The sequence below is a fragment of the Micromonospora sp. NPDC047738 genome (genome assembly GCF_040642675.1).
GTDB lineage: Bacteria > Actinomycetota > Actinomycetes > Mycobacteriales > Micromonosporaceae > Micromonospora.
The window spans coordinates 1-57,027 of the sequence record NZ_JBEYSO010000007.1; the positions used below are offsets into that span (position 1 = coordinate 1).

Here is a 57,027-nt window from a genome sequence, read left to right on the forward strand (position 1 = left end):
CCGGCGATGCTGCCGAAGGCGGGCCAGATCACCCGGATCTACCGCACCGCGGCGACCGACGCGACCGGCTCGAACGGCGTCATCGACACCACCCTGTCCGCCGGGCGGCCGACGGAGAACGTCAACGTCTACGACGGTGACCCGTACGTCAGCCCGGGCAACAACTCGTCCTACTACGGCGACACCCGCGGCCTGGTCAAGTTCCCCACCCTGACCGGCATCCCCACCGACGCGAAGATCGTCGGTGCCGAGCTGCGGATGTACAACACCTACCTGTACGACGGTCTGGACACCGACGAGTACGTCGACGTCTACAAGCTCAAGCGGGCGTTCAACGAGACGAAGGCGACCTGGAACACCTACGACGGGGTGAACGCGTGGACCACGGCCGGTGGTGACTACGACACCGCCTGGAAGGCCAGCTTCAACGGCTTCACCAACGACCCGGAATGGGAAACCTGGGACGTCACCACCGCCGTGGACGGCTGGGTCAAGACCCCGGCCAGCAACTACGGCCTGCTGCTACGCCAGCGCGACGAGGTCAACCAGACCGCCCGCGCGATGCTGCTCTCCTCCGAGGGTGAGGAACCGCTGCTGCGCCCGACCCTCGAAGTCACCTACCTCGAGCAGACCGGCGAGTCGACCTACTACGCGGCGTCCACCCCGACGGTGGCGACCGCGAACGCCACGTACACGGTACCGGTCACCCTGTCCAACCCGACCCTGACCACCTGGAACCCGACCGACTGGGAACTCGGCTACGACTGGAAGCGGGCCGACGGCACCACCGACGGCGCGGACCCCAGCTTCGAGGTGGTCACCCCGCTGCCCAAGAGCGTTCCCGCCGGCGGCACGGTCGACGTCAACGCGCAGGTGAAGACCCCGCCGTCCTCGACGGAGGGCAACAAGCGCACCGACTACGTGCTCAAGTGGGACCTGCGCAACAAGCTGACCGGCAAGAAACTGTCGGAAACCACGCCGGCGATCCAGCCGTTGCCGCAGAACGTCGCGGTGGAGGAACCCACCTCCGACCAACTCGGCCTGGAGAAGTTCTACTCGTACGCGGGCAAGAACACCGGCGCCGGCGGCACCCTGATGAACAACCTCTACTCCGGCAACACGGTCTGGTCGTACAACGCGTTCAACAACCCCTCCCGGGGGCTGTCCACGTTCGTGCGGATGTCCTACAACTCCCTCGACACGTCCGACACCGTCGCCGGCTACGGATGGTCGGTGCAGGCCTCGTCGATGATGCGCCTCGGCGCCCCTCTCGACTTCCACCCCAACCCGAACCCCACCAAGGTCACCTTGACCGACGGTGACGGCACCAGCCACTGGTTCACCTGGGACGCGGCAGCGAACGAGTGGAAGAGCCCCAAGGGAGTTCACCTCTACCTGCAGAAGAACAGCAGCGTGGACTGCAAGCCCAACACCCAGGAACGCAGGGCGTGGGTGCTGACCCGGCCGGATCGGACGCAGTTCTTCTACGACTGCGAGGGCTTCCTGTCCAGCATCGTGGACAACAACGGCAACGAGATGCTCTTCACCTACGAGGAGCGGAAGTCCAACAACAAGCCGACCAAGTTCCTCCGCTACATCACCGACCCGACCGGTCGCAAGACGCTGACCGTCGACTACTACGCCAAGGGTCAGGCGTTCGACTACATCGACGACACCACCTGGACGCGGAAGTCCGCGACCAACCTGACCAACCCGAAGATCATCGATCACATCTCCCAGATCACCGACGTCTCGGGACGCAAGCTCACCTTCACCTACACCGACAAGGGCCTGCTCGGTGAGCTGATCGACGGAGCCGGGTCGACCGACGGTGCGCCGAAGACGTTCAAGTTCGCCTACGACATGACGCAGGGCAACAAGAACGTCAAGCTGGTCAAGGTCACCGACCCGCGCGGCAACCCCACCAGCCTGGTCTACAACTACCCGCAGACCGGCGACGACCCGAAGTTCCACTGGACCACGAAGTCCTACACCGACCGGCTCGGCTACCTCACCCAGTTCGGCTACGTCGACCCGGACGGCCCGCAGGGCAACAACATCAACGCCACGGTCACCGACGCCGAGAACCACGCCACCCAGTACCTGCTGGACGGCTACGGCCGGGCGTACCAGACGACCAACGCGAAGAACGAGGTCACCAAGCTCGGCTGGGACGACGACCACAACGTCATCCGGTTGGAGGAGGCCAACGGCGCGGTCTCCACCTGGGCGTACGACCCGAAGACCGGTTACCCGACCGAGGTCAAGGACGCCGAGGCGGTCCGCAACGGCTGGCCGGGCACGGCGCTGACCTACCAGCGCCAGCTCAACGGGTACGTGGCCGAGGTGGTCAGCAAGACCAGCTCGGAGGGGCGGAAGTGGACCTTCACGTACACGGCCGAGGGTGACGTCGAGACGGTCACCGACCCGGTGGGCAACACCACGGCGACCGATGGCGACTACACGAGCCGGAACACCTACGACGACTGGGGCCAGCTCGTCGCCGCCAAGGACGCCAACGGCAACACCACCGAGTACCTCGACTTCCACGCCAGCGGCTACCCGGCGAGGATCAAGGACGCCGGCAACGGGCTCTCGTACTTCACGTACGACGACCGGGGCAACGTCCTCGAGGTCAAGAACGGTAAGAACGCCAAGGTCACCCAGGGGTACGACACCTTCGGGCGGCCGAAGGACAAGGTCGAGCCGATGGACGCGGCCAACAACCGCTACATCACCACCAAGGCCTCGGTGTATGACGCCAACGACAACATCGTCACGGCGTACGCGGCCAACGGGACGGTGTCGACCTCGGTCTATGACAAGGCCGACCAGGTGATCGAGTCGTACGCGCCGAAGGACGAGGCGACCGACCCGGAGCGCAAGACCACCACGACGTACGACAAGGTCGGCAACGTCCTGACCGTCACGGAGCCGCAGGGCAACCTGACTCCCGAGGTCGGTGACTACACGACGACCACCAAGTACGACGCGATCTACCAGCCGATCGAGGTCACCAACGGCCTCGGCCAGAAGGTGGTCTCGGAGTACGACAATGTCGGCAACGTCACGGTCCTGTACGACGCGAAGAAGACCGCCAGCGCCGAGAACGACTTCACGACCAAGTACGAGTACGACTGGAACCACCGGGTCGTGAAGACCACCGACGCGCTCGGCAAGTTCACCACCGCCCGATTCGACAAGGACGGCCTGACCCTCGGCACCACGGACGCCGAGGGCAACGAGTCGCTGGCGACGTACGACGCCCGCGGCGCGCTGATCGAGTCGAAGGTGCCGCACACCAAGGACGGCGCCGGCACCATCACCTACCGCACCACCAAGTACGAGTACGACCAGGTCGGCAACCAGACGAAGGGGATCACCCCGCGCGGGGTGAACACCACCGACGATGCCGACGACTTCTCCGTGGTGACCGTGTACGACGCGCTCAACCGCAAGAAGGAGGAGTGGTCGTCCTACGACAAGGACGACAGCCGCTACAACACGCCGGACAAGACCTTCTACACCTACGACGAGATCGGCAACCTGACCAAGGTCAGCGCGCCCCCGTCGGAGGGGCAGAGCGTCCGGAACGACACCGAATACACCTACTACGACAACGGGTGGACCAAGACGTCCAAGGACCCGTGGGACATCGTCAACTCGTACGACTACAACGACCTGGGCCAGCAGACCAAGAACACGCTGAGCTCGGCCGGCGGGTCGACGACCCGGACGATGACCTGGGACTACTACCCGTCCGGCAACGAGAAGGGGCGCTCGGAGGACGGCCTGCCGGTCGGCAAGGACGTGATCCTGGTCGACAACTCCGACTCGAACAACACCGCGAGCCAGGGCACCTGGACCAGCGGCGGCGCGACCGGGCAGTGGGGCTACGACGTGGCCACCGCGCCGGCGGGCAGCGGCTCGGCCCAGTTCAACTGGCAGCTGAACGTCCCCCGCGACGGCAGCTACGAGGTGTTCGTGCGGCACCCGCAGGTCACCGGTGCCGCGACGGACGCGAAGTTCACCATCACCCACAACGGTGGCAGCGTCACCAAGACGGTGAACCAGACCCAGAACACCGGCGCCTGGATCAGCCTGGGCAGCTACGCGTTCGTCGAGGACGGCATCCAGAAGATCACCCTCACCGACCAGGCGACGGGCAAGGTCCTCGCCGACTCGGTCAAGCTGGTGCGGGACAACGCCGGTGACGTCGACAACGAGAAGAAGGAGTTCACCTACAAGTACAACCCGAACGGGTTGCTGGTCGAGGTCAAGGACCTCAGCCCCGGGGCCAAGATCAGCCGGTACGACATCGCCTACGACCAGCTCAACCAGATCTCCACGGTCAAGGAGTTCACCGGCGCCACCGACGCGACGCCGAAGAACACCACGGCGCTGACGTACGACGACAACGGCAACCCGCTCACCTCGACCCACGACCTGACCTGGTCAAAGATCGAGTACGACGCGCGGGACATGGTCGCGAAGGTGACCAACGCCGACTCGCCGACCGCGGGCAACCAGCAGATCTCGTCGTTCACCTACACCGCTCGCGGGCAGATGCTCAAGCAGACCAAGCCCAACGGCAACACCGTGGACTTCGAGTACTACCTCGACGGCGCCACCAAGCACCAGCTGGAGAAGACCTCCGGCGGGGCGACCGTCGCCGAGCACACGCTGGAGTATCAGGCCAACGGCCACCCGTCGCGAGACGTGCTCAAGTTGATGAACGCCGACAACTCGTCGGACTACATCGACAACACCTACACCTTCACCTACGACCCGCAGGACCGCATCAGCCGGCTCGACAAGACCGGCGACAGCACCTCGACCGAGTCGTACGTCTACGACGCCAATGGCAACACGGTGTCGCAGACGATCGAGGGTGTCACCAGCACGAGTAAGTACGACCGGAACCGGTTGCACTCCACCACGACGGCTGGGGTGACGTCGACATACAACTACGATCCGTTGGGCCGGCTGGACACTGTGTCGGTCGGTGGCCAGCGGGCGCAGAAGTACTACTACGACGGTTTCGACCGCACGGCGAAGACCACCGCCGGGGTCGGCGCCAACGCCAAGTCGACGACCTACGTGTACGACCCGTTCGACCGGACGGTGTCGCAGACGGCGGCCGGTAAGACGACGCTGTTCACGTACCTGGGGATGGACAACCAGGTGCTGCGTGAGGAGGTCGCCGGCAAGGCGGAGAAGTCGTACCAGTACGCGCCGTGGGGTCAGCAGCTGACCCAGATCAAGCACAAGGACGACGGCAGCCGGGAGTACTCGCAGTTCATCTACCGGCCGCGTGGTGACGTCATCGGCATCACCAAGGAGAACGGCAGCACCCGCGCCACCTACGGCTACACGGCGTACGGCAAGGACGACGAGTCCCAGTTCACCGGTGTGGACAAGCCGGGCGCTGCTCCGGAGGGTGAGGAGCCGTACAACGCGTTCCGGTTCAACGCCTCCCGGTGGGATGCGGGCTCGGGCACCTACGACATGGGGTTCCGTAACTACGATCCGGGCCTGAACCGGTTCCTGACCCGGGACACCTACGGCGGCGCCATGGCGGACATGGGTCTGGCTATGGACCCGTTCACGGGTAACCGGTACGCGTTCGCCGGCGGTAATCCGATCAGCTTCATCGAGCTGGACGGGCACCTGTTCGGGATGTCGTGGTCGGACATCGGCCACGCCGCCCTGGACGTCGCTGGCATGGTGCCGGTGATCGGTGAGGTCGCCGACGTCGCCAACGGCATCTGGTATCTGGCCGAGGGCAACTACGTCGACGCGGCGATGTCCATGGCCTCGGCGATTCCCCTCGCCGGGAACGCGGTCGCCGCAGCGAAGCTGGCGAAGACCGGCAAGAAGATCGCCGACGGCATCGACACCGCCAAGGACGTCGAGAAGGGCGTCGAGGCAACCGTCGACGCCTCCAAGGCGGCACCGTCCACCGGTGCCCCAAAGCCGAAGGACACCGAGGCACCGTCGTGTCCAATCCGTCCGAACAGCTTCGTGCCCGGCACGAAGGTCGTGATGGCCGACGGCAGCAGCAAGGCCATCGAGGAGGTGGAGGAAGGCGACCGCGTTCTGGCCACCGACGTTGAGAACGGCCAGAACCAGGACCGGGTTGTCACCAACGCCCGTAGCGTTGCAGGCAAGAAGACCTTCGTCACCTTCACCGTCGACCTAGATGGTAAGGACGGGTCGAAGACCGGAAGCATCACCTCCACTGATGCCCACCTGGTCTGGCTCCCCGACGCAGGCATGTGGGCCAAGGCCGAGCAGATCAAGCCCGGCATGTGGCTCCAGACCGCCGCCGGCACCTGGGTCCAGATCACCGCGGTCAAGCACACCGTCAAACACGAGCGAGTCCACAACCTCACCGTCGACGGCGTCCACAGCTACTACGTGCTCGCTGGCGACGAGCCGGTCCTCGTCCACAACGAGGACCCTTGTAAGCCGTCGGTCCCCAAAAAGGCATCGGCGCATGCGGAGGGGGATAGCACCCTTAGCGGTTGGGGAGACGCACCGCCTGCGTACAACCGCTCTGTCTCACCTGAAGACGTGCTGGCCGAAACCCACCAAATGGGCGCCGTTCCCACCCCGGCGGTGCCTGCCTTCCTTGACCATGGCGTACCGGGGAAGTACTACGCGTCACACGCTGAAAGGCAGATGGCGCTGTTGCATCCTGATGCACCAATCGAGGTTGATCTCGACATGTGTGACGACTGTATTGACTGGTTCATTCGGAGAGCTGCCCATCGTGGCAAGACGCAACGGGTGACCGATCCTACCGGCACGAACGTATTTAGACCAGACGGCAGATGGGGGGTCGAGGGGGCCTGAAGATGTCGGGTGGCCCGGGAGAAATTCCCGGGCCACCCGCGGTTCTTCTAATCAGCATTATCCTGCTGTTCCCAGCCGCGTCATGCGCGACCGGCTCCACGATCTGGTCGCAGCCCATTCCATCGCGCCGTGGGCGCGAGCTCCGCATACAAGACAGCGGGCCGCCGAGTCGTCGCTTGGTGCGTCTAAGCCTGCACCAGATGGAGCCTGGGTCCGCCGGGTATGCGACACTCTGTCTTGCTGATCTCCTAGGGGCGAGGCAGCGCACGCGCCGTTTGACGATGCAAACGACCATGGAAGGCTGAACCTGGAGTTAGGTAGACCTCAAGGTCTGAGACCGGATTGCCTAATCAAGATTCTCGCGAACCACTGCTTAGGGGAAATCATGGACTTCTATGAACGGGGCCGGTCGGCAGCGCAGCGCGGTGACTTCGGAAAGGCGATTCGGCTTCTGACCGATGCTGGTCGAGACGGGCGAGCACTACTGCTGCTCGGGCAGATGGCCAGTAGCGGGCGTGGGCAGCCGGTTGATAAGGGTCGTGCGGTCGAATACTACGAGCAGGCGGCTGATCTCGGGAACTCTGAAGCCGCATATAATCTTGCCGCGATTTATGCAGCAGGCGGCGGTGTGGAAGCGGACCACAAAACGGCATTTTACTGGTATCGCCGCTCCGCAGAGCTCGGGAATGTCGACGCATTGCGTATGATCGGCGTGATGTACGCGTACGGGCAGGGGGTGGAGGTCGACCTAGTCGCTGCGGAAAAAGCGTTGGACAAGGCTGCCGCAAGAGGTCAGCGAGACGCTCCAAGAGATCTTGGAAGATTGTTTATCCGGGTTGGCTCGCCTGTGGCAGCGGCTCGGTGGTATCTGGAGGCCGCTCGGCGCGGTGATCGGGACGTCGTTGACGAGATACTTCGCCTTGCTCCTTCGCTTAAGGCTCTTGCTGACGAGGGCGATACAAGCGCTCGTACTTATTTAGGTGTCATCTTTATGCAGTATGTTGACGCTCCCGCAGAGACAATCGCACTACTGAGGAAGTCCGCAGACGAAGGCGATCCGATCGCGCAAAGATCACTTGGTTTCCTCTACCACCAAGGAGAGCTGATTGAGGCAGATCCAGCCCGCGCGCTCAAGCTGTTCCGATCCGCGGCCGAGGGCGGCGACGGTATTGCCGCTTACAACCTCGGTCTTCGCTACCTGAAGGGGGAAGGGGTTGAACGAGATTCGGCCGCCGCGATTCATTGGCTGCGCATTGCTGCGAATTCCGGTGTCGTTGAGGCGTATCCGCATCTCGGGAATGAACTCGCAGCCGTTGATGAGGACGCCGAGGCGCTGAGTTGGTACCTTCGGGGCGCTGAGGTTGGTCAAGCCGGGTGTATGTACGCTGCGGGATGCTGGTACCGTGACGGCATAGGAACGCCCGTGGACCTGGTCGAAAGCCTTCGTTGGTTCATCGCCATGCTTCGTGTTGGCAACGGAAATGGCATCCATGAAGCCCAATCATTCATTCGAGAGCTGTCGGACGAGCAGATCCGTCTTGCTGCACGTCGTGCCGGCAGTGTCTCCGATGGCGAGGTTTTTATTCAGCAACGGCAAGAGAACTAGGCGCGGGGCGATCCGACTGACATGGGCCGTCATCAGTAGTCGGCGCCCGCCCTCGCTTGGGGCGGGCGCCGACGCATGTTGGCCGCGTGACGTCGAAGCGCAGCCTGATCCCAGTGGTCTGGCTGAAAACGGTGCCGGTTTGTGTTCAGTGGGCGCCGTTCGATCGGACGGTGTCGAAGACCCTTGGGTCGAAGACCACGCTGTTACCCACCTGGGCATGGACATACTGCGGGGAAGGTTGCCGGTAAGGCGGAGAAGTCCGACCCGCCGGGGTGTGCAGCCGGAGAGCGAGGTTCCGGTTCAACGCCTCCCGGTGGGATGCGGGCTCGGGCACCTACGACATGGGGTTCCGTAACTACGATCCGGGCCTGAACCGGTTCCTGACCCGGGACACCTACGGCGGCGCCATGGCGGACATGGGTCTGGCTATGGACCCGTTCACGGGTAACCGGTACGCGTTCGCCGGCGGTAATCCGATCAGCTTCATCGAGCTGGACGGGCACCTGTTCGGGATGTCGTGGTCGGACATCGGCCACGCCGCCCTGGACGTCGCTGGCATGGTGCCGGTGATCGGTGAGGTCGCCGACGTCGCCAACGGCATCTGGTATCTGGCCGAGGGCAACTACGTCGACGCGGCGATGTCCATGGCCTCGGCGATTCCCCTCGCCGGGAACGCGGTCGCCGCAGCGAAGCTGGCGAAGACCGGCAAGAAGATCGCCGACGGCATCGACACCGCCAACGACACCCGCAAAGCCGTCAACGCGACCACCGACGGATCGAAGGCGCTCCCCAGCAACACCCGAAGGATACAAGGCCCTCGGGTCCGAGCTGCAAGATCAACAGCTTTGTTCCCGGCACCAGGGTCCTGATGGCCGATGGTTCGACCAAGGCCATTCAGGACCTCCAGGAAGGCGACTGGATCAAGGCTACGGATGTCGAGTCGGGTGTTACCAGGGACCGTCAGGTCACGGACACCCGTAACCACGAGGGTGACAAGAAGCTCGTCACCCTGACCCTTGATATTGACGGCAGCGATGGCGATGCCACCGGCAAGGTCACGTCAACGGCTGGTCACCACTACTGGCTTCCGGATGCGGGACGCTGGGTCACTGCCGACACGCTCAAGTCGGGCATGTGGTTGCGGACGTCTTCTGGCGTCTGGGTCCAGATCACCGCTGTAGAGCACGAGCGGCGGCACGAACGTGTCTACAACCTCACCGTCGATGCGGACCACAACTACTACATTCTGGTCGGCGGCCAGACCGTACTAGTCCACAACGAATGCCCTGACTACGATGAACTGGCTGGGGACCGGGCAAAGCAGCTTCACGAGGGGCTCAAGGACCCGAAGCAGGAGAAGGGCGGATGGGCCTATGAGAACGACACGACGGCCGTCGTTCTCGCGCGCGACCAAGGCGGCAACGTGCGCACCATCGTTGCCTCCAACCGGAAGTACGTGCCAAAGAAGATCAAGAATCAGCTCGATGCGACGGCTGGCGACGTATTTGCTAACGGCAAGGGTCATGCTGAAATGACGGCCCTGGACTACATGGACAAACAGGGCTGGGAGTTCCTCGGCGGTGGAGCGAACCGCAACGTTTGCCCGCCATGTGAAAACTCAACCCGGGACCGGGGGATGTCTTTGAGAGGGCCCAAGTTCCTCGGCAGATTGAAGTATCTCGGCAAGATGTTCAACTACATGGGCGAAAGGATATTCAGGTGACGGACCTGGAGGACGACATGAGCCAAGCGTCTCTGCTCAGCCCTGCAGCGCGGCAGAGTATCGCGGCTCTAGTCCTCGTCCGATACTTCGGCTTTAATCAGGATCCGAAGTTCTCGCCCTGGTTCGAACAGCACCGGGAGGCGTTGTCGCAGGCATTGGCTGATGGATCACGGTTCCACCGTCAGGCGATCACCGGAACGGCAATTTCAACCGAAGAGATCAGGCCCGTGAGAAGTCTGGTCGAGCGCGCTTTGGGAGCAAGCGATCCAGAGGGTCTGCCATTCGAGACGGAGATCGTCGACCATCTTGTATTAGCGGCCGAGGTTCTCGACTATTTGTCCGCGCCACAGGATTTGGAACGATTGGAACGCGTTTTCGAGCACGCGGAGGAACTTGCCGAGGCGGGCGAAGAAATGGCGACCAGTGAGTCTATGGCGGAGGAAGGGGAAGGCGTCGATCTCCTTCAGTTGGAAAGCGAAACCCGGCGGTCGGACTTGAATGAGATGAGAGAAGCGCAGGACCTGGCAAGTTTCGATCCGAGTCCCCTGCTTCTTCGCAGTCAGGACTTTTCGCGAAAATATGCTGAGGTAATCGCAAACGGTTACTCTGATGAGGAGGCTGGTCGCCCCTAAGGTAAGGCGGGAATATGCGGTGCCCGCTCCACGCCAGTGGGCGAGCACTTCGCTCATTGGGGAGTCCTGGGGAGCCCAATGAAGCCAAACTCCTTCAATTCGGGGCCCAGTGCCGGCGCCGATTGGCGTATCGCGACGTAGGCCGCGCGGGCTGCTTAGGTGGATTCATCTAGGGCGGACGCCTAACCGGTGAATGTGGCCGCAATTCGTTCTGATGAGCGCCGAAAATTATTAAACCAATCACGTGAACCGATAGCGCACTTGGAGAGTTGGCTGAAGTGGTTGATCCTGGCGGACGTTTGGCGCTGATTCAGTCTCTCGGCTTGCTTTCGTTGGCGAGGTGCGTACCTCTGCTCCACTCGGCTCACTTCCAACTCGTCGATCACGTGGTCGATCTGGTCGAGGTAGGGCCAGTGGTGTGGAACGACGTCATGTGGCCGACCGAAACCCTGCCATTGGAATCGCATTTCAAGCGCTATCTTGATAATGTCGACTGGCAGGAAACGGGCCTCCCGCATGTGCAAAACCACACAATCCAGCTGGCGCATGCAATGTGTGACCCGCAGCTGGAAAGTGAGTCCGCTGAGCTGGCCTTCCGCGTGTCTTCAACAGAAGTGTGGGCTGCCTGCGACTGGATCACCGAGCGGTCGGATGGATGTAACGAACCCATCTTTGCGCGGTTGAAAACGACTCTTCTTGGCGTTGAATTTGAGTGGCAAGCTGCTGATGGGCGCGCCTTGATCGGAGCTGGATTGAATGAGAGATCCTACCGTGACCGGATGTTGTGTATCAAGGCGCCAGAACGGTATGCGCTGCGGACGCAAATCGCAGAGGCGATTGTGAGGCTTTCGAGTCGAGCGGGTGTCGAATGATTTCAGGAAACCGGTAATGCCCGTGCACCCTCTGCTGCAACTGGGCTGAACGGCCACGCCCCGGCTGGGGGGCGTCGCGGGCCAGCGCGTCGGCGGCTGGCTGGGGCGGGCACCCGGCGGCACCCCCAGGTCGTGTTGTCGCGATCCAAGTGGCCACCTGACGGGCAGGTACGACCGCGACCAACGCCAGCGCGGGCAGGCCATCGCGGTCTGGGCGGGCTGCCAGTTCACCGGCCGTGCGTTCGGGCCGGTGTTCGGCGGATTCCTGCTCTAGGACTTCTGGTGGGATCGGTGTTCCTGGCGGCCGTGCCGGCTAGCGATCGGTATGCGACGTATGTGCCCTAAAATCGCTAGTTATCTCGCCGATGGTGCGAGGGTCACATATTCGGTTCCGCATGGGTCATCGCTTCTTCCGAGTTGGTGATGTTGATGTTCGAAGCATATCGAGCGTCCGATGAGACGGTGGCTGCTTGGCGCGTTTTAGCGCAGCGAGTACGTGAGGCGCTCGATCTCGCTGGAATCCCCAACCATTCCGCAGGCGACTCTCCTCGGCTGGCTGGCGCCGAAAATTGAAATCGACCACGGCAATGATGAAATGGGCGGCGTGTTTGTCGACTGGCGACCGGCAGATGCCCTCACCGGCGCGGTTGCCGAATCCACGATGGAGGGCCGCCCGGACGCTCCTGCGATACAACTCTTCATGGCCATCGCGACATCTATGCGTGACGCGATGATCGGTATTCTGCACGCCTCGGGATTCAACGTGGTTCCTGTCGACGACTACGCCATGCGGCCTCCCACGATCCATGTTCTCCGATGAATGGGTGGCCTTGATCCCACGGGCGTCGGAGCGCTCAGCGCTGGTTCGTGCTAAGGGCTCCAGTAGGTTTACGATACTGGCCATGCGGAGAGCGTCGTTGATGCAGTTCCGGGTGGAGGCGTACTATCGCCCACAGCACGGCGACAAGCGTGAGTTGCTTGTTGCGCCGGAGGATGTGGACGAGCTGATTGACTCCCTGTTGGCGGGACCGATCCACCAGAACCTGGCGGAATTGCATTCCCTGGAACGGTCAACCCTGCCTTCCGGTGCTCCCGATCACGAGCTGTTGGTCGGTGCTGATCAAAGCCTTCAGGTCGGCGTTCTTGAGTTCATGGATGCCAGCGGAAACTGGACGACGGTCGGGTTACAAGAGGGTCGTACCGAGGTTCGTTACTCGTGCGTAAATCATATGACCGAGTTTCCAGCGCATTCGGAGATTCCCATCGACCTAATACGTCGAGCGGTCAAGGAGTTCTGTCTATCCGGTGGGCAGCGACCTACCTGTGTCCAGTGGGAGAATCCAGAGTTCTGGTGATTCTCTGAGAAGCACCTTGTTCTGACGATGCCGGAAGGCGCGAGGCCGGACCCACGAATGGGTCCGGCCTCGCTCCGTCTACGACGCCAATGGCAACACGGTGTCGCAGACGATCGAGGGTGTCACCAGCACGAGTAAGTACGACCGGAACCGGTTGCATTCCACCACGACGGCTGGGGTGACGTCGACGTACAACTACGATCCGTTGGGCCGGCTGGACACGGTGTCGGTCGGTGGTGAGCGGGCGCAGAAGTACTACTACGACGGTTTCGACCGTACGGCGAAGACCACCGCGGGTGTCGGTGCGAACGCCAAGTCGACGACCTACGTGTACGACCCGTTCGACCGGCCGGTGTCGCAGACGGCGGCCGGTAAGACGACGAGGTCAACGGCCGGTTCATCGGAACCTGCTGGCGGTGTGGGCAGACGTCCAACAATCCGGACAATTTCCACGTAGTCACCGAGATGAGGCAAAGTCCATCGATGGCAACCTGACCTTGATCGACCTCTGTCTAGAGGGCGCAGCCTGTAACCTACGTGCCAAGAACTCGGGTGCGCCCAAACTGGGTCGGTCTTGTGCGGATCGGGGAAGCTGTGGGGCCCCATACGGAGGAACGGGACTGATTGCCTTGGCGGAAGTCGTTCAGGTGTTGATTGGCAGGACGCGAGCGGGTGAGGATTCGTTCGAACCACTGCTCGTAACTCCCGTCGGCGCGGAACTTTATCAGTTGGAGCGCTCGCCGCTGATGGCAGATGGGATGGCTCGAGGCGACACCCTTCGCATCGAGAATGAGGGGCGAAGCTACCAGGTTATCCGTGACGGCGGCTACTATGCGGTGCAGATCTACTACCGCCGGGAGTTGGAGATCGAGGATCTAAGAGGGGATGGAGTCGCACCTCTCGCAAGTTGGAGGTGAGCTCGACGCTCACGCCGCCCGCGTGATTGCCGTTACCCTTCCTGCCGGCGTACCGACGTCGACGTTGACTGCACTTCTTGATGGTCATCCACGACGTGGCGACTTCGAATGGCGGCTTTCAAAGTCTCCGTTAGCTAACTAGCCGTACCCAATGCGCCGGGTGGCCCTGTTCGCGAAGCTATGCCAGTCACGTGAACCGATAGCGCAAATTGGGGGCACAGTTGCTTCTCTGGGATCATGAGATGCAGCCCTTGCGGAACGAGTTGCAGAATATCCAGCCCCCTCAACGGCTGGCCATGGCGATGGCGGCGATGGAGTGGGCCCGCGACGCAATGGGCCAGATTGAGACAGGGGAGATCAGCGACTACCTGTTTCGCGGAATGGCGGCCGGCCGTGAAGCGGTGTCGGCCAGCGGGGACAAGATCGGTCTCCCCGAGGAGATGCTCGACGAGTACCAGGATGTCCTGGACTTGGCGGACGAGCCCGGAACTTCGCACATATTGTCGGCTCTTTTGGCCTGCGCCGATGCGCCTGAGGGGCTGACCGGTGAGGTTCTCTACGGTGTCTTCTCTTTCTGTTACGAAGGCCTTCTCGATCGAGAGGAACTGCCTGAGTGGACGGTGGAAGCCGAGCGAGCGAACGTCAGGTGCCTTGAGGCGATCGCCTTTCAGAAGAGGCTCGTCAACGAGGCGCTCGGACGTTGACCCGCACGGCGTCGCACGTCAGCGACGGGCGCTGATGACGCCGACAGACGTGAGGCTGGATCCGCGACGGGTCCAACCTCACGTCTGCTCCGCCGGCGGCCTTTCGCAGGCGGTCGCCGGTTGGTGAGTCGAGCCGACCCCAGTGGCGGGCGGCCAGAATTCTGCAGCAGCACTCCTCAGCGACGGAAGGAGCGGTTGTTGGTGAACGCCGATGAGTTCGCGGAGACTGCCTCAATCGAACAGGCTGCTCTCTTCTCTGCCGCCTGCGCGGAGCGGGCGATTGGCGTCCTGTTCTGGGTGGTTTCTGAGGATGGCCGCCGGGATGATCTGGACCGCTACCACGAGGCTTTGGAAATGCTCTGGACGCCTGTTCCAGGCGATCCTTCGCGATACTCGTCAACGCGTCAGGCTCTTGAACGGATGCGTGAAATGCACGTCGGGGACGAGCTAGCCGGTCCCGCTGCTCACGCCCTTTATGGAGCCGTCGTCCTCCACGCGGCGCTGGGGACGCTCGCAGCGAGCGCGGTGGTTGCCCTGGAAGACTGCTCAATGGCGGCGCGAAACAGTGCCTTCAGAGTCGAGGCCAGGACCGGGCATCGCGTCCTCAGTGCGGAGGAGCGCTGTCAGGCGGAGGACATCGAAAGCCTCGTTGCCGGTGTGAGTGCGGACAAGATTCGGGAAAATGCCCGACGCCACGGGCGTAAGCGCCTGGACCTTCTGTACGCACACTACCGGCAGTCGAGGCCGGGGCCGGAGTTGCCGTCGAGCCGATGAGTTATTGGGACCGGGAGATGGCATATGGGACGGGTTTCAGCGGCGAGCATCTTTCGGCAACTGGCCAAGGGTGGGGTAATACCCGAAGACGCTGTGATCGCCAGCCGCGGGGTCGCTACGTGGCAGCAAGGCAATCTGGAATGCGTCACCTGGCTTGAGGAGGAGCCAGCTGGGCTGGTGAGGGTATCCATGAACGTCGGTGACGCTCGACTGGGGCCGCCCATGGACGAGTTCGGCCGTATGGCGGTTCGCCTGCGCCCGAGGCTCTCCGGCATCTTCTGGCCCGAGAGGAAGGTGCTTACGGCGGAGCAGGTCAGTTATTTTGAGACAGTGATCAGTGCAGAGCGTGCATTCCTCAGAGACAGGCGGGATCTGATCGATGTCCTTGCGTCGGAGTCGGAAGTCGTGCGCGGTGACGTCTATGCATGGCAGGATAAGGCCAGTCACGTCGCACGACGTGTTCAAGCGTTGATTCTTGCTGAGGACATGGGTGAGCCGGTTCTGGCTGCTCGATTGCGCGATTCCCTGCGAACGGGTACCAAGCATTCCCCGGGCGACCTGCCCGAGTTGGTTCAGGCAAGGAGATGGGCCGACCGGTACGCTAAAAACCTAAATCGAAAGATAGTGATCTAGCATCGCTCGTCCAGTGAACTGTCGGGTGCGGCTTGTGTGCCGCTGCTGATCTCGGTCCAGGGGCCGCCGCTATCGAGCCCGGAGGTGCCGTGGTGCGTAACCAGCGACTGGTTGGTGAGCTGTTGTGGACGGCCCTGTTGTTCTTCTGGGGAATGGCGATGTTCTTCGGCGTCGGCCTGATCGGTGCCGCCAACTCCTTGGGTTGTGAGGGCGCATGTGCGAGAAGTGCGGACTGGGCCTGGTTGGGGCTCGCGATCAGCTGCGGTGCCGGGCTGCTCTCCATACTGCTGCTCGTGCTTCTCGGCTGGGTGCTGAAGGACCAACGACGTCGCTTCCTGACCTTCGCCAGCGTCGCCATGCTGGTGGCCGGCGTTGTCGGTGTGGTGGCGTTCGTGTCACTCGACGACGGCCGGGGGGCGTCGCGGGCCAGCGCGTCGGCGTCTGGCTGGGTCGGGCACCCGGCGGCACCCCCAGTTCGTGTTGTCGCGATCCAAGTGGCCGCCTGACGGGCAGGTACGACCGCGACCAACGCCAGCGCGGGCAGGCCATCGCGGTCTGGGCGGGCTGCCAGTTCACCGGCGGTGCGTTCGGGCCGGTGTTTGGCGGATTCCTGCTCCAGCACTTCTGGTGGGGATCGGTGTTCCTGGTGGCCGTGCCGGCGATGGTGTTGCTGCTGTTCGTCGGGCCGGTCCTGCTGCCCGAGTTCCACAGCGACCACGCCGGCCGGCTCGACCTGGGCAGCGTCGGGCTGTCGCTCGTGGCAGTGCTGCTGATGGTCGACGGCATCAAGCAGCCGACCGTCGAGAGCGTGCCGGTCGTGCCGGCCGTGGCCCTCGTCGTCGGGGCAGTCGTCGGACTGCTGTTCGTACGCCGGCAGTTGCGGCTGGAGACGCCGCTGCTGGACCTGCGGCTGTTTCGCAACCGCCCGTTCACGGTCGTACTCGTCGCGCTGGTCTTCGCCGGGGTCGTCATGGCGGGTACGGGCCTGATGGTGACCCAGTACCTGCAGAGTGTGCTGGGCTTCTCGCCGGTCGCGTCGGCGTGCTGTTCGCACCCATGGGCCTGGCCTCCGCAGTCGGCACCATGGCCGTGTCGGTGCTGACTTGGCGGATGAGGCAGCCGACCGCGATCGCGGGTGGGCTGGTGAGTTCGGCGCCGGGCTGGCCGTGCTGGTCCTGACCATGCGCCCGCCAACCCGGACCACCGCGGCCACGCTCCCAGACTACGAGGCGACTCGCTCATGAAACCCTGCCAAGGTCGGCGCTGCGCGTCGGTGCAACCAGGTGGGAGCGACTCAGCTCGAACTGGCGGGTTTGTCGGCGTAGATGCCCTGCAGCATCCCGGTGGCCTGCCCGATCTCGATGAGGTAGCCGTCCGGGTCGCGGAGGTAGCAGCGCACCTCGGCCTTGCGGTCGAGCGGCTCGGTCAGGAACTGCCCGCCCTTGGCCCGGGTGTCGGCGTAGAAGGCGGCGATGTCGGCCACCCGGACGTTGAGGAACGCGGAGACCGGGTCGCCCGGCTCGTGCGGGGTCAGGGTGATGTCGGGCTTGTCGGGGGTGGGCCCGCCGCCGGGGTTCATGATGATCCAGCTGTTGGCGATCTTGACGATCGTCGGGTTCTCGGCGAGGACGATCTGCCCGCCGAAGATGTCGGCGTAGAACTTCCGCGAGACGGCGACGTCGCGCACGGTGAGGAAGTGTGTGACAACCAGACCCTGTCGGGGCGCGGGAAGATCGTCGCGGTCCACCATCGGGCTCTCCTCACGGTCGCCTGGTCCTGCCGACGTAGGGGTTTCCGCCAGCCTCCCAGCTCTGTTGTCGCCACATACGCGGCTTCAGAAACTCCCGCCGGACGGGGTATGGTCCGCCGTCACCGACCGGCGACGTGGCCAGCGGACTTGATCATGGCTGGGCACGGCAGCACCACGTGATCAGTATTGAGCCGCGGCAGCGCGTAGCTCCTCGACCACCCGCTCCCGGAGGTGGCCCGGTGCCAGCACCTTCACGGCGGTGCCGAGGCTGAGCAATGCCGACAGCGCCCACCCTTCGTTCTCGAACGGGACGGTCAGCTCGACCGCCCCGGTCGCGGTGACCGGGACCCGGTCCTTCCCGGGGCCGGGTACCAGCCGGCGCAGGCGGGGCAGGGCCCGGGCGGCGACGCGTACGGTGACCTCGACGGCGGACTCCTCGTCCTCCAGGGCCCGGCGCGCCTCGGTCCACGATCCGGCGAGGTCGAACCGGGGCGGGCGGACGACCGGCTCGTCAAGGACGTCCACCGCGCGCATCCGGGAGACCCGGTAGGTGCGTTGCCGGCCGTCGCGCAGGGCGACCAGATACCAGTCGCCAGCGGCGAGCACCAGCCCGAGCGGGTCGACCTCGCGGGTGGTGGGCCGCCCGTCGCGGACGTACTCGATGCGGGTGCGGCGGTCGCGCCAGACCGCGTCGGCGAGTTGGGGGAGGCAGGGCACCGGCTCGGGGGCGCCGTACCAGCGGGCCGGGTCGAGGTGGAAGCGCTCGGCGGTCCGGCCGGCGCGTTCCCGGGCCTCGCCGGTCAGGCTGGCCCACACCTTGACCCGGGCGCCCTCCAGCAGCTCGCCGAGCCCGAGTTGCTCGGCCGGACCGGCGAGCCCGAGGAACGCCAACGCGCCGGCCTCGTCCAGGCCGACGCCGGTGAGCCGGGTCCGGTAGCCGCGGTCGAGGCGGTAGCCACCCGCCGGCCCGCGGCTCGACCGCACCGGAATGCCGGCGGCCACCAGCGCCTCGACGTCGCGCTGCACCGTACGCTCGCTGACCTGCAACTGCCGGGCCAGCTCCCGCCCGCTGGCCTGGCCGCGCACCTGGAGTTGTAACAGCAGGGTCATCATCCGCGAGGCACGCACCGTCCCATGGTCCTGGACGTACTGGACGTATACGACAGAGGGTGTCGGGAACTCGGGTGAGACTCGGTGGACCGAGTCGCATCACCGAGGGAGAAGACGTTGTCGGAGCGGATCACGCCGGGGCAGTTCCATGCGGCCGCCGGGGTCGAGGACTGGCGGGTGCTGGGCGAGGGGGCGTGTGCCTGGTTCCGTACCGGCTCGTTCGCGGCCGGTGCCCGGCTTGTCCGGGCGATCGGCGAGCTGCCCGGCCTCGACGACCACCATCCGGACGTCGACCTGCGGCACGGCGGGGTGGCCGTCCGGCTGATCACTCTCACCTCCGACTACTACGGGCTGACCGGGCGCGACCTCGAGCTGGCCCGGCGGATCTCGGCGGTGGCCCGGGAGCTGGGCGTACCCGCCGACCCGTCGGCCGTGCAGACCGTGCAGGTCACCATCGACGCGCTGGTCGGCCCCGAGGTGACGCCGTTCTGGCGCGCCCTGCTCGGCTACGTCCACCGGGCCGGCAGCCCTGAGGACCTGGTCGACCCGCGTGGCCGGGGGCCGGCGTTCTGGTTTCAGGCGATGGACGCGCCGCGACCGCAACGCAATCGGGTCCACGTCGACGTCTGGGTCCCGTACGACCAGGCCGAGGCCCGGGTGGCGGCGGCGCTGGCGGCCGGCGGGCGGCTGGTCAGCGACGCGGACGCGCCGTCGAACTGGGTGCTGGCCGACGCCGAGGGCAACGAGGCCTGTGTCGGCACGGCCGGCTGGCCGGGTGCCGGCGGTGCGGTGTGACGCCGATCGGGTGCTGCCGTGTCGTCCGGGCCCGGGCCCGTGCGCCGCGCTGTTACGCTCCGCGAGGGAGGGCTGCGTAGCGTCACGATCTGCACTCGCGGCTGGCGGAGGTTGTCACCGTCGGTACCCTGCTAGTCCTGGCCTGCCCGCGACGACATGGTGGTTGTTGATGAACGATCTTCGAGTGGTGGCGTTCGACCTGGACGACACCCTGGCGGTATCCAAGTCGCAGATCGATCGTCGGATGGCGGAACTTCTCGGACACCTGCTCACCGAGGTGGACGTTCTGATCATCTCCGGTGGCCGGTTCGAGCAGTTCGAGGCGCAGGTGCTGGCCCACCTCGAGCTCACCGAGGACCAGCGCAACCGGCTGCACCTCATGCCGACCTGCGGCACCCGCTACTACCGCTGGCGGGACGGCGACTGGCGGCTGGTCTACGCCGAGGACCTGAGCGAGGCGGACAAGGTCCGGATCGTCGCGGCGCTCACCGAGTCGGCGAAGGCGCTCGGCCTCTGGGAGGACCGGACCTGGGGCGACATCATCGAGGACCGGGGCAGCCAGATCACCTTCTCGGCGCTGGGTCAGTCCGCCCCGCCGCAGGAGAAGTACGGCTGGGACCCGGACGGCAGCAAGAAGAAGCGGCTCCGGGACGCGGTCGCCGAGCAGTTGCCCGACCTGGAGGTACGCGGCGGCGGCTCCACCTCGATCGACGTCACCCGCAAGGGCGTGGACAAGGCGTACGGCATGCGCAAGCTGCTGGAGTGCCTGGACCTGAAGCACGACAACGTGCTCTTCGTCGGCGACCGACTGGACCACGGCGGCAACGACTACCCGGTCAAGGCGATGGGCATCCAGTGCCACGCCGTCACCTGCTGGGAGGAGACGGCCGACTACGTGCAGGTGCTCGTCGACGACCTGGTCCGGCGGCACGCTCAGCGGGCGTAACCGCCGAGCCCGGAACCGGGGCCCCAGCGCGTGCTGAGGCCCCGCTGCCCGGGCGGCTCAGAGTGCCGCGCGGATCGCCTCGGCGAGCGTGGTCGGCGTGCGGCCGAGCAGCTTCGCCAGGTCGTCACCGACCTCCAGGTCGCCCTGGGCGAGACCGCGGTCGCCGTCGGCGAGCACGGCCGCGTAACCCTCCGGCAGACCGGCCGCGACCAGCAGTTCGGTGAGCTTGTCGACCGGCAGGTCGAGGTACGACACGCTGTTGCCGCTCTGCCGGGAAATCTCGGCGGCCAGCTCGGTCATGGTGAACGGCGAGCCACCCAGCTCGTACACCCGGTTGGTGTGCCCCTCGGTGGTGAGGACGACGGCGGCGGCCTCGGCGTAGTCGGCGCGGGTGGCGGCGCTGACCCGGCCGTCGTTCGCCGCGCCGGCGACCCCGTGCTGGAGGTACGTGGGGAGCTGCCCCGTGTAGTTCTCCAGGTACCAGCTGTTGCGCAGGAAGACGTGGGGCAGGCCGGAGTCCAGGATCAGCTGCTCGGTCGCCTTGTGCTCGGCGGCGAGCACCAGGCTGGAGGTGTCCGCCCTGGCGATGCTGGTGTAGACGACCAGCCCGACGCCCGCGGCCTTGGCGGCGGTGATCACGTTGCCGTGCTGCACCACGCGCCGGCCGACCTCGCTGCCGGAGACGAACATCAGCTTCTCCGCCCCGGCGAAGGCGGCCTGCAACGACTCGGCGTCGTCGTAGTCCACCCGCTGGGTGACCAGGCCGCGCCCGGCGAGGCCGGCCAGCCGGTCGACGTCGCGGCCGGCCGCCACGATCTGGTCAGCCGGTACGCCCCGGTCGAGCAGCGAGGCGACGATCAGGCGGCCGAGGTGGCCGGTGGCGCCGGTGACGACGATGGACATGGGAACTCCCTGCGGTCGGTGCTGAGAACACTGTCTTCGCACAGCAACGGGAACATCGCAGCCTTACTTCCCGTTGGAGAGTAGGCACCTTCAAGTTCGATACGCACCGAAAGAGAGTGAAGCCCGTGCAGGCGGACCCGTTCAACCGGAACTGCGGCAGCCGGAAGGTCCTCGACCGGATCGGCGACCGGTGGAGCGTGCTGATCGTGCTCACCCTCGCCGGCGGCGAGAAGCGCTACGGCGAACTGGCCGAGCGGATCGACGGGATCAGCCAGAAGATGCTCACCCAGACCCTGCGCGGGCTGGAACGCGACGGCATCGTCACCCGTGCCGTGCAGGCCAGCGTGCCGCCCCGGGTCGACTACGCGCTCACCGACCTCGGTCGCAGCCTGCTCGACCTGGTCGCCGGCCTGGAGGCGTGGGTCACCACCCACCTCGACGAGGTGGAGGCCGCCCGGGCCCGCTACGACGCCCGCTGACGGTTCCGGAACCGGCGCACCCTGGCGTCATCGGCGTCGATGCGGTAGGAACAGGGCGTCCCGGCCCAGAGAGCGCTCTCACAGCTTCCGCGGCCGATCCCAACCCCACCACCGACAGGGTAGGCAGATGAGACCACTCGACCCCTCCCGCCGCCGTTTCCTCACCCTGACCGCCGCCTCGGCCGTGTCCCTCACCGGCCTCGCGCTCCCCGCGCTCCCGGCCGCCGCCGCTCCCGGCCGTCCCGAGGACGCCGAGCCGGACCTCGGCCCCAACGTCTTCGTGTACGACCCGACCACCCCGACCGAGGAGATCCAGTCCACCCTGGATCGTCTCTTCGCCGCACAGGAACGCAACGAGATGGGCGCCGACCGGTACGCCGTGCTGTTCAAGCCCGGCCGGTACGAGGTCAACGCGAAGCTCGGCTACTACACCACCGTCGCCGGACTCGGCGCCCACCCCGACGACGTGGAGATCCACGGCGCGGTACGGGTGATAGGGCAGCCCGACCCGAACTCGCCGGCCGGCATCTCCGCCCTCACCAACTTCTGGCGCTCGGTGGAGAACCTCGCCGTGACCCCGACCGACTGGTCGAACCAGTGGGCGGTCTCCCAGGCGTCCCCGATGCGCCGGGTGCACATCAAGGGCATCCTCTGGCTGGAGCCGGGCAACGGCGGTTACTCCAGCGGCGGCTACATCGCCGACTCCAAGGTGGACGGCATCACCATCAACGGTTCCCAGCAGCAGTGGCTGACCCGGGACAGCGAACTCGGCGGCGACTGGACCAACGGGGTCTGGAACCAGGTCTTCTCCGGCGTGCTCGGCGCGCCCGCGCAGGGCTTCCCGAACCCGCCGTACACCACCCTGCCGACCAGCCCGGTCACCCGGGAGAAGCCCTACCTCTTCGTCGACGGCGCGGGCCGCTGGCGGGTGGCCGTACCCGGGCTCCGGCACGACACCGCCGGCACCAGCTGGGGCGCGGCCGTACCCTCGTTGCCGCTGTCCGCCTTCTTCGTCGCCAAGCCCACCGACTCCGCGCAGCGGATCAACCAGGAGCTGTCCCGGGGTCGACACCTGCTGCTCACTCCGGGCGTCTACCACCTCGACCGGGCCCTGCGGGTCAAGCACCCGGACACCGTCGTGCTCGGCCTCGGCATGCCCAGCCTCGCCCCGACCACCGGCGACGCGGCCCTGCGCATCGAGGACGTGGACGGGGTACGCATCGCGGGGGTACTGGTCGACGCCGGGCCGGTCGAGTCGGAGGTGCTGGTCGAGGTCGGCAAGCGGAACAGCCACCGGTCGCACGCGACCAACCCGATCTCGCTCCAGGACGTCTTCTTCCGGATCGGCGGACCCTCAGCCGGCCGGGCGGCCACCAGCCTGGTGGTGAACAGCCGGCACACCCTGATCGACAACATCTGGGCCTGGCGCGGCGACCACGGCAAGCCGGGCACCATCGGCTGGACCGTCAACACCGCCGGCACCGGGGTGGTGATCAACGGCGACGACGTGACCGCGTACGGGCTCTTCGTCGAGCACTACCAGCGGTGGCAGACCGTCTGGAACGGTGAGCGCGGCCGGACCGTGTTCTACCAGAGCGAGTTGCCGTACGACCCGCCGAGCCAGGCCGCCTGGCACAGCCCGACCGGGCGGGGCTGGGCGTCGTACCAGGTCGCCGACCACGTCCGCACGCACGAGGCGTGGGGGCTGGGGGTCTACTCCTACTTCAACCAGGGCGTCGACATCCGCTGTGACCGGGCGATCGAGGCGCCGCGCCGGGCCGGTGTGCGGTTCCACAACGCGATCACCGTCTTCCTCGACGGCAGCGGCGGCATCGAACGCACCATCAACGAGGCCGGCACGCCGGTCGTCGGCTCGTACGGCACCAGCCCGGTGATCAGCTACCCGTGAGACGGGGCGCGGGCGCGGCGCGCCGGTGAGGTAACAAAAATTCACCGGAAGGCGCTGCGCCCGCTCCACCGTGCACAGGCGTCGTCCCGACCATAGGCTCCGGTGCATATCGAGCCTTCGCGGCCACCACCCGCGACCGGTGTCGGACGCGATCGAGGGGGCGGGTCCGGCACCGGCCGTCGCCGATGCCCGCGCACGTTCCGGGCGATCTGCGCCACGCGCGCCCGGCCGGTCGCCCCCGTGCCGACCGGCGGCGGTCAGGCGGCGAGCTGCTCGGCTCGGGCGACGACCTGGTCGATGAGGCCGTACTCGCGGGCCTCCTCGGCGGTGAACCAGCGGTCCCGGTCCCAGTCGCGCTGGATCTCCGGCAGCGGGCGCCCGCTGTGCCGGCCGATCAGCTCCTGCATGGTCCGCTTCACGTGCAGCATGTTCTCCGCCTGGATGCTGATGTCGGCGACCGTGCCACCGAACCCGCCGGACGGCTGGTGCATCATGATCCGCGAGTGGGGAAGGGCGAACCGCTTGCCGGCCGTCCCGGCGCAGAGCAGGAACTGCCCCATCGAGCCGGCCATCCCGAGCGCCAGCGTCGCCACGTCGTTCTTGACGTACTGCATCGTGTCGTAGACGGCCATCCCGGCGCTGACCGAGCCGCCCGGCGAGTTGATGTAGAGGAAGATGTCCCGCTCCGGATCCTCGGCCGCGAGCAGCAGGATCTGCGCGCAGATCTGGTTGGCCGAGGCGTCGGTGACCTCGGTGCCGAGGAAGATGATGCGTTCGGCGAGCAGCCGCTCGAAGACCCGATCGCCGAGGGACGGCTGCCCCTCGTCCAGCATCCAGATGCCGTACCCCATGACCTGACCACCCTCCGTGCCACCGGCGGGCGACGGGCCGCCCGGGAACCGGCGGTCTCCAGCGTCCGGCGGACGGTGGCCCCGGGCCCAGGGTTTCTGCCCGCGGCAGATCCGCCGTGGGCAGAACCGGCGGGCCCTAGGCCGCGGCCAGTCGCCGCCGGCCCGCCCGGGCCCGCCGTCTGGCCAGCGTGGCCGAGGGACGCGGGCGACGCCGCGCGTCGGTCGGCGCGGGGAACAGCCAGATCCGGGTGCCGGACCCGACGGTCGTCGGCGCCGGGTAACCGAGGCTCGCGCCGACGAGCGGGAACGCGGCCTCCGGCAGCCGCAGCGACCCGCCGAGCAGCGGCGCCGGCAGGGCGGGACGCCGGGCGACGTGCAGCCGGGGCGCACCACCCACCCGCACGTGCGGACCGGTGCGGGGGCCGTGTGCCGCCGGCACCCGGTCCAGCCGGGCCAGGGCCACCCCCGACGTCACCGGCGTCCGCCGCTCGACCTGCCGCAGCTCGTCGCGGGCCTCCTCGAGCAGGTCGGAGAGGTGGATCCCGAGGGCCCGGCAGATGGCGGCCAACACCTCCGAGGACGCCTCCTTGCGGCCGCGCTCCACCTCCGAGAGGTACGGCAGCGACACCCCGGCCGCCTGGGCCACCTCGCGCAGCGTCCGGCCCTGCCGCAGCCGTACCCGGCGGAGCACCCCGCCGATCACCCGTCGCAGCAACGACATGCGGGCCTCCTCGCGGTCGTCGTCCCGGGACGTCCCCATCATGCCCCGTCCGACGGCCGGGCACGTCATGCGGGCGCGGACCGCGACCCGGGAGGCCGGAGCCCGCCGCAACGGCTATCTTGTGCTCGTGCAGGTGACCGTGGCGGAGCAGGACCGCCAGTGATCCATTTTCCCGCGCAACGGCGGGGGCCGCTGAGCGCGCTCAGTCTGCGCCTGCTCGCCGCCCTGGCCCTGGTCTGCGCCGTGGTGGCCGCGGTCTGGCTCGATCGCGACGGCTACCGCGACGTCAACGAGGACGGGATGACCCTCCTCGACTGCTTCTACTACGCGGTGGTCTCGCTCTCCACCACCGGCTACGGCGACATCACCCCGGCCAGCCCCTCGGCGCGGCTGGTCAACGTCGTGTTCGTCACCCCGGCCCGGGTGCTGTTCCTGATCATCCTGGTCGGCACCACCCTGGAAGTCCTGACCGAGCAGTACCGGACCGGCCGTCGCCTGTCGCGATGGAGGAGGACCGTGAAGGATCACGTCATCATCTGCGGCTACGGCACCAAGGGCCGGAGCGCGGTCTCCGCACTGCTGGAGAACGGGACGGACAAGTCCCGGATCGTGGTGGTGGAGCGGAGCGGTGCCGCGCTGCGGCAGGCCACCTCGGCCGGGCTGGTCGCCATCGAGGGTTCGGCGACCCGGTCGGCGGTGCTGGAGCAGGCGCACATCCGGACCGCCCGCGCGGTGATCATCGCGACCGACAGTGACGACGCCTCGGTGCTGGTGGCGCTGACCGTGCGGCAGCTCACCGCCGGCCAGGTCCGGATCATCGCGGCGGTACGCGAGGCGGAGAACGCCCCGCTGCTCAAGCAGAGTGGCGCGCACCACGTGATCGTCTCCTCGGCGACCGCCGGCCGGCTGCTCGGCCTCTCCACCTCCGCCCCGCCGCTGATCGACGTGGTGGAGGACCTGCTCACCCCGGGGCAGGGCATGGCGCTGGCGATGCGCTCGGCGGAGCGCGACGAGGTGGGCAGGTCGCCGCGCGAACTGGACTCCCTGGTGATCGCCCTGGTCCGGCGGGGCCGGGTGGTGACGCTCACCGACCGGGCCGGTGCGGAGATCGAGACCGGCGACATGGTCGTGTACGTCCGCGACGACCGCCCCCAGGCGACGGCCGCCGCACCCTGATCCGGTTGCCGTCGGGCGCGTTCGGGTGCCGGGCGAGGTGGTCGGGTGCCGCGATATGCCGGACCAAGGGTCGGTCGGACATTCACGATCAACCACTTGGATGTTTATCTTTCGGCGCGGACTTGTTAGCGTGTGGCCGCTTGGAACTGCCAACGGGCGCGGCAACCGGTCGGTCGCCGGCGCCATTAGCTTGGCCCGGGCACGGGGGATTCACTGTCACGCGAGCGTATGGAGCTCGTGTGTCTCGTTCTCAGCCTCCGCTGGGTGCCGCGTCGCGACGGCAGTTTCGAGTGCCTCGGTAACCAAACGACGGGAAAACTATGGCTCAAGAGGCAGAAAACGCAGGAACCCGACGGCGACGGGCGGCCGGAATTGTGGCCGGCATCGCTCTCGGCGGTGCGGCGATCGTCGCGCCGGGAACGGTCGTCCAGGCCGCCCCGGCGGGCGGCGCGTACGACGTGGGGAGCACCGCCCAGGCCGAACGGCCGACGAAGCTGCCGCACTTCCGGGAGGGGAACTTCACCCCGCCCGCCCCGGGCGCGTACGGCCCCCGGTTCCAGTCGAAGGGCACTGGCGCGACTCCGCGGATCGTCGGCGGCACCACCGTCAGCGCGGCTGACTACCCCTACATCGTGGGGGTCGTCACCTACCTCGAAGGGGGCGGCTACGGCTGGTGCACCGGCACGATCATCGCCCGCAACAAGGTGCTGACGGCGGCGCACTGCACCGCTGATGGAGCGGGCACCACCCGGGTCATCGCCGGGCACGACCAGCTCCTCGACGCCAACGGCAAGATCATCACCACCGCCGGCTACGTCGCGGAGGTCGGTTCCACCTGGACCCACCAGAACTGGAACATCGCCGCGCAGTACAACGGCAGCAACATCATCCTCGACGATGTCTCCGTCCTCACGCTCAAGAAGGACCTGCCGGTCGAGTACACGCCGGTCACCTTCAGCGCGCAGGGCGAGACGGCGTACGCGCCCGGCAACACGGCGGACATCGTCGGGTACGGCGTCACGACGTCGGACCCGAACGTCAGGGGTGACACCCGGCTGCGCAAGGCGTCGGTGCCGATCCAGACCGACAGCTACTGTGCCACCGACGCCAACCGGGCCGGCATCGGGTACGACGCCAACCGGATGCTCTGCGCCGGGAACGGCACGCCCGCCGCGCCGTCCGCCGACACCTGCGGCGGAGACTCCGGCGGCCCGCTGCTGGTGAACAACAAGCAGGTCGGCCTCACCGACTGGGGCTACGGCAACTGCGGTGAGCACCCGGGCTTCTACGAGGAGCTGGGCTACTACTCCAACGCGATCAAGGCGGACTACACCCGCCCGCCGCTGGTCAACGCCGACTGGACCGGCGACGGCCACACCGACCTGATCGGCCGGGACACGGCCGGCAACCTGCGGCTCTTCCTGGGTAGCGGGTTCTTCAACGACGGGTACGGCGGCATCTGGTCGAGCCGGATCATCGGCAGCGGTTGGGGCAGCTTCAAGCGCGTCTTCCGGGTCTACAACTGGAACGGCGACAACAAGCCGTCGATCATGGCGGTGAACACGGCCAACGAGCTGTGGATCTACAACACCGACGGCGCCGGCAATTTCCTCGGCAGCCCCAAGCTGATCGGCACCGGCTGGGGCGGCTTCACCGCCCTGATGGTGACGAACAACTGGCTGGGCAACAACCGCCCGAGCTTGATGGTCCGCAACTCCAAGGGCGAGCTCATCCGCTACACCAGCAACGGCCAGGGCGGCTGGGACAACCCGAAGGGCACCCTGATCGGCACCGGCTGGAACACGTTCAACCTGTTCCTCACCCCGGGCGCCTGGAAGGGTGACGGCCTGGAGGTGCTGATCGGCCGCACCAGCGTCGGCGAGCTGAAGCTGTACCAGTCGAACGGCACGGGTGGCTGGACCAACCCGAAGGGCACGCTCATCGGCACCGGCTGGGGCGGGTTCAAGAACATCCTCACGCCGGGTGACTGGAACGGCGACAACATGGTGGACATGCTGGGCGTCGACGGCACCAACAGCATGCGCATTTACACCACCGACGGGCACGGCAAGTGGATCGACGGCCGCGGCCAGGTGATCGCCACCGGCTGGGGCTCCTACAACCTGGTCTTCTGACCGGGATCGCTACACAGCTCAACGAAAGGGCCCGCGACCGGTGGTCGCGGGCCCTTTCCTTGTCTCGGCGGACGCTAGCTGATCGTCCAGGTGTCACCGCTGGCGAGGAGCCCGGCGAGCTGCTGCTCCGGCGTCTCGTCGACGGTGGCCTTCGCCGTGGCGACCTGCTCCTGCACCACGCTGTCGTACGCCGGCCGGGTCACCGAGCGGAACACGCCGATCGGGGTGTTGCGCAGGTCCGCCCCCGGCAGCCGGGACAGCGCGAAGGCGTACGCGGGGTCGGTGACGCCCGCGTCGTGCACCACGATCTCCTCGGCCGGGGTGGCCGCGGTGTCGCGGACCTCCAGGCCGAAGCCGCCCGGCGGGTGGACGACGCAGAACTGCCCGTCCTTGCCGAACGTGATCGGCTGGCCGTGCTCCAGCCGGATCAGGTAGTCGTCCCGGGTGGCCGGCTCCTTGAGCTGGTCGAACGCGCCGTCGTTGAAGATGTTGCAGTTCTGGTAGATCTCCACGAACGCGGAGCCCTGGTGCTCGGCGGCGGCCCGCAGCACCGACTGGAGGTGCTTGCGGTCGGAGTCGATGGTCCGGGCGACGAAGGTGGCCTCCGCGCCGAGCGCCAGCGACAGCGGGTTGAACGGGGCGTCCGCCGAGCCGACCGGGGTCGACTTGGTGATCTTGCCGACCTCGGAGGTCGGCGAGTACTGCCCCTTGGTCAGGCCGTAGATCCGGTTGTTGAAGAGCAGGATCTTGAGGTTGACGTTGCGGCGCAGCGCGTGGATCAGGTGGTTGCCGCCGATGGAGAGCGCGTCGCCGTCACCGGTGACCACCCAGACCGACAGGTCCGGCCGGGTCACCGACAGGCCGGTGGCGATCGCCGGGGCGCGGCCGTGGATCGAGTGCATCCCGTAGGTGTTCATGTAGTACGGGAAGCGGGACGAGCAGCCGATGCCCGAGATGAAGACGATGTTCTCCCGGGGGATGTTCAGCTCCGGCATGAAGCCCTGCACGGCCGCCAGGATGGCGTAGTCGCCGCAGCCGGGGCACCAGCGCACCTCCTGGTCGGACTTGAAGTCCTTGGCGGTGAGCTTGAGGGCGATGGGCTCAGACATTCTTCAGGACCTCTTCCAGCATCGTCTCCAGCTCGGCGGCGGTGAACGGCAGGCCGCGGACCTGGTTGTAGCCGATCGCGTCGACCAGGTACTTCGCCCGGATCACGTGGGCGAGCTGGCCGAGGTTCATCTCGGGGATGACCACCCGGTCGTACGCGTGCAGCACCTCGCCCAGGTTGGCCGGCATCGGGGCCAGGTGGCGCAGGTGCGCCTGGGCGATGGAGAGCCCGCGCTGCCGCAGGCCACGGCAGGCCGCCCCGATCGGGCCGTACGTCGAGCCCCAGCCGAGCACCAGCACCCGGGCGTCGCCGTCCGGGTCCTCCACCTCGACGTCCGGCACCGGGATCGTCTCGATCCGCGCCGCCCGGGTCCGCACCATGAAGTCGTGGTTCGCCGGGTCGTACGAGATGTCGCCGGTCTTGTCGGCCTTCTCCAGGCCGCCGATCCGGTGCTCCAGCCCGGGGGTGCCTGGGACGGCCCACGGCCGGGCCAGGGTCTCCGGGTCCCGCAGGTACGGCAGGAACGTGGTGCCGTCCTCGCCGTTGGGCCGGCTGGCGAAGTCGACCCGGAGATCGGGCAGGCTCGCCACGTCCGGCAGCAGCCACGGCTCGGAGCCGTTGGCGACGTAGTTGTCGGAGAGCAGGATCACCGGAGTGCGGTAGGTCAGCGCGATCCGCGCCGCCTCCAGGGCGGCGTAGAAGCAGTCCGCCGGGGACTTCGGTGCGATCACCGCTACCGGGGCCTCGCCGTGCCGGCCGTAGAGCGCCATGTTGAGGTCGGCCTGCTCGGTCTTGGTCGGCATGCCGGTGGACGGCCCGGCGCGTTGCACGTCGACGATCACCAGCGGCAGCTCCAGCGCCACGGCCAGGGAGATGGTCTCGCCCTTCAGCGCCACGCCCGGGCCGCTGGTGGTGGTGACCCCGAGCGACCCGCCGTACGACGCACCCAGCGCCGCGCCGACCGCGGCGATCTCGTCCTCGGCCTGCATGGTGATCACGCCGAACCGCTTGTGCTTGCTCAGCTCGTGCAGGATGTCCGAGGCCGGGGTGATCGGGTACGCCCCGAGGAAGACGGGCAGCCCGGAGCGGACGCCGGCGGCCACCAGGCCCAGCGACAGCGCGGCGTTGCCGGTGATGTTCCGGTAGGTGCCCGGCACCATGCTGGCCGGCTTGACCTCGTACCGGACGGAGAAGTCCTCGGTGGTCTCGCCGAAGTTCCAGCCGGCCCGGAAGGCGGCCACGTTCGCCGCGACCAGCTCGGGGCGGGCCGCGAACTTGCGCTCCAGGAAGCGCAGCGTCGAGTCGTACGGGCGGGAGTACATCCAGCTCAGCAGGCCGAGCGCGAACATGTTCTTGGCCCGCTCGGCGTCCTTCTTGGACACCTCGTGCGCGGCCAGCGCGCCGACCGTCATCGAGGTCAGCGCGACCGGGTGCACCACGTAGCCGGAGAGCGAGCCGTCCTCCAGCGGGTTGGTCGTGTAGCCCACCTTGGCCAGGTTGCGCTTCGTGAACTCGTCGGTGTTGACGATGATGTCCGCGCCGCGCGGCAGCTCGGCCAGGTTGGCCTTGAGGGCGGCCGGGTTCATCGCCACCAGCACGTTCGGCGCGTCGCCCGGGGTCAGGATGTCGTAGTCGGCGAAGTGCACCTGGAAGCTCGACACGCCCGGCAGGGTGCCGGCGGGGGCCCGGATCTCGGCCGGGAAGTTGGGCAACGTGGAGATGTCGTTGCCCAGCTGGGCCGTCTCCGAGGTGAACCGGTCACCGGTGAGCTGCATGCCGTCGCCGGAGTCGCCGGCGAACCGGATGACCACCCGGTCCAGTTGACGGATCTGCTTGGTCACGCCCGCACCTCGCTTCGCTCAGCGCCGTCACACGGGCGGCTGAACATGATGGTGACCCCGCCTTGCCCGGCCACGTGCCCTCCTTGACGCGCTGCTATCGCGAGCCGTCCGTGCCCGGTTCGGCCCGCTCCATTTCTCACGTCAGAGCCTACGTCGGTCCGTTAGGGCCACCTTGGTGGAGGTCCGACGTGTGGGACCTGCTCGGCCGGCTGTATGCCCGGCTTTGCGGCATTAGTACCGTCACCGTAACTCAGATCACCGCACGCCTGGAGTGGTCCGGCGGATCACTCCGGGTGGCGGCTGCCGCGGCTGGGCCGCCGCTCGTCCGGCGGCGCAGCGAGGCGGTCGCCAGGACCAGCGCGAGCACCACCACGAGTCCGGAGGCGGCGATCAGGACGACGGCCGTCCGCACCGGGCTGGCGTCGTCCCCGCCCCCGGCCCGTCCCGCGTGATCCAACTCGCCCTGCGAGCCGCGCGTATCGACGACCGGGCTGGCCGGCGCGGCGGCGGAGGTGATCCGGAAGCTCATCTGCACCTGCCGGTCCCGCCCGCTGCGGGGCTCCAGCCGACCGGCGACCGCGCCGGACAGCGGGGCCCGGCGCCGGGCCTCCGGCGTGGCCGCCACCGGCAGCCGCAGGGTGACCGTGCGTCCCGCCGGCACGGTGCCCAGGTCACACCGGGTGCGGCCGTGGGTCACGGCGGTGCAGCCGGTGGGCGGGCCGGCAGGGGTCACCCCGTCGGGGAGGACCACGTCGACCTGGCCGGCGGCGTCGACCCGGCCGGTGTTGCCCAGGCGTACCGCCAGGGTGGTCGGGCCGCCGCTGTCGTCGAGGAGCACCTCCTCGGCGCGGAGCGCGATGCCGGGCGCCGGCGGCCCGGGCGGGAACAGGACAGCGAAGCCCTCGTCGTCGGTGGCCGACCCCCTGACCCCGGGTGCGGTGGCGGTGACCCGGACCGAGCCGGCCAGCGGCATGGACCGCCAGGCGGTGCCGGCGACCCGGACCCGGATCGCGCTGCGGAACCGGGCGCCCGGCGGGGTGGTCCACTCGCCGCAGCGGTACCTGCCGCCCCCGGCGGGCGCGCAGCCCGCGGTCCCCACGTCGGTCAGGCCGGCCGGCAGCGTGTAGCCGAGCCGGATCCGTGCGGTGCTGCCGCCGGTGTTGGTCACGGTCACCCGCAGTGTGGTGACCGTGCGGTCGGCGTTCCAGTACGCCGAGGTCACCGTGACGTCCTCGGTGGTGACCCGTACCCCGAGCCGAGCACCGGCCGGCTGACCGGGCGGGGCGGCCGGCGGCGGCGCCGGTGCGGTGGTGGTCGGCGCAGTGGTGGTGGGCGGGGGTTTGCCCGGAGCGGTGCTGGTCGGAGCCGGCCCGGTGCTGGTCGGGGCCGGCGGCGTGGTCCCCGGGGGTGCGCTCTCGGTCGGCGGCGCCGTGGTCGGTGCCGGCTCGGTCGTGGTCGGTTCCCCGGTGGGGGCGCCGCTGCCGGGCTCGGTCGCCGGATCGGTGGCCGCGCGCACCACGCCGGCCGCCGTGGGCGACGCGGTGGCCCACCCGGGCGCCACGCCGAGCGCCGCCGCGAGGCCGGCGGCCAGCGCGGGCGGGAGCAGCACCGAGGTACGTCGGTGCACGGCCCGCCGGGTGGGCCGTACGCGGGGGCGGGTCATCTGTCCTCCGGTGAGGCTCGTTTCCGTTTTTCGGCCATGGTTGTCATCGGGCCTTGGCCCCAAAACGCAACAAACCTGCGTTCGGGGCCCGCTGGCGGGCGGAGCGGTAGGCTCCCGACCGTGACCGGTTATCTCGGCTCGTACGCCACCCTCGGTCTCCTGCTGCTCGCCGCCGTGCTCTTCTTCGTCACGGCGTTCTCAGCCAATCGGGTGTTACGTCCCAGCCGTCCGGCCGATCCCTGGGGGAAGCGGGCCAGCTACGAGTGCGGCCTCGACCCGGTCGGCGGCGACTGGGCGCAGATGCAGATCAGGTACTACGTCTACGCGTACCTGTACGTGCTCTTCGCGGTCGAGGCGGTCTTCCTCTTCCCCTGGGCGCTGGTCTTCGACCGGCCGGGGTTCGGCGCGACGACGGTGGTGGAGATGGCCGTCTTCGTCGCGGTGGTGGCGCTCGGCATCCTCTACGCCTGGCGGAAGAACATCCTCCGCTGGACGTGACTTCGCTCAGGCCAGGCCGCGGCGGGTCAGGGTCGGCGGCCGGTCCCCCTTGATCGAGGCGACCATGTCCAGCACCCGGCGGGTCTCGCGGACCTGGTGGGCGCGGAACACCCGGGCGCCGAGCCAGGCCGAGACGGCGGTGGCGGCCAGGGTGCCCTCCAGCCGGTCCGGCACCGGCAGGTCCAGCGTCTCGCCGATGAAGTCCTTGTTCGACAGGGCGACCAGCAGCGGCCACCCGGTGTCGGTGAGTTCGTCGAGCCGGCGGGTGATCTCCAGGGAGTGCCGGGTGTTCTTGCCGAAGTCGTGCGCCGGGTCGATCAGGATCCCGTCCGGGCGTACGCCGAGGGCCACCGCCCGGTCGGCGAGCCCGGTCACCGTGGCCACTACGTCGGCCACCACGTCGTCGAACGCGGCCCGGTGCGGCCGGGTCCGCGGGGTGAGCCTGCCGGCGTGCGAGCAGACCAGGCCGGCGCCGGTCTCCGCGGCGACCCGGGCCAGCGCCGGGTCCGCCCCCGACCAGGTGTCGTTGAGCAGGTCGGCGCCGGCCGCCACCGCCTCCACAGCCACCTCGGCCCGCCAGGTGTCGATCGAGATGACCACGTCGGGGAACGCGGCCCGGACGGCGGCGATGGTGTCCACCGTCCGGCGGATCTCCTCGGCCACGTCGACCTCGTCGCCCGGGCCGGCCTTCACCCCGCCGATGTCGATGATCCCGGCGCCCTCGGTCACCGCCCGTTCCACGGCCCGCAGCGCGCTGTCCTGCGCGAAGGTGGCACCCCGGTCGAAGAACGAGTCCGGGGTGCGGTTGACGATCGCCATCACCACCAGCTCGCCGGGGGAGAAGGTCCGCCCACCGAGCCGCAGCGCCCCGGTCATGCCCGCCTCCTGATCTCCGCCCCGGCCCCGGTCGTCCGCCGGACGCCCCCGACGCTATCCGGTCGGTCCCCGGCCGGCCCGCCCGGTACGCCGGGTTTTGAATCATGATCGGTGCGGGTGGAGGGCTCGCCCGATGCGCGCCCGCATGCCACGATCTCCCCATGGGTGACGTTCTGCTCCTCTTGGTCGTGGCGCTGACCGTCGCGGCGGTGGTGTTCGGGGTGACGGTGCTGGTCTCCGGGCGGGACCCGGGCCTGGTGCCCACCGAGCCGGACGGGTGGGCCGTGCCCCTGCCGGGCAGCCGCCCGCTGGACGAGTCGGACATCGCCGAGGTGCGCTTCGACACCGCGCTGCGTGGCTACCGGATGGCCCAGGTCGACCAGGCGATGCGCCGGGCCGCGTACGACATCGGCTACAAGTCCGAGTTGATCGGCGTGCTCGAGGCCGAGATCGCCGCGCTCCGGGCGGGGCGGACCGAGGAGGCCGACGTGCTGCGCCGGACCCGGGAGCAGGCCGCCGGCACGGAGCCGGCCGACAGCCCGACCGCCGGGAGCAGCCCCGCCGACGCCCCGGCCGACGGGGCCGGCGAGACCACCGGGACCTCCGCCGACGCGGCCGCCGACAGTTCGACGGACGCGCTGACCGCCGAGGCGGGGCTGGCCGCGGCACCGGCCGCCGCGGCCGTGGAGGACGAGGCGATGCTCCCCTCGGACACCCCGGCGCCCCCCGGCCCAGTAGCCCCGGTCGCGGCACCCGCCGACGAGGCAGCGACCGATCGGGCCGCCGCCGACCGGCCGCCGGCCGGCCCCACCTCCGCCCCGGCCGCCGGCACCCCGGCCGGTGGCCCCACCGGGGCGACCGCCCCGGTCCCCGACGGCGAGCGGGAGCGCGGCGCGGTGGTCCGCTCGGAGTCGGCGTGACCGGCCCGGAGGGCGAATCGCTCGGCGAGGCGGCCCAACCCGGTGCCGCCGAGGTCACCGCGACGGTGGTCGTCGACGCGCCGGCCGAGCGGGTCTTCGCCGCGCTGACCGCCTGGGAACGGCAGTCCGACTGGATCCCGCTCACCACGGTGCGGGTGGTGGAGGGCGACGGCGGCGAGGGGAGCCTGGTCGAGGCGGTCACCACGCTCGGCCCGGCGGTGCTGCGGGACGAGATGCGGGTGGTCCGGGTGGACGCCCCGTACGAGGTCGGCGTGGTTCACTGCGGCAAGCTGCTGCGCGGACCCGGGGTGCTGCGTTGCACCCCGGTGGAGCGGGACCGGACCCAGGTGGTCTGGCACGAGTGGTTCCACCTGCCCGGCGGGACCGCTGGCCGGGTGGCCTGGCCGGTGCTCTGGCCCGGCTCAAAATTCAGCCTCACCCAGGCGCTGAAGAAGTTCGCCCGGCTGGTCGAGCAGGGCCGGCTGCCCTGAGCCTGCGGGGGGCCGTCGTCGCTCGTTGTCGGTGGGTCGGCCTAGCCTTGACGCCGTGACTGACCTGGTGATCGGCGCCGACGGGCTGCACCGCTGCGCCTGGGGAGCGAGCACGCCGGACTACGCCGTCTACCACGACGGGGAGTGGGGCCGGCCGCTCCGTGGCGACGACGCGCTCTACGAGCGGCTGACCCTGGAGGCGTTCCAGTCCGGGCTGTCCTGGCTGACCATCCTGCGCAAGCGGCCGGCGTTCCGGCTCGCCTTCGACGAGTTCCGGATCGAGAAGGTCGCCGGCTACGGCGAGGCCGACGTGGCCCGGCTGCTGGCCGACGCCGGGATCGTCCGCAACCGGGCCAAGATCGAAGCCGCCGTCGCCAACGCCCGGGCCGCCCTGGAGCTGCCTGGCGGCCTGTCCGCGCTGCTCTGGTCCTACGCGCCGCCGCCCCGGCCGGCCCGGCCCCGGTCGTTCACCGAGGTGCCGGCGCTCACCCCGGAGTCGACCGCGCTGGCCAAGGCGCTCAAGAAGCAGGGCTTCCGCTTCGTCGGCCCCACCACCGCGTATGCGCTGATGCAGGCCACCGGCATGGTGGACGACCATCTCGCCGGCTGCCACGTCACCCTCGACGCGGTCGGGACGTGACGCCGGCGGCGCCCGGCGGACGTGCCGGGGCCAGCACCGTCCCGGCGTGATGGGATTGACGCCATGACCGACACCGAGCTCCGTACGAGCGGGACGACCGAGAGCACCGCGTCCGGCGCCTGGGCGGTGCTGCTGCCCGCCGAGCGGTACGAGGCCGAGCGGCTGGTGCACCACGACACCCTGGAGCTCACCGGGCTGGACGGCGTCGCCCGGCCCCGGCCCGGTGACCCAGTCGCCGTGCTGGTCGACGAGCCGCTGCGGCTGGTGGCGCTCGGCCGGGTCGCCCTGGCCACCGCGGAGACCCGGGAGGACCCGGACGACCCGCAGTCCGAGGCCGGCCCGGGGGAGCTCGTCGTGACGTACACCCGGCGGGTGCTCGACGAGCCGGTGCCGGTGGCCGACGTGGCCCTCGACGGGCCGGTGACCGGGCTGGACCTGGCGGCCTGGGGGCAGCTGGCCGCCTTGCTCGGCCCGCCGCCCGCCCGGCGGTCCTGGCTGGTCAGCCTCGACCTGCCGATCGAGGCGGCCTCGCCCGCCGAGGCGGTCCGGCTCTTCTGGTCGTACGTGCAGGAACTGGGCCCCCGCGAGCTGCCCGCCTTCGTCTCGCCGACCGGCGACGAGCTGGCCATGCAGGCGTACGTGCTCGGCGTGGCGGCCAACCAGGATCCCGAAGAGGACGACTGACCGTCGCCAGGGCGGCGCGCGGGGAAGCCCCGGTGGGGTCAGTGGCCTGCGAAGGTGGGCTTCTGCTTGTTGACGAACGCCAGGGTGGCCGCCTTGTGGTCGGCGGTGGCGCCGCAGATCGACTGCGCCTGCGCCTCGGCCGCGAGGGCGTCGGCGAGGGTGCCGGCGTCGGCGATGGAGAGCTGGCGCTTGATCGCCCCGTACGCGACGGTCGGGCCGGCGGCGAGCCGGGTGGCCAGCTCCTGCGCGGCCGGCAGCACCTGCTCGTCGTCGTCCACCAGGCGGGTGAGCAGGCCCAGCCGGCCCGCCTCCTCGGCGCCCACCGGCTCGGCGAGCATCAGCAACTCGACGGCCTTGGCGTGTCCGACGAGCCGGGGCAGCGTCCAGGAGGCGCCGGTGTCGGCGGCGAGCCCGACTCCGGCGAAGGCCATCAGGAACTTCGTCTTCGGCCCGCCGATCCGGAAGTCGGCGAGGAATGCCAGCGAGGCGCCGGCCCCGGCGGCCATGCCCCGGACCGCGGCGACCACCGGCTTGGGCAGGTTGGCCAGCCGGGCGGCGATCGGGTTGTAGTGGGCCCGCACGGTGGCCAGTTGGTCGGTGTCGGCGGATTCGAGGGTCTGCACGTGCTCCCGCAGGTCCTGCCCGGCGCTGAACGAGCCGCCCGCCCCGGCCAGCACGACCGCCCGGCAGGACCGGTCGGTCTCCAGCTCGGCGAGGGTGTCGCGGAGCGCCTCCTTGAGCGACACGTCCAGCGAGTTCATCGCGTTCGGGCGGTTCAGCGTCAGGGTGACGACGGCGTCGGTGCGGTCGACGAGCAGCGGCTCGGTCACGTTCTAACGACCCTTCTGTCGGGCGAGGCGGTTGCTGGCGTCGAGGCAGTGCTCGACGTACCGGTCGGCGGCCGGCCGGAGCCGGGCCGCGTGCCGGTCGAAGAAACCGGCCGCGTTGGTGCCCGGCCAGCGCTCGGGAAGCAGCGCCGGGGGCAGCTGCGGATCCCGGAAGAGGAAGGTACGCCACGCGTGCACGAGCCGGAACCGGGCCGCGTACGCCTCCTCGTCGCTGCTGCGCACGGTGACGCCGGACAGCAGGGGTTTCTGCTCCGCCACGAACCGCTCGTACGCCCGGCCGATCTCGGCCAGGTCCCAGGCCCGGCGGACCACCCCCATCGCGCCGGGGTTGCCGGCGGCGTGGGCGGCGGTGAACCGCTCGTAGTGCACGCCCGCCTCGGCGAGCAGGACGTCGACGTCCTCACCGGGGCGGGTCGCCACCCAGGTGCAGTCGTCGAGGGTGCCGTAGCCGAGGAAGGTCAGGTTGGCGGCGAGCCGTTGCCGGTCCCGCCGGGACGTCGGCGCCTCCAGCACCAGCATGTCGAACCGCCCGTCCCAGCTGTGCCGGCCGGTGCGGTAGATCCGGGAGGCCGCCTCGTCGAGTCGCCGGGCCGCTTTCGGCGTGATCGCATAACCGGGTCCGGTGGCGAGCCGGAGCGGTTCGAGCCAGCCCTGGCGGACCATCCGGGAGACCGCGGTGCGGACGGCCGGAGGGGCGATCCCGAGCGGCGCCAGCAGCTTGACCAGGGCGGCGACCGGTGCGCGCCCACCCCTCGCCCGGAGGTGGTCGCCGTACAGGTCGAAGAGTGCCGACCGTGCCTGCATGACCGCACATTGTGACAGGCCTATCCAAGATAAGCTAGATGCTGTTACATCAATGCTGCTTCGGTTTGGGTCCGGCGGTGTTCATCAGGGAAAATCGTTGGTCGACGCCCCCGCGATGGTTGCGGGTGGTTATGGCGAAGTGGCTGTGGGGCAACCCACCGACCCTGGTGTAGGTCTGAGGGGAGACAACATGGCGGCGATGAAGCCGCGGACGGGCGACGGTCCGCTGGAAGTCACCAAGGAGGGCCGGGGCATCGTCATGCGGGTCCCGCTGGAGGGTGGTGGCCGGCTCGTCGTCGAGATGACTCCCGACGAGGCCACCGCGCTGGGTGACGCGCTGAAGGCGGCCGCCGGCTGAGCGAGGAGCGGTCCGCGCGGCCCGGGTCGCGCGAACGGTTCGTCCTACCCTGAGCCACCGGCACCGCCGGTGGCTCAGGGCCTTCGTCGGCTCGCTTCGGCGAGTTATCCCGTTTTGAGAACTTTTCGGAGGTGCGGTCCAGCGTGCTGGCCATTCGTCTGGTGCGCGAGCCCGAGCGGCTCGACACCCTCGTCCTGCCCGTTCGTCCCGTTGGGCCGGACCGCCCGCCCGCGCTGGTCCCCACCGCCTCGCCGCCCGGCGACGACGTCCGGGCCGAGGCGACCGCGCTGCTCCCCGCCGCCCGGCTGACCGGTGCCGCGGGTGAGGTCCGGGAGCACCTGCGCCCGGGCGGCACGCCCGCGCGCCTGGTGCTGCTCGGCATCGGCGACGGCGACGAGCACGGCTGGCGGAGCGCGGGCGCGGCGCTGGCCCGCGCCGCCAAGGATGAGACGTACGTCACGGTGGCCCTCCCGGCGGACGCGGCGGAGGCGCTCCGCGGCCTGGTCGAGGGGCTGCTGCTGGGCTCCTACCGGTTCCGGCTGACCGAGGCCGGCGGGGCGCCCGCGCTGGCCGAGGTGGACGTCGTGGTGCCCGACCCGGACACGCTCGCCCCGACCCTGGCGGCCGCCCGGACCACCGCCGAGATGACCCGGCTGGCCCGCGACCTGACCAACACCCCCTCCTCGACCAAGAACCCGGGCTGGTTCGCCGCTCAGGTCGCGGCCGCGGCGACCGACCGCCCCGACCTGAACCTGCGGGTACGCGGTCCGGAGGAGTTGGCGGCGGAGGGCTTCGGCGGCATCCTCGCCGTCGGCGGTGGCTCGGCCAGCGGCCCCCGCCTGGTCGAGCTGGACTGGCGGCCGGCGGACGCGCGTACCCACGTGGTGCTGGTCGGCAAGGGGATCACCTTCGACACCGGTGGCATCTCGATCAAGCCGGTGCCGGCCATGAAGCTGATGCGCAAGGACATGGCGGGCGCCGCCGCGGTGGTCGCCGCGACCCTGGGCGCCGCCGCGCTGCGGCTACCGGTGCGGATCACCACACTCGCGCCGCTCGCCGAGAACATGGTCAGTGGCTCGGCGTTCCGCCCCGGCGACATCATCCGCCACTACGGCGGCCTGACCAGCGAGAGCACCAACTCCGACGCCGAAGGCCGGCTGGTGCTGGCCGACGCGTTGGCGTACGCGGAGCGCGAGCTCCGCCCCGACCTGCTGGTCGACCTGGCCACCCTGACCGGCGCGAACGCGGTGGCGCTCGGCAAGCGGCACGGCGCCCTCTACAGCGAGAACGATCAGCTCGCCGCCGACCTGCTGGCCGCGATCGAGGCGGCCGGCGAGCGCGCCTGGCGGATGCCGCTGCCCACCGACTACGTCGAATACCTGGGCAGCGACGTGGCCGACCTGCACAGCTCCCCGGACCCGGCCAAGTCCATCACCGCTGCCCTGTTCCTGCGCGAGTTCACCGGCGACCTGCGGGACCGCTGGGTGCACGTGGACATGTCCGCCCCCTCCTGGTCGGAGGACGTGCACGGCGAGCTGACCCGGGGCGCCACCGGCTGGGGCGTACGCGGGCTGCTGCGCTGGCTGGCGACCCTGAGCTGACGGCGGGCGGCCGCCCGGCGAATCAGGCCTTCACGGCGACGAGCAGGCCGTGGCCGACCGGCAGCAGCGCGGGGATCCAGTGCTCCGACTCCCGGATCGCCTTGATGGTCTCCCGGACGGTGACCGTCTCCACGTCCCGGGCGGCGGGATCGCCGATCCGGCCACCGGCGAGGGTGCCGTTGAGCGCGAGCACCCCGCCGGGCCGCAGCAGCCGCAGCGCGGCGTCCACACAGGCGGTGAAGCCGGTCGCCTCCGCGTCCACGAAGACCAGGTCGTAGGCGCCGTCCGCGAGCCGCGGCAGCACGTCGAGGGCCCGGCCGGTGATGATCCGGGTACGCCCGGACGGAAAGCCCGCCTCCACGAAGAGCCGCCGGGCGATCCGCTGGTGCTCCACCTCCAGGTCGATGGTGGTGAGCACCCCGTCGGGCCGCATGCCGCGCAGCAGCCAGACGCCGCTGACCCCGGTGCCGGTGCCGATCTCCACCACCGCCCGGGCGTTGCCGGCGGCGGCGAGCAGTCGCAGCGCGGCCCCGGCCCCCGGCGTCACCGCCTCCACGCCCACCTCGTGGGCGAGACTGCGGGCCGTCCGCAGCACGAGATCCTCAGTGACGTACGACTCGGCGAACTGGAGCGCCTGGGCCGTCGCGTTGCCGGAGCTGGCGACCGTGGCGATGGGACACCTCCGGGCGGCGGGAGTGGTGCGAGGGGTCGGTTTGCGCTATGAGCCTAGAGGCGCGATCCAAGGCGCGCAGCCGCGAGTGTGCCGCGCGACGATCACGGCCGGGCAACCCCTGACTCCGTTCGGGGCATTCGTGCAATCCTGGACGGTGTCCCGTGCGGCACGGCCGGCTTCGCCGGCCCCGCGCGACGGGACGTGCGGGACGGACTGGGAGGCACCGACGTGACCGACGGCTGGGACTGGCGCCAGCCCGGCGGGACACCGGCACCGGCGGGAGGGCCGGTGCCCGGGAGTCCGCCCCCGGGCATACCGGGCGCCGGGGGTGGCACGACCCCCGGGAGTCCGCCGCAGCGCCCCCAGGGCACATACGGCGCCGGGGACGGCACGTTCCCCGGGAGCTGGCCGCAGGGCCTTCAGGGCGCCGGGGGCGGCACGACGTCGCCCTGGTGGTCCGACGCACTCGCCGATCCGTGGCGCGACCCGTACGCACCCGCCGCGGTGGTGGTCCCCGCCGCCCCGGTCGGCGCCGGCGAACCGGAGCCGGTGACCGACCCGGACGCGCCGGGCCGGCCGAAGCTGCGGCAGGTGGTGCTCGTCTCGCTCATCACCGCCCTGCTGGCCGGCTCGCTCGGCAGTGCCCTGACGTACGCCGTCCTGCGCGGCAGTGCGGTGACGACCCTCGGCGCGCCGTCCCCGTCGGCTCCGGCGCTCGCCCAGCGCAAGCCCGAGTCCCTGGCCGGCGTCGCCGAGAAGGTGCTGCCCAGCGTGGTGACCATCCGGGTGGCCAGCCTGGGCGGCACCAGCGAGGGCTCCGGCTTCGTGGTCAGCGCCGAGGGGCACATCATCACCAACGACCACGTCGTCGCCGGCGGCCCCGGCAAGGCCACGGTGATCTTCCACGACGGCAGCTCCGCGGCGGCCACGGTCGTCGGGCAGGATCCGGAGTCGGACATCGCCGTGATCAAGGTGACGCGTACCGGGTTGCGGCCGGTGGAGTTCGGCGACTCGGACGCGCTCGCCGTCGGGGATCCGGTGCTCGCCATCGGCTCGCCGCTCTCGCTCGCCAACACGGTCACCGCCGGCATCGTCAGCGCGGTGGACCGGACCATGCAGGCCGGCGAGCCGGGCGGCCCGACGCGCTACTACGCGGCGATCCAGACCGACGCGGCGGTCAACCACGGCAACTCCGGCGGCCCGCTGGTCGACTCCGGCGGCCGGGTGGTCGGGGTGAACTCGACCATCAAGTCGCTGGTCGCTGACGGGCAGGAGGCCGGCAACATCGGGCTCGCCTTCGCCATTCCGATCAACCAGGCGAAGCGGATCACCCAGGACATCATCGGCACCGGCAAGGCTCGGCGCACGGTGATCGGCGCCCAGGTGGGCGGCACCGGCGTGTCCGGCGGTGGCGTACGTCTCAACGCGGTCGAGCCGTCCGGGCCGGCGGCGGCGGCCGGGCTGCGTGCCGGGGACGTGGTGCTCCGGCTCAACCGGCATCCGATGACCGACCCGACCGATCTGGTGGCACTCGTCCGCAAGTACGCCCCCGGATCGGTGGTGACGGTGGAGTATCGGCGGGGTACAAGCCGGCAGAACGCTTCGGTAACGCTGGCCGCAGACGCGAAGTGAGCACCCCTCTCCCCCTCCCGGACAGCCCGGTGACGTGCGTAGTCTTGCCATGGACGCGGACGAGGAGGCCGGAGTGTTCGAGAACCTGAACTGGTGGGAGATCGGCGCCCTGCTGCTCCTGGCGCTGCTGATCTTCGGCGACCGGCTGCCCACCGTGATCAACGACGGGCTCCGGATGGTCCGTAACCTGCGCGCCATGGCCCGGAACGCCACCGGCGACCTGAGCCGTGAGCTGGGCACCGACATCCAGCTGGAGGACCTGCACCCGAAGGCGTTCATCCGGAAGCACCTGCTCAGCGAGGAGGACGAGCAGGCCATCCGGAAGCCGCTGCAGAGCATGTACGACGGCCTGCGCGCGGACGTCAGCGGCGTGCACGACGACCTGAAGGAGGTCGCGAAGGCGGCCGACGTGCGGAACAACAGCCGTCCGATCACCGCCACCGGCGGCACGGCCCCCGCCCCGGCCCCCCGCGCCAGCTACGACGACGCCACCTGACCCGCCCGCCCCAGGGCTTCCCGCCTTCCGGCGCCGTTGATCATGAGGTTGGCGGCGCACGGATCGGCGTGTCGCAAACCCCATGATCAACGAGGCGGGCCGGAACCTCAGCGACCCTCCCGGGCGGGAGGCCGGGGAGGGTCGGTGAGGTGGGTCAGGGAGGTCAGTGGGCCAGGGGGTCAGCGGCCGGCGGGCTTGAGGCCCAGGGGCTTGCCGAGCAGGGACTCGCGGCGGACGGCCAGCCGGTCGGCGACCTGCAGGATCGCCTTGGCGGCCGGTGCGTCCGGCTGGGCCAGCACGATCGGGGTGCCGGCGTCGCCGCCCTCGCGGACCCGGGTGTCCAGCGGGATCTGCCCCAACACCGGCACCTGCGCGCCGATGGTCCGGGTCAGCGACTCGGCGACCGCCTCGCCGCCGCCGGCCCCGAAGACCTCCATCCGGGACCCGTCCGGCAGCTCCAGCCAGGACATGTTCTCGATGACGCCGACCACCCGCTGGTGGGTCTGCAGCGCGATGGCGCCGGCCCGCTCGGCCACCTCGGCGGCGGCGGTCTGCGGGGTGGTGACGACCAGGATCTCCGCGTTCGGCAGCAGCTGGGCCACCGAGATCGCGATGTCGCCGGTGCCCGGGGGCAGGTCCAGCAGGAGCACGTCCAGGTCACCCCAGTAGACGTCGGCGAGGAACTGCTGCAGCGCCCGGTGCAGCATCGGACCGCGCCAGACGACGGCCGTGTTGCCCGGGGTGAACATGCCGATCGAGATGACCTTCACGCCGTGCGACTGCGGCGGCATGATCATGTCCTCGACCCGGGTCGGGGCGCCCTCGGCGCCGAGCATCCGGGGCACCGAGTGGCCGTAGATGTCGGCGTCCACCACGCCGACCGAGAGGCCACGGGCGGCCAGCGCGGCGGCCAGGTTGACCGTGACGCTGGACTTGCCGACGCCGCCCTTGCCGCTGGCGACGGCGTACACCCGGGTGCGGGAGCCGGGCTGGGCGAACGGGATGACCGGTTCCTGGCCGCCGCCCCCGCGCAGCTTCGACTGGAGCTCCTGGCGCTGTTCCGAGCTCATCACGCCGAAGTCGATCTCGACGCCGGTCACGCCGGGCACCCCGCCGACGGCCGCGGTGATGTCGGTACGCAGCTTGTCCTTCAGCGGGCAGCCGGCCACGGTGAGCAGCAGCTCGACCCGGACGACGCCGTCGTCGCCGACCTCGGCGGAACGGACCATGCCGAGCTCGGTGATGGGCCGACGAATCTCCGGGTCGTTGACGGTGGCCAGGGCGGCCTGGATCGCGTCGGAGACGGTGCTGACGGGTGCTGACATGCCCGCAATGCTACGTCGCTGGTCATTGGCGTCCGCCGTTGGCGGGGGCCGGTGTGAGCGAATCGATGACGCGACCGAGGGGTGGACGGGCCGTGCCGCGAAGTGGGACGATCGAGACGAACGTCGCTCGCCTGGCCCCTTGAGGCGCGCGGCGTTCAATACTTTCCGGCGGCTGCCGGCGGCCTGGGCGGCGGTGCCGGTCACCGCCCGGCTCAGCCCTCCGGGCGCCGGTCCCGGGCGTAGTCGCCGTCCAGTTCGTCCTGCGGCTCGTCGAGTGGCTCGCCACTGTGCCGCCGGGGTTCCCGGGCCGGCGGCCGGCGCTCCCGCCGCTGCCGCCGCTGCGCCGCCTCGTCCAGCTCCTCGGCCAGCCGGGCCAGCTCCGAGCGGACGAAGTCCCGGGTGGCCACCTCGCCCACGGCGATCCGCAGCGCGGCGATCTCCCGGGCCAGGTATTCCGTCTCGGCCTTCTGCATGGTGGCGCGCCGCCGGTCCTCCTCCAGCGCGATCCGGTCCCGGTCCGACTGCCGGTTCTGGGCCAGCAGGATCAGCGGGGCCGCGTACGAGGCCTGGATGGACAGGAGCAGGGTGAGGAAGGTGAAGGTGTACGGGTCGAAGCGCCAACTCGGCGGAGCGAGGGTGTTCCAGGCGAACCACGCGCCGATGACCAGCGTCATGTAGACGATGAAGTTGGCCGTGCCCATGCCGCGGGCGATCCCCTCGGACCACCGGCCGAAGGTCTCCTGGTCGACCCGGGGCAGCCGGACGCCCCGGGGTTCGCGTGGCTGGTCCAGTCGCTCGGCCCGTCGCTGGTCAGCCATCGCCACCGTCCAGGGTCTCCGCCTCGGCGGCGGCCGGGGCCGGTACGACGTCCCGGTTGCGCCAGTCGCGGGGCAGCGAGTGGTCCAGCACGTCGTCCACGGTCACCGCCCCGACGAGCCGGTTGTTGCGGTCCACCACCGGCATGGCGACCAGGTCGTAGGTGGCCATCCGGCGGGTGATCTCCGGCAGCGGGGTGGTCGGTCGCAGCGGGTCGATGTCGTTGACCACCACCCCGCCGAGCAGGTCGGCCGGGGGCTCCCGGAGCAGCCGCTGGAAGTGGACCATGCCCAGGTAGCGGCCGGTGGGGGTGGTCATCGGGGCGCGGGTCACGAAGACCTGGGCGGCCACGGCGGGGGAGAGCTGCGGCTCCCGGATCCGGGCGAGCGCCTCGGCCACCGTGGCGTCCGGGGGCAGGATTACCGGCTCGGAGGTCATCACGCTGCCCGCGGTGCCCGAGGCGTAGCGCAGCAGCTGGCGTACCGGGTCGGCCTCGTCCGGCTCCATCAGGTCCAGCAGCACGTCCTGCTCCGGCGGCGGCAGCTCGTTGAGCAGGTCGGCGGCGTCGTCCGGCTCCATCTCCTCGAGCACGTCGGCGGCGCGTTCCCGGTCCAGTGCGGCCAGGATCTCCACCTGGTCGTGCTCCGGCAGCTCGCTGAGCACGTCGGCGAGGCGCTCGTCGTCCAGCGCGGCCGCCACCTCGTTGCGTCGGGCGTCGGGCAGGTCCTGCAACGCGTTGGCCAGGTCGGCGGGGCGCATGTCCTCCAGGACGGCGAGGAGGTTGGCCGTACCGCGGGTGTCGCCCACCCCGCCGAGGCCGCGTACCCGGTCCCACTCGGCCTGCTGGAGGTGACCGCGGCGGGTGAGCCGGCCGGTCTGCTCGCGGACGGCCACCCGGGTCAGCGGCCACTCGCCGCCGCGGCTGCGTTCCATCGCCACGTCGACCACCGTGCCGGGCTGCCCGTTCTCCAACTGCACCCGCCGGTCCAGCAGCTCCTGCAGCACCAGCAGCTCGTTGGGGCGCTTCTCGAAGCGGCGCAGATTGAGGGTGCCGCTGCCCAGGACGACGGCGTCCGGGTCGATGGAGGTGATCCGGTTGATGGAGAGGAAGATGCGCCGGCGCATCGGCATCTCGGCGACCAGACCCACCACCTCGGGCGACTGCGGGCTCGGCCGCAGCCGGGCGACCGCGTCGCGGACCCGGCCCACCTGGTCGCCGTTCGGGTCGAAGACGGCGACTCCGGCGAGTCGAGCGAGGTAGACCCGGTTCGGCGTGCTCACAGCACCAGCCTAAGGGCCTAGTGTTTATCAACATGTCGACCTTGGCCTACGAGATCGTGGACGTCTTCACCGACCGCCCGTTCGCCGGCAACCCGCTGGCCGTGGTGTTCGGCGCGGAAGGGCTGGCCACCGAACAGATGCAGGCGCTCGCGCTGGAGTTCAACCTGTCGGAGACGGTGTTCGTGCTGCCGCCGACACAGGTCGGGGCGACGTACCGGGCGCGGATCTTCACCCCGGCCGAGGAGCTGCCGTTCGCCGGCCACCCGAGCGTGGGCGCGGCGGTGACCGCGAGCCGACGTGGCATGTTCGACGCGGGCCAGGTCAGCCAGGAGTGCGGTGCCGGGGTGCTGCCGATCGAGGTGACCGCGACGGGCGCGACCCTCACCGGCGGCACGCCCACCCTCGGCCCCGAGCTCGACCCGGAGCCGCTGCTGGAGATGGTCGGCCTCACCGCCGCCGACCACGCCGGCCCGGCACCGCGGGTGGCCGGCTGCGGCCTGGAGTTCCCCTACCTTCCGGTACGCCCCGACGTGGTGGCCCGGGCCAAGCTGAACCCGCCGGCGGCGGAGCGGTACGGCGTGGAGCACGTGAGCGTCTTCTCCTGGGACCCGGCCACGCAGACCGCGCACGCGCGGGTGTTCGTGCCAGGGCTCGGCGTGCCGGAGGACCCGGCCACCGGTTCGGCCGCGCTGGGCCTCGGGGTCTGGCTGGTCGCCAGCGGGCTGCTGCCCGGCGAGGGGCGCTCGGCGTACGCGGTCCGCCAGGGCATCGAGATCAATCGCCCGTCCGCGCTGGCCTGCACGGTGACCGCGGCCGGTGGAGTGGCCGTGGGCGCGACGGTCTCCGGCCAGGTGATGCCGGTGGCTCGCGGCGAGATCGCCGTCCCGCCCTTCGTGGGCTGACCAGCGCCCACCGCCGACGGGCGCGCGTACGAGAGGATGCCGGTGTGACGGACGAGTTGGACAGCCGCGAGGTGACGCCGCTGGTCGACGAGGCGGTGAAGAAGGCGGCCGTCTGCTGGGTGAGCGTCGGGAAGGGGCCGGCGGTGGCGCTCTGGTGCCTGCCGGTGGAGGGGACGCTGCTCGTGGTCAGCGGCCCCGGCGAGCAGTCCGCTCCCGGGCTGGCCGACGCCGACGCGGCGCAGGTGACCCTGCGCGGCGACCACGGGGGCCGGATCGTCACCTGGCCGGCCCGGGTCACCCGGCTGCAACCGGGTACCGAGGAGTGGGAGGCCGCCGCACCGCTGGTCGCGGCGAAGCGGCTCAACGCCTCCGGCCCCACCGCCGACCTGATCGGACGCTGGGCCACCGAGGGCTGCGCGCTGAACCGGTTGGCCCCGGCGGGCACCCCGGTGGCGGGTGCCGACCTGTCGGCCGAGTCGCTGGCCGAGCCGCCCCGGGAGGCCCCCGTGGTCCGGGCCACCCGCAAGCCGTTTCGGCTGCACAAGGTGCGTCGCCGCTGAAGCTCAGACCGTAACGGCGCAGGGGACCGGGTCGAGCAGGTCGAGCACCTCGGTCAGCGAGGTCAGCACCGGGCCGTCCCAGCACCGGTCGGCGTTGAAGACCATGTGCCCGGCCAGGTCCGGGGCGGCCAGCCGGACCGCCGTCATGCCGGCCCGCCCCGCGCCGGTGAGTTCCTGGCTGCCTCCGTCGCCCACGTAGAGGCAGTCGGCCGGGGCGAGGTCGAGCCGGTGGCAGGCGGCCAGGTAGAGCGCCGGGTCCGGCTTGCAGCACCCGACCTGCACCGAGAAGACCCGTACGTCGAGCAGCGGCGCGACCGCGAGCTGCGGCAGGAACGCGGGCAGCTCGTGGGTGCAGTCGCTGATCAGCCCGGTGCGTACGCCCCGTTCACGTAGCGCGGCCAGCACCGGGACCGCCTCGTCCCGCAGCCGGGTGTCGGCGCGGATCGCCCGGTGGCGGGAGGCGACGGCGGCGCGTACCGCCAGGTCGGATGGGTGGACACCGGCCTGGTCGCAGACCCAGCGCAGGGTCGCCTCGGCGTTGCCGAACTGGCCGCTGGCGCGCTGATAGTAGGTGCGGTCGAGCACCTCGACCAGGGTGTCGGCCGGACAGCCGAGCAGCTCGGCGGTGGCCTGGTGGGCGGAACCACGCTGGACGCAGCGGGTCAGGGTGCCGAAGAAGTCGAACAGCACCGCCTGGTAGCTGGGCATGGGGGAGTGCCTCCGGACGTCGAGGGGGTGTCGCCGGGACGCGCATGATCGTAACGGAGTGCTGACCGTCCGTGGTGTCCCCTGTTCGTGTGAGGATTGCTCTCCGTGTCGTCCGCTCCGCACCGCCCTCCACCCGATGCGCTGACTCTCGGCGCGCTCGCGCTGGCCGTCGCCGCCGTCTCGTCGTCCGCCCCACTGGTCGCGTTCGCCGCCGCGCCGGCCCTCGCCATCGCCTGCTGGCGGAACCTGCTGTCGGTCGCCGTGCTCGGTCCGGTCTCGCTGGCCCGGCGGCGGGCCGAGTTCCGGGCGCTGACCGTGGGCGCCGGCCGGCGCGAGGGGCTCTACTGCGTGCTCTCCGGGGTGGCGCTGGCCGCCCACTTCGCCACCTGGATGCCGAGCGCGCAGCTCACCACGGTCGCCGCCGCCACCGCGCTGGGCGCCACCCAGCCGGTGTGGCAGGGGCTGATCGCCCGGTGGCAGGGCCGCCGGCTGCCGTGGGCGGTGTGGGCCGGGATCGCCGTGGCGGTGCTCGGCGCGGTGCTGGCCACCGGCGCCGACTTCGCCGTCTCCGGCCGCGCCTTCGCCGGTGACCTGCTCGCCGTGACCGGCGGCATGTTCGCCGCGGTCTACACCGCCTTCGGCGAGCGCGCCCGGGCCACCATCAGCAACACCACCTACACCACCATCTGCTACGGGGTCTGTTCGGCCGTCCTGCTGGTGGTCTGCCTGCTCGGCGGGGTACGCCTGCACGGCTACCCGGCGGGCACCTGGCTGGCGATCCTCGGCCTGGTGGCCGGCGCCCAACTGCTCGGTCACTCGATGTTCAACTACGCCCTGCACCGGGTCTCCGCCACCACGGTCAGCGTGCTGATCCTGCTGGAGGCGCCCGGCGCGGCCCTGATCGCCTGGGCCTGGCTGGGCCAACTGCCCCGCCCGCTCGCCCTGCCGGGACTCGCGCTGCTGCTGGCCGGCGTGGCCGTGGTCGTGCTCGGCGGCGCCCGCGCCGGCCGCCGCGCCGAGCCGGTTCCGGTCCCCGCCGACGCCGCCCCGCTCACCGACTGACCCCGGCCGCCCGGGACACGGCGGCCACACTTTCCCGGGGAGTGTGGCGATTCCGCCCCCCGAGCCGCCGCTTTCGATGAAAGTGCGGAGGGTGGGGGCGCAGACGGAGCGGCAGGGTGACGAGCCCGATCGGGGCACTCTCGTCACCCCCTCGGCCGAGTTCCCGCCGTTGGACCCCGAGGAGCAGGCGGCATTGGGCCGGATCGGGGAGCGCTGGCGCACCCCTCGGCACGCCGACGAACTGCCCGTCGACCCGACCCTGGGCCGTAACCGGCCCGGTCCGGCGCCGAGCCGGTTCGGGCGGCTGGCCCCGATCAGCATGTTCACCGTCGAGGAACCGGACGAGCTGTGCGCCACCGGGCCGGCCCACGAGCCGGGCTCCCGGACCGGGCGGGTGCTCACCCGGCTGCGCCGGACGCTCTTCGGCCCGCCGCTGTCCAGCTCCGCCGTGCTGTACGAGCGGATGCGGAAGCTGGTCGCGCTGCCGATCCTCTCCTCCGACCTGCTCAGCTCGGTGGCGTACGGGCCGGAGGCGATGCTGGTCGTGCTGGTGCTCGCCGGCAGCGGCGCGCTCGGGCTCTCCCTTCCGCTGGCCGCGGCGCTGGTGGTGCTGATGATCGCGGTGGGGCTGTCGTACCGGCAGACCATCCCCGCTTACCCGCACGGCGCCGGGTCGTACATCGTGGCCGGTGACAACCTCGGGACGACGGCGGGACTCACCGCCGCGGCCGGGCTGATGCTCGACTACGTGCTCACCGTGTCGGTGTCGATCGCGGCGGGGGTGAGCGCGATCACCTCGGCGATGCCCGGGCTCACCCCGTTCACCGTGCCGCTCGGGGTGTTGGTGATCGCCGTGCTGCTCGCCGGGAACCTGCGCGGGGTGCGTACCGCCGGAAACATCTTCGTGCTGCCCACGTACGCCTTCGTGGCCGCGGTCCTGGCCGTGCTGGTGGTCGGCTACGCGCGCGCGGCGGCCCGGGGTTTCGCGCCGGTGCCGCCGCCGCCCGTGCCGGCGGCGGAGGGGCTGGGCCTGCTGCTGGTGCTGCGGGCGTTCTCCTCGGGGGCGGTGTCGATGACCGGCATCGAGGCGGTGTCGAACGCGATCCCGGCGTTCCGGCCCAGGGAGTGGCGCAACGCCCGCACCACGCTCGGCTGGATGGTCACCATGCTGGTGGTGCTCTTCGCCGGGCTGATCGGCCTGATCCACCTGAACGGCCTGGTGCCCCGGCCGGACCAGACGATCCTGTCCCAGCTCGGCCGGCTCACCTTCCCCACCGGGCCCTGGTACGCGTTCCTCCAGGCCGCCACCGCGCTGATCCTGTTGCTGGCGGCGAACACCGCGTTCAACGACTTTCCCCGGCTGCTCTTCTTCATGGCCCGCAACGGCCACGCCCCCCGGCGGTTCCTGCACCTGGGGGACCGGCTGTCGTTCAACAACGGCCTGGTCGCGCTCGCCGTCGCCGCGGCGCTCATCTTCGTCGCCTTCCGCGGGCACACCGCGTCGCTGATCCCGCTCTACGCCGTCGGCGTGTTCCTCGCCTTCACGCTGTCGCAGGCCGGCATGGTCGTGCACTGGCGCCGGCACCGGGACCGGGGCTGGCGACGCCGACTGGTGCTCAACGCGGTCGGCGCCACCCTCTCCGGGCTGGTGCTGGTGACCGCCGCGATCGGCAAGTTCGCCCAGGGTGCCTGGCTGGTGGTGATCGCGGTACCCACCCTGGTGCTGCTCAGCCGCGGGATCCACCGCCACTACGCCCGGCTGGACGACAACCTGACGCTGCACCCACCGCCGTCCCCCGGGCCCACGTCAGGTAACGCGCCGCGGGGACCCGGCGGGTCGGCCGAGGGCGAGCGGCTGCCCCAGGAGGTACGCCATCTCGTGGTGGTGCCGGTGGCCCGGCTGAACCGGGCGTCGCTGCGTGCCATGGCGTACGCGGCGTCGCTGGGCCAGCCGACGCTGGCCGTGCACATCGCCCCCGAGGACGCCGAGGCGGACCGGTTCCGTGACCAGTGGCGGGCCTGGGGCGACCACCTGCGGCTGGAGACGATCGTGTCGCCGTACCGGGCGGTGATCGGGCCGCTCGCGCACTACCTGGAGGCGCTGCACGCCACCCGGCCGGAGCTGACCCTGACCGTGATCGTGCCGGAGGTGGTGCTTCGCCACCGCTGGCACCGGCTGCTGCACAGCCGCGCCGAGCTACGGCTGCGCGCCGCCCTGCGGGCCCTGCCCGGCGTGGTGGTCACCAGCGTCCCGGTTCACGTCGCCGAGTAGGGCTCACACGTCCTGGACCTCGAGCACCTGACCGGTGGGGGCGGCGTCGCCCAGCTCGGCGCGGAGCGCGGCCCGTTCCGGGTCGGCCAGGAACCCGTCGTAGCCGGCCCGGGCGGCGAACCGGATCACGTGCACCTCGGTCCGCCCGTCCCCGTTCCGCAGCCGCCGTTCCAGCCGTCCGCCGTGCCGCCCGAGCAGGGCGAGCACCGCATCCTCGTACCGCCGGCCGGCCTCGGCGTCGGTGCCCAGGTCGACCAGGGCGACCACCCGGAGCACGCCCGCCGGGTCGTCGGCCAGCGGTTTCCAGAACTGGTGGTCGACGTGTCCGCCCGGGATGCCGTCCCGGATCCCGGTGTCGGTGTAGCCGTGCCTTCGGTAGAACGCCGGCGCCTGGAACGAGAACGACGCCACCGAGATCTCGGTGCAGCCCCGCCGGCGGGCCTCCGCCTCGGCGGCCCGCAGCATGCGTCCGCCCCAGCCGCGGTGCCGCTGGTCGGCGCGTACCCACATGGTGTTGATCCCGGCCCGGCCGCCCCAGGTCCAGCCGGTCAGCCCGCCGATCAACTCGCCGTCCGCGCCGGTGACCCGGATCGAGATGTCGGCCTCGTCGTCGGCGCCGGTGGCCGCGTTGTTGTACGCGGTGAGTTCCCGTTCGACCCGGGCGGCCAGATCGTCGTCCGTGCCACCGACATGCAGGGTTGCCTCGTCCTCGGTCATGCGGCGCAGTATCCCCGCGGACCGGGCCGGCGCGACAGCGGAAAACGCCTCAGCCGTCGAGGCCGACGGCCTGCGCGCTGGCGGTCCAGAGCCGGGCGGCGAGCGCCGGGTCGGCCGCCTTCGGCAGCGGCCGCCGGGGCCGCTGGTCGTGGTAGTAGCCGCCGTCGACCAGCCGGGACGGGTCCTGATTGGCCAGCCAGACCAGGGTCTCCGCGCCCCGCTCGGGGCTGCGGAACGGCAGCAGCCGCATGCCGAGGGCGACCAGCGGGCTCTCGTTGCCGAACCGGGTGCGCACCACGCCCGGGTGGAACGAGTACGCCGGCACGTCCGGCCAGCGCCGGGCCGCCTCGGCGGCGAAGAGGATGTTCGCCTGCTTGCTGGTGCCGTACGCGCGCATCGGCCGGTAGCGGCGCAGCACCACGTTCAGGTCGTCCGGGTCGAGCACGCCGCTGCGGTGGGCGCCGGAAGCGGTCACCACCATCCGCCCGATCCGATCCCGCAGCAGGTTGCTGAGCAGGAACGGGGCGAGGTGGTTGGCCTGCACGGTCAGTTCGAAGCCGTCGACGGTGGTGACCGGCTGGAGCACGATCGCGCCGGCGTTGTTGGCGAGCACGTCGATCCGGTCGTACGCCGCACGCAGCTTGTCCGCGAGCCGGCGTACGTCATCCAGCACGGCGAAGTCGGCGCGGAACAGTTCGGGCGGCTCGCCGCAGCACTCGCGTACCCGGTCGCCGGCGGCCCGGAGCCGGGCCGGGTCCCGGCCGACCAGCACGACCTGGTCACCGCGGCGGGCCAGGTCCACCGCCGCGGCCAGTCCGATGCCCGAGCTGGCGCCCGTCACCACCACGGTCCGACGCTCAGTGAGATCTTCCACAGGTTCATTCACCCCGGTCACGGCACGAGGTTACCGTGGCGTCACTACGCCCTTTGGGATCGTTAAGTTCGCGGATTTTCGTCTGGTCGCGTCGGCGTGCCCGCAGACGCTGGAAGGAGCGCATCCATGGCCGCTGTCGGTCGCCCTCGTCGGTCCTGCCTCGCCGTGCCGGGTTCCAGCGTCAAGATGCTCGGCAAGGCCCAGGGCCTCCCGGCGGACCAGGTCTTCCTCGACCTGGAGGACGCGGTCGCTCCGCTGGCCAAGCCGGACGCCCGGAAGAACATCGTCGCCGCGCTGAACGAGGGCGACTGGGCGGGCAAGACCCGGGTGGTCCGGGTCAACGACCTGACCACGCCGTGGACCTACCGGGACGTCATCGAGGTCGTCGAGGGCGCCGGCGCCAACCTGGACTGCATCATGCTGCCGAAGGTGCAGGACGCCGCCCAGGTGCAGTGGCTTGACCTGACGCTCACCCAGATCGAGAAGACCCTCGGCCTGGAGGTCGGCCGGATCGGCATCGAGGCGCAGATCGAGAACGCCGCCGGCCTGGTCAACGTGGACGCCATCGCGGCCGCCTCGCCCCGGGTCGAGACCATCATCTTCGGCCCGGCCGACTTCATGGCCTCGATCAACATGAAGTCGCTGGTGGTCGGCGCGCTGATCCCGGACTACCCGGGCGACCCCTACCACTACATCCTGATGCGGATCCTGATGGCCGCAAGGATGCACGACAAGCAGGCGATCGACGGCCCGTTCCTGCAGATCCGGGACGTGGACGCGTTCCGCGAGGTGGCCCGGCGCTCGGCGGCGCTGGGCTTCGACGGCAAGTGGGTGCTGCATCCGGGGCAGATCGACGCGGCCAACGAGGTCTACTCGCCGGCCCAGGCCGACTACGACCACGCCGAAATGATCCTCGACGCGTACGACTGGTACACGTCGGAGGCGGGCGGCAAGCTCGGCGCGGTGATGCTCGGCGACGAGATGATCGACGAGGCGTCCCGGAAGATGGCGCTGGTGATCGCCGCCAAGGGCCGCGCTGCCGGGATGACGCGCACCTCGTCCTTCACCCCGCCCACGGACTGACCGCCGGCCGCCGGTGCCGCCCCGGGGAGCCGGGGCGGCACCGCGGGTCAGAAGGTGGGTGTGCTGCCGCCGGTGTCCGAGCCGATGGCGATGATGATGATCACGACATAGACCGCGATCAGCAACACCATCAGCACGGTGAGGATCCAGCCGATGATGATGGCGGCCTTCGCCATGCCCTCGCCCTGCTCACCGGTCTCCCGGATCTGCTTGCGGGCCACGTGTCCCATGATCGCGCCGATCGGGGCGGTGATGCAGGAGGTGAAGCCCACCAGCGAGAGCACCAGCGCCACGATGGCCAGGGTGTTGGTCTTGCTCGACGGTTGGCCGTACGCGGGGTGGGGCGGCGGCGGGTAGCCGGCCGCCGCGTACGGGTCGCCTCCGGCGGGCGGGTAGCCGGGCGCGGCGTACGGGCCCCCGGCGGGCGGGTAGCCGGGCGCCGCGTACGGGTCGGCCGGGGTCGGCTGGCTCGGGATCGGGTTGCCCATCGGCAGCGTCGGGTCGGCCGGTGGGCTCGACTGCTGACCCGCCGCCGACGGGTCGTGCCAGCCACCGGACGGTGGGGGATAGCTCATCAGAATCATCTCCGTAGACGTGGTGTCGTCAGGGTAGTCAGCGGGCCGCCGCGCCGAGGACCCCCTTTCCGGGTGCCAGCGTTGCCCGCAACGTCCACAGCGGGCAGGATCTCGGCATGGCACTTGACGCGCGCGGCGGTCGGTCGCGACGGGACGTGAGCCGGCCAGGGCTGGTGCGGCGCAACCGCGGCGGTGGCCCGGCCGGGTCCGCCGACCAGGACCAGCCGGCGCCGCTCGCCGAGCCGGCAACCATGCGCCTGGACGGCCGGGTCGCCCTGGTCACCGGGGCCGGCAGCCCGGACGGCATCGGGTACGCGACCGCGCACCGCCTCGCCGACCTCGGCGCCCGGGTGGCGATCGTCTCCACCACCCGGCGGATCCACGAGCGCGCCGGCGAGCTGGGTGTGACCGGGTTCGTCGCCGACCTCACGGACGAGTCCGAGGTGGGCGCGCTGGCCGACGCGGTCGCCGAGCAGCTCGGCGACGTCGAGGTGCTGGTCAACAACGCGGGCCTGGCCAGCCGGGCCAGCCCGGAGGTGCTGCGGCCGGTGGCCCAGCTCAGCTACGACGAGTGGCGCGGCGAGATCGACCGCAACCTGAGTACCGCGTTCCTGTGCAGCCGCGCGTTCATCGGCGGGATGGCCGAGCGGGGCTGGGGGCGGATCGTCAACCTCGCCGCCACCGCCGGCCCGGTCAACGCGCTGCCCACCGAGGCCGGATACGCGGCGGCGAAGGCGGGCGTGGTGGGGCTGACCAGGGCGCTGGCGATGGAGATGATCGCCGACGGGGTGACGGTGAACGCCGTCGCGCCCGGCATCATCCACACCGCGGCGTCCACCATGGCCGAGATCAAGCAGGGGCTGGGCACCC

General features: G+C 70.0%; 55 protein-coding genes and 1 pseudogene (1 of these 56 only partly in view). 37 read left to right on the top strand and 19 right to left on the bottom strand.

Annotated elements, in window-relative coordinates; all coding sequences use genetic code 11:
• The first annotated feature begins 6 nt into the window (after positions 1 to 6).
• The 15 genes from ABZ783_RS13450 (at position 7) to ABZ783_RS13520 (ending at position 17,176) form a co-directional block, all read left to right on the top strand.
• Positions 7 to 6,858, top strand: coding sequence for a DNRLRE domain-containing protein (locus tag ABZ783_RS13450; RefSeq protein WP_357437187.1), 6,852 nt, complete (start codon positions 7 to 9; stop codon positions 6,856 to 6,858).
• Between the two features lie 385 nt (positions 6,859 to 7,243).
• A complete protein-coding gene (locus ABZ783_RS13455; RefSeq protein WP_357437189.1) occupies positions 7,244 to 8,464 on the top strand; it encodes a tetratricopeptide repeat protein in 1,221 nt (406 codons plus the stop codon).
• Between the two features lie 272 nt (positions 8,465 to 8,736).
• Positions 8,737 to 9,333 (top strand): RHS repeat-associated core domain-containing protein, encoded by a 597-nt coding sequence (locus tag ABZ783_RS13460; protein WP_357437192.1) that lies wholly within the window; start codon positions 8,737 to 8,739, stop codon positions 9,331 to 9,333.
• Positions 9,333 to 10,187 carry a polymorphic toxin-type HINT domain-containing protein gene (locus ABZ783_RS13465; RefSeq protein WP_357437194.1) on the top strand — a complete coding sequence of 285 codons (855 nt, stop codon included), beginning with the start codon at positions 9,333 to 9,335 and terminating at the stop codon, positions 10,185 to 10,187. The genes ABZ783_RS13460 and ABZ783_RS13465 overlap by 1 nt, the downstream gene beginning before the upstream one ends.
• Entirely contained in the window at positions 10,184 to 10,819 is a 636-nt protein-coding gene (locus ABZ783_RS13470; RefSeq protein WP_357437196.1) for a hypothetical protein, read from the top strand. Before ABZ783_RS13465 ends, ABZ783_RS13470 begins: the two co-directional genes overlap by 4 nt.
• A gap of 269 nt (positions 10,820 to 11,088) precedes the next feature.
• Complete coding sequence (locus tag ABZ783_RS13475) at positions 11,089 to 11,691, top strand: hypothetical protein (RefSeq protein ID WP_357437198.1); 603 nt, start codon at positions 11,089 to 11,091, stop codon at positions 11,689 to 11,691.
• A 496-nt stretch (positions 11,692 to 12,187) separates the two neighbouring features.
• Positions 12,188 to 12,511, top strand: coding sequence for a hypothetical protein (locus ABZ783_RS13480; protein WP_357437200.1), 324 nt, complete (start codon positions 12,188 to 12,190; stop codon positions 12,509 to 12,511).
• An 82-nt stretch (positions 12,512 to 12,593) separates the two neighbouring features.
• Positions 12,594 to 13,046: an Imm1 family immunity protein gene (locus ABZ783_RS13485; protein WP_357437202.1), complete on the top strand. Its 453-nt coding sequence runs from the start codon at positions 12,594 to 12,596 to the stop codon at positions 13,044 to 13,046.
• 100 nt (positions 13,047 to 13,146) lie between these two features.
• Positions 13,147 to 13,503 carry a hypothetical protein gene (locus ABZ783_RS13490; RefSeq protein WP_357437205.1) on the top strand — a complete coding sequence of 119 codons (357 nt, stop codon included), beginning with the start codon at positions 13,147 to 13,149 and terminating at the stop codon, positions 13,501 to 13,503.
• 190 nt (positions 13,504 to 13,693) lie between these two features.
• Positions 13,694 to 13,963: a DUF4265 domain-containing protein gene (locus tag ABZ783_RS13495; protein WP_357437872.1), complete on the top strand. Its 270-nt coding sequence runs from the start codon at positions 13,694 to 13,696 to the stop codon at positions 13,961 to 13,963.
• A 251-nt stretch (positions 13,964 to 14,214) separates the two neighbouring features.
• Positions 14,215 to 14,667, top strand: a complete 453-nt coding sequence (locus ABZ783_RS13500) for a hypothetical protein (RefSeq protein WP_357437208.1) — start codon at positions 14,215 to 14,217, stop codon at positions 14,665 to 14,667.
• 201 nt (positions 14,668 to 14,868) lie between these two features.
• Positions 14,869 to 15,441 (top strand): hypothetical protein, encoded by a 573-nt coding sequence (locus tag ABZ783_RS13505; protein WP_357437211.1) that lies wholly within the window; start codon positions 14,869 to 14,871, stop codon positions 15,439 to 15,441.
• Between the two features lie 222 nt (positions 15,442 to 15,663).
• Positions 15,664 to 16,074: a hypothetical protein gene (locus ABZ783_RS13510; RefSeq protein WP_357437213.1), complete on the top strand. Its 411-nt coding sequence runs from the start codon at positions 15,664 to 15,666 to the stop codon at positions 16,072 to 16,074.
• A gap of 92 nt (positions 16,075 to 16,166) precedes the next feature.
• A complete protein-coding gene (locus ABZ783_RS13515; RefSeq protein WP_357437916.1) occupies positions 16,167 to 16,580 on the top strand; it encodes a hypothetical protein in 414 nt (137 codons plus the stop codon).
• Entirely contained in the window at positions 16,577 to 17,176 is a 600-nt protein-coding gene (locus tag ABZ783_RS13520; RefSeq protein WP_357437873.1) for an MFS transporter, read from the top strand. The genes ABZ783_RS13515 and ABZ783_RS13520 overlap by 4 nt, the downstream gene beginning before the upstream one ends.
• A gap of 192 nt (positions 17,177 to 17,368) precedes the next feature.
• Here ABZ783_RS13520 and ABZ783_RS13525 read toward each other — a convergent pair whose 3' ends face one another.
• Both ABZ783_RS13525 and ABZ783_RS13530 read right to left on the bottom strand, forming a co-directional pair.
• Entirely contained in the window at positions 17,369 to 17,824 is a 456-nt protein-coding gene (locus ABZ783_RS13525; RefSeq protein ID WP_357437216.1) for a VOC family protein, read from the bottom strand.
• Positions 17,825 to 18,004: 180 nt separating this feature from the next.
• Complete coding sequence (locus ABZ783_RS13530; protein WP_357437219.1) at positions 18,005 to 18,952, bottom strand: YafY family protein; 948 nt, start codon at positions 18,950 to 18,952, stop codon at positions 18,005 to 18,007.
• 99 nt (positions 18,953 to 19,051) lie between these two features.
• On the opposite strand from ABZ783_RS13530, the gene ABZ783_RS13535 reads away from it, so the two are divergent.
• Together ABZ783_RS13535 and ABZ783_RS13540 are read left to right on the top strand one after the other, a co-directional pair.
• Complete coding sequence (locus ABZ783_RS13535; RefSeq protein WP_357437222.1) at positions 19,052 to 19,729, top strand: VOC family protein; 678 nt, start codon at positions 19,052 to 19,054, stop codon at positions 19,727 to 19,729.
• Positions 19,730 to 19,898: 169 nt separating this feature from the next.
• Complete coding sequence (locus ABZ783_RS13540) at positions 19,899 to 20,675, top strand: HAD-IIB family hydrolase (protein WP_357437225.1); 777 nt, start codon at positions 19,899 to 19,901, stop codon at positions 20,673 to 20,675.
• Positions 20,676 to 20,732: 57 nt separating this feature from the next.
• On the opposite strand, the gene ABZ783_RS13545 is transcribed toward ABZ783_RS13540, so the two are convergent.
• A complete protein-coding gene (locus ABZ783_RS13545) occupies positions 20,733 to 21,578 on the bottom strand; it encodes an SDR family oxidoreductase (protein WP_357437227.1) in 846 nt (281 codons plus the stop codon).
• A 125-nt stretch (positions 21,579 to 21,703) separates the two neighbouring features.
• On the opposite strand from ABZ783_RS13545, the gene ABZ783_RS13550 reads away from it, so the two are divergent.
• Positions 21,704 to 22,057, top strand: a complete 354-nt coding sequence (locus ABZ783_RS13550; protein WP_357437230.1) for a helix-turn-helix domain-containing protein — start codon at positions 21,704 to 21,706, stop codon at positions 22,055 to 22,057.
• A 127-nt stretch (positions 22,058 to 22,184) separates the two neighbouring features.
• On the top strand, positions 22,185 to 23,966 hold the full coding sequence (locus tag ABZ783_RS13555; RefSeq protein ID WP_357437232.1) for an adenylyl cyclase: 1,782 nt from the start codon (positions 22,185 to 22,187) through the stop codon (positions 23,964 to 23,966).
• A gap of 257 nt (positions 23,967 to 24,223) precedes the next feature.
• Here ABZ783_RS13555 and ABZ783_RS13560 read toward each other — a convergent pair whose 3' ends face one another.
• Positions 24,224 to 24,817 (bottom strand): ATP-dependent Clp protease proteolytic subunit, encoded by a 594-nt coding sequence (locus ABZ783_RS13560; RefSeq protein ID WP_357437234.1) that lies wholly within the window; start codon positions 24,815 to 24,817, stop codon positions 24,224 to 24,226.
• A 136-nt stretch (positions 24,818 to 24,953) separates the two neighbouring features.
• Positions 24,954 to 25,538, bottom strand: a complete 585-nt coding sequence (locus ABZ783_RS13565; protein WP_357437235.1) for a helix-turn-helix transcriptional regulator — start codon at positions 25,536 to 25,538, stop codon at positions 24,954 to 24,956.
• A gap of 40 nt (positions 25,539 to 25,578) precedes the next feature.
• Here ABZ783_RS13565 and ABZ783_RS13570 point away from each other — a divergent pair, with 40 nt between their 5' ends.
• The 3 genes from ABZ783_RS13570 (at position 25,579) to ABZ783_RS13580 (ending at position 28,849) form a co-directional block, all read left to right on the top strand.
• Complete coding sequence (locus ABZ783_RS13570; protein ID WP_357437236.1) at positions 25,579 to 25,701, top strand: hypothetical protein; 123 nt, start codon at positions 25,579 to 25,581, stop codon at positions 25,699 to 25,701.
• The gene (locus tag ABZ783_RS13575) at positions 25,698 to 26,714 is read left to right on the top strand and encodes a potassium channel family protein (protein ID WP_073840066.1); all 1,017 of its coding nucleotides are present in this window, start codon (positions 25,698 to 25,700) and stop codon (positions 26,712 to 26,714) included. Before ABZ783_RS13570 ends, ABZ783_RS13575 begins: the two co-directional genes overlap by 4 nt.
• A gap of 374 nt (positions 26,715 to 27,088) precedes the next feature.
• Positions 27,089 to 28,849 (top strand): trypsin-like serine protease, encoded by a 1,761-nt coding sequence (locus tag ABZ783_RS13580; RefSeq protein ID WP_357437237.1) that lies wholly within the window; start codon positions 27,089 to 27,091, stop codon positions 28,847 to 28,849.
• 74 nt (positions 28,850 to 28,923) lie between these two features.
• On the opposite strand, the gene ABZ783_RS13585 is transcribed toward ABZ783_RS13580, so the two are convergent.
• The 3 genes from ABZ783_RS13585 to ABZ783_RS13595 form a co-directional block, all read right to left on the bottom strand.
• A complete protein-coding gene (locus tag ABZ783_RS13585; RefSeq protein WP_357437238.1) occupies positions 28,924 to 29,958 on the bottom strand; it encodes a 2-oxoacid:ferredoxin oxidoreductase subunit beta in 1,035 nt (344 codons plus the stop codon).
• The gene (locus ABZ783_RS13590; RefSeq protein ID WP_357437240.1) at positions 29,951 to 31,798 is read right to left on the bottom strand and encodes a 2-oxoacid:acceptor oxidoreductase subunit alpha; all 1,848 of its coding nucleotides are present in this window, start codon (positions 31,796 to 31,798) and stop codon (positions 29,951 to 29,953) included. Before ABZ783_RS13590 ends, ABZ783_RS13585 begins: the two co-directional genes overlap by 8 nt.
• A gap of 250 nt (positions 31,799 to 32,048) precedes the next feature.
• The gene (locus tag ABZ783_RS13595; RefSeq protein WP_357437242.1) at positions 32,049 to 33,461 is read right to left on the bottom strand and encodes a hypothetical protein; all 1,413 of its coding nucleotides are present in this window, start codon (positions 33,459 to 33,461) and stop codon (positions 32,049 to 32,051) included.
• Positions 33,462 to 33,581: 120 nt separating this feature from the next.
• On the opposite strand from ABZ783_RS13595, the gene ndhC reads away from it, so the two are divergent.
• Positions 33,582 to 33,959, top strand: a complete 378-nt coding sequence (ndhC, locus tag ABZ783_RS13600; protein ID WP_357437244.1) for an NADH-quinone oxidoreductase subunit A — start codon at positions 33,582 to 33,584, stop codon at positions 33,957 to 33,959.
• 6 nt (positions 33,960 to 33,965) lie between these two features.
• On the opposite strand, the gene folP is transcribed toward ndhC, so the two are convergent.
• Positions 33,966 to 34,835, bottom strand: a complete 870-nt coding sequence (gene folP, locus ABZ783_RS13605) for a dihydropteroate synthase (protein ID WP_357437245.1) — start codon at positions 34,833 to 34,835, stop codon at positions 33,966 to 33,968.
• 161 nt (positions 34,836 to 34,996) lie between these two features.
• Between folP and ABZ783_RS13610 the strand changes: the two are divergent.
• The 4 genes and pseudogenes from ABZ783_RS13610 to ABZ783_RS13625 all read left to right on the top strand — a co-directional run.
• Positions 34,997 to 35,365 (top strand): annotated as a pseudogene (locus ABZ783_RS13610) (DivIVA domain-containing protein); the annotation flags it as partial.
• A gap of 386 nt (positions 35,366 to 35,751) precedes the next feature.
• The gene (locus ABZ783_RS13615) at positions 35,752 to 36,246 is read left to right on the top strand and encodes an SRPBCC family protein (RefSeq protein WP_357437248.1); all 495 of its coding nucleotides are present in this window, start codon (positions 35,752 to 35,754) and stop codon (positions 36,244 to 36,246) included.
• 55 nt (positions 36,247 to 36,301) lie between these two features.
• On the top strand, positions 36,302 to 36,886 hold the full coding sequence (locus tag ABZ783_RS13620; protein WP_357437251.1) for a DNA-3-methyladenine glycosylase I: 585 nt from the start codon (positions 36,302 to 36,304) through the stop codon (positions 36,884 to 36,886).
• Between the two features lie 63 nt (positions 36,887 to 36,949).
• Positions 36,950 to 37,570, top strand: a complete 621-nt coding sequence (locus tag ABZ783_RS13625; RefSeq protein ID WP_357437253.1) for a hypothetical protein — start codon at positions 36,950 to 36,952, stop codon at positions 37,568 to 37,570.
• A gap of 38 nt (positions 37,571 to 37,608) precedes the next feature.
• On the opposite strand, the gene ABZ783_RS13630 is transcribed toward ABZ783_RS13625, so the two are convergent.
• Both ABZ783_RS13630 and ABZ783_RS13635 read right to left on the bottom strand, forming a co-directional pair.
• On the bottom strand, positions 37,609 to 38,400 hold the full coding sequence (locus ABZ783_RS13630) for an enoyl-CoA hydratase-related protein (RefSeq protein WP_357437256.1): 792 nt from the start codon (positions 38,398 to 38,400) through the stop codon (positions 37,609 to 37,611).
• Between the two features lie 3 nt (positions 38,401 to 38,403).
• Positions 38,404 to 39,222: a PaaX family transcriptional regulator C-terminal domain-containing protein gene (locus ABZ783_RS13635; protein ID WP_357437258.1), complete on the bottom strand. Its 819-nt coding sequence runs from the start codon at positions 39,220 to 39,222 to the stop codon at positions 38,404 to 38,406.
• 190 nt (positions 39,223 to 39,412) lie between these two features.
• Here ABZ783_RS13635 and ABZ783_RS13640 point away from each other — a divergent pair, with 190 nt between their 5' ends.
• Both ABZ783_RS13640 and ABZ783_RS13645 read left to right on the top strand, forming a co-directional pair.
• Complete coding sequence (locus ABZ783_RS13640) at positions 39,413 to 39,580, top strand: DUF3117 domain-containing protein (protein WP_013283866.1); 168 nt, start codon at positions 39,413 to 39,415, stop codon at positions 39,578 to 39,580.
• A 143-nt stretch (positions 39,581 to 39,723) separates the two neighbouring features.
• Entirely contained in the window at positions 39,724 to 41,181 is a 1,458-nt protein-coding gene (locus ABZ783_RS13645) for a leucyl aminopeptidase family protein (protein ID WP_357437260.1), read from the top strand.
• 22 nt (positions 41,182 to 41,203) lie between these two features.
• Here the strand turns inward: ABZ783_RS13645 and ABZ783_RS13650 are convergent, their stop codons facing one another.
• Positions 41,204 to 41,854, bottom strand: coding sequence for an O-methyltransferase (locus ABZ783_RS13650; RefSeq protein WP_357437875.1), 651 nt, complete (start codon positions 41,852 to 41,854; stop codon positions 41,204 to 41,206).
• 228 nt (positions 41,855 to 42,082) lie between these two features.
• Here ABZ783_RS13650 and ABZ783_RS13655 point away from each other — a divergent pair, with 228 nt between their 5' ends.
• Both ABZ783_RS13655 and ABZ783_RS13660 read left to right on the top strand, forming a co-directional pair.
• On the top strand, positions 42,083 to 43,486 hold the full coding sequence (locus tag ABZ783_RS13655) for a trypsin-like peptidase domain-containing protein (protein WP_357437262.1): 1,404 nt from the start codon (positions 42,083 to 42,085) through the stop codon (positions 43,484 to 43,486).
• A gap of 73 nt (positions 43,487 to 43,559) precedes the next feature.
• Entirely contained in the window at positions 43,560 to 43,982 is a 423-nt protein-coding gene (locus ABZ783_RS13660) for a preprotein translocase subunit TatB (protein WP_357437877.1), read from the top strand.
• 179 nt (positions 43,983 to 44,161) lie between these two features.
• On the opposite strand, the gene ABZ783_RS13665 is transcribed toward ABZ783_RS13660, so the two are convergent.
• The 3 genes from ABZ783_RS13665 to ABZ783_RS13675 form a co-directional block, all read right to left on the bottom strand.
• Positions 44,162 to 45,307: an Mrp/NBP35 family ATP-binding protein gene (locus tag ABZ783_RS13665; protein WP_357437265.1), complete on the bottom strand. Its 1,146-nt coding sequence runs from the start codon at positions 45,305 to 45,307 to the stop codon at positions 44,162 to 44,164.
• Between the two features lie 212 nt (positions 45,308 to 45,519).
• Complete coding sequence (locus tag ABZ783_RS13670; protein WP_357437268.1) at positions 45,520 to 46,125, bottom strand: DUF1003 domain-containing protein; 606 nt, start codon at positions 46,123 to 46,125, stop codon at positions 45,520 to 45,522.
• Positions 46,118 to 47,404: a CBS domain-containing protein gene (locus tag ABZ783_RS13675; protein ID WP_357437270.1), complete on the bottom strand. Its 1,287-nt coding sequence runs from the start codon at positions 47,402 to 47,404 to the stop codon at positions 46,118 to 46,120. The genes ABZ783_RS13670 and ABZ783_RS13675 overlap by 8 nt, the downstream gene beginning before the upstream one ends.
• A gap of 32 nt (positions 47,405 to 47,436) precedes the next feature.
• Here ABZ783_RS13675 and ABZ783_RS13680 point away from each other — a divergent pair, with 32 nt between their 5' ends.
• Both ABZ783_RS13680 and ABZ783_RS13685 read left to right on the top strand, forming a co-directional pair.
• On the top strand, positions 47,437 to 48,306 hold the full coding sequence (locus ABZ783_RS13680; protein ID WP_073840049.1) for a PhzF family phenazine biosynthesis protein: 870 nt from the start codon (positions 47,437 to 47,439) through the stop codon (positions 48,304 to 48,306).
• 44 nt (positions 48,307 to 48,350) lie between these two features.
• Entirely contained in the window at positions 48,351 to 48,866 is a 516-nt protein-coding gene (locus ABZ783_RS13685) for a hypothetical protein (protein WP_357437274.1), read from the top strand.
• Between the two features lie 3 nt (positions 48,867 to 48,869).
• On the opposite strand, the gene ABZ783_RS13690 is transcribed toward ABZ783_RS13685, so the two are convergent.
• Positions 48,870 to 49,574, bottom strand: a complete 705-nt coding sequence (locus tag ABZ783_RS13690; RefSeq protein WP_357437276.1) for an HAD family hydrolase — start codon at positions 49,572 to 49,574, stop codon at positions 48,870 to 48,872.
• Between the two features lie 105 nt (positions 49,575 to 49,679).
• Between ABZ783_RS13690 and ABZ783_RS13695 the strand changes: the two genes are divergently transcribed.
• Positions 49,680 to 50,636, top strand: coding sequence for a DMT family transporter (locus ABZ783_RS13695; RefSeq protein ID WP_357437279.1), 957 nt, complete (start codon positions 49,680 to 49,682; stop codon positions 50,634 to 50,636).
• Between the two features lie 91 nt (positions 50,637 to 50,727).
• Positions 50,728 to 52,908: an APC family permease gene (locus ABZ783_RS13700; RefSeq protein ID WP_357437281.1), complete on the top strand. Its 2,181-nt coding sequence runs from the start codon at positions 50,728 to 50,730 to the stop codon at positions 52,906 to 52,908.
• Between the two features lie 3 nt (positions 52,909 to 52,911).
• Here the strand turns inward: ABZ783_RS13700 and ABZ783_RS13705 are convergent, their stop codons facing one another.
• The gene (locus tag ABZ783_RS13705; protein ID WP_357437283.1) at positions 52,912 to 53,625 is read right to left on the bottom strand and encodes a GNAT family N-acetyltransferase; all 714 of its coding nucleotides are present in this window, start codon (positions 53,623 to 53,625) and stop codon (positions 52,912 to 52,914) included.
• 49 nt (positions 53,626 to 53,674) lie between these two features.
• Entirely contained in the window at positions 53,675 to 54,499 is an 825-nt protein-coding gene (locus ABZ783_RS13710; RefSeq protein WP_357437879.1) for an SDR family NAD(P)-dependent oxidoreductase, read from the bottom strand.
• A gap of 126 nt (positions 54,500 to 54,625) precedes the next feature.
• Here ABZ783_RS13710 and ABZ783_RS13715 point away from each other — a divergent pair, with 126 nt between their 5' ends.
• Positions 54,626 to 55,582: a CoA ester lyase gene (locus ABZ783_RS13715; protein ID WP_357437286.1), complete on the top strand. Its 957-nt coding sequence runs from the start codon at positions 54,626 to 54,628 to the stop codon at positions 55,580 to 55,582.
• 47 nt (positions 55,583 to 55,629) lie between these two features.
• On the opposite strand, the gene ABZ783_RS13720 is transcribed toward ABZ783_RS13715, so the two are convergent.
• Entirely contained in the window at positions 55,630 to 56,157 is a 528-nt protein-coding gene (locus ABZ783_RS13720; protein WP_357437288.1) for a DUF4190 domain-containing protein, read from the bottom strand.
• Between the two features lie 116 nt (positions 56,158 to 56,273).
• On the opposite strand from ABZ783_RS13720, the gene ABZ783_RS13725 reads away from it, so the two are divergent.
• Positions 56,274 to 57,027, top strand: the 5' portion of a protein-coding gene (locus ABZ783_RS13725) for an SDR family NAD(P)-dependent oxidoreductase (protein ID WP_357437291.1). 137 nt of this gene lie beyond the right edge of the window; the window shows 754 of its 891 coding nt (coding positions 1–754); its start codon is at positions 56,274 to 56,276; its stop codon lies beyond the right edge, outside the window.

Coding starts and splice junctions, on each gene's coding strand:
- ABZ783_RS13560 (WP_357437234.1), bottom strand. CDS start 24,817: ATGGGGTACGGCATCTGGATGCTGGACGAGGGGCAGCCGTCCCTCGGC.
- ABZ783_RS13720 (WP_357437288.1), bottom strand. CDS start 56,157: ATGAGCTATCCCCCACCGTCCGGTGGCTGGCACGACCCGTCGGCGGCG.
- ABZ783_RS13595 (WP_357437242.1), bottom strand. CDS start 33,461: ATGACCCGCCCCCGCGTACGGCCCACCCGGCGGGCCGTGCACCGACGT.
- ABZ783_RS13670 (WP_357437268.1), bottom strand. CDS start 46,125: ATGGCTGACCAGCGACGGGCCGAGCGACTGGACCAGCCACGCGAACCC.
- ABZ783_RS13450 (WP_357437187.1), top strand. CDS start 7: ATGCTGCCGAAGGCGGGCCAGATCACCCGGATCTACCGCACCGCGGCG.
- ABZ783_RS13565 (WP_357437235.1), bottom strand. CDS start 25,538: ATGTCGTTGCTGCGACGGGTGATCGGCGGGGTGCTCCGCCGGGTACGG.
- ABZ783_RS13665 (WP_357437265.1), bottom strand. CDS start 45,307: ATGTCAGCACCCGTCAGCACCGTCTCCGACGCGATCCAGGCCGCCCTG.
- ABZ783_RS13705 (WP_357437283.1), bottom strand. CDS start 53,625: ATGACCGAGGACGAGGCAACCCTGCATGTCGGTGGCACGGACGACGAT.
- ABZ783_RS13510 (WP_357437213.1), top strand. CDS start 15,664: ATGGACGAGTTCGGCCGTATGGCGGTTCGCCTGCGCCCGAGGCTCTCC.
- ABZ783_RS13485 (WP_357437202.1), top strand. CDS start 12,594: ATGCGGAGAGCGTCGTTGATGCAGTTCCGGGTGGAGGCGTACTATCGC.
- ABZ783_RS13585 (WP_357437238.1), bottom strand. CDS start 29,958: ATGTCTGAGCCCATCGCCCTCAAGCTCACCGCCAAGGACTTCAAGTCC.
- ABZ783_RS13635 (WP_357437258.1), bottom strand. CDS start 39,222: ATGCAGGCACGGTCGGCACTCTTCGACCTGTACGGCGACCACCTCCGG.
- ABZ783_RS13545 (WP_357437227.1), bottom strand. CDS start 21,578: ATGTCCATCGTCGTCACCGGCGCCACCGGCCACCTCGGCCGCCTGATC.
- ABZ783_RS13465 (WP_357437194.1), top strand. CDS start 9,333: ATGGCCGATGGTTCGACCAAGGCCATTCAGGACCTCCAGGAAGGCGAC.
- ABZ783_RS13570 (WP_357437236.1), top strand. CDS start 25,579: ATGCCCCGTCCGACGGCCGGGCACGTCATGCGGGCGCGGACCGCGACC.
- folP (WP_357437245.1), bottom strand. CDS start 34,835: ATGACCGGGGCGCTGCGGCTCGGTGGGCGGACCTTCTCCCCCGGCGAG.
- ABZ783_RS13680 (WP_073840049.1), top strand. CDS start 47,437: ATGTCGACCTTGGCCTACGAGATCGTGGACGTCTTCACCGACCGCCCG.
- ABZ783_RS13690 (WP_357437276.1), bottom strand. CDS start 49,574: ATGCCCAGCTACCAGGCGGTGCTGTTCGACTTCTTCGGCACCCTGACC.
- ABZ783_RS13625 (WP_357437253.1), top strand. CDS start 36,950: ATGACCGACACCGAGCTCCGTACGAGCGGGACGACCGAGAGCACCGCG.
- ABZ783_RS13555 (WP_357437232.1), top strand. CDS start 22,185: ATGAGACCACTCGACCCCTCCCGCCGCCGTTTCCTCACCCTGACCGCC.
- ABZ783_RS13540 (WP_357437225.1), top strand. CDS start 19,899: ATGAACGATCTTCGAGTGGTGGCGTTCGACCTGGACGACACCCTGGCG.
- ABZ783_RS13525 (WP_357437216.1), bottom strand. CDS start 17,824: ATGGTGGACCGCGACGATCTTCCCGCGCCCCGACAGGGTCTGGTTGTC.
- ABZ783_RS13640 (WP_013283866.1), top strand. CDS start 39,413: ATGGCGGCGATGAAGCCGCGGACGGGCGACGGTCCGCTGGAAGTCACC.
- ABZ783_RS13715 (WP_357437286.1), top strand. CDS start 54,626: ATGGCCGCTGTCGGTCGCCCTCGTCGGTCCTGCCTCGCCGTGCCGGGT.
- ABZ783_RS13455 (WP_357437189.1), top strand. CDS start 7,244: ATGGACTTCTATGAACGGGGCCGGTCGGCAGCGCAGCGCGGTGACTTC.